The sequence below is a fragment of the Aeromonas sp. MdU4 genome, assembly GCF_041929505.1.
In the GTDB taxonomy this organism is placed as follows: domain Bacteria; phylum Pseudomonadota; class Gammaproteobacteria; order Enterobacterales; family Aeromonadaceae; genus Aeromonas.
On record NZ_JBHFMW010000001.1, the window covers coordinates 114,138 to 171,808 of the forward strand.

50 protein-coding genes and 1 pseudogene (2 of these 51 cut by a window edge) are annotated in these 57,671 nt (G+C 58.4%); 25 read left to right on the forward strand and 26 right to left on the reverse strand.

Features of this window, described 5'->3' with window-relative positions; genetic code table 11:
• Positions 1 to 1,237, forward strand: the 3' portion of a protein-coding gene (locus ACE1BR_RS00525; RefSeq protein WP_374866625.1) for a cyanate transporter. The gene continues 38 nt to the left of window position 1, outside the view; only the last 1,237 of its 1,275 coding nucleotides appear in the window; its start codon lies beyond the left edge, outside the window; its stop codon occupies positions 1,235 to 1,237.
• A 68-nt stretch (positions 1,238 to 1,305) separates the two neighbouring features.
• On the opposite strand, the gene rluF is transcribed toward ACE1BR_RS00525, so the two are convergent.
• The 4 genes from rluF to ACE1BR_RS00545 form a co-directional block, all read right to left on the reverse strand.
• The gene (gene rluF / locus ACE1BR_RS00530) at positions 1,306 to 2,337 is read right to left on the reverse strand and encodes a 23S rRNA pseudouridine(2604) synthase RluF (protein ID WP_374866627.1); all 1,032 of its coding nucleotides are present in this window, start codon (positions 2,335 to 2,337) and stop codon (positions 1,306 to 1,308) included.
• Positions 2,327 to 2,449, reverse strand: coding sequence for a hypothetical protein (locus tag ACE1BR_RS00535; protein ID WP_005350832.1), 123 nt, complete (start codon positions 2,447 to 2,449; stop codon positions 2,327 to 2,329). The genes rluF and ACE1BR_RS00535 overlap by 11 nt, the downstream gene beginning before the upstream one ends.
• A 246-nt stretch (positions 2,450 to 2,695) precedes the next feature.
• Positions 2,696 to 3,064 carry a VOC family protein gene (locus tag ACE1BR_RS00540; protein WP_127005825.1) on the reverse strand — a complete coding sequence of 123 codons (369 nt, stop codon included), beginning with the start codon at positions 3,062 to 3,064 and terminating at the stop codon, positions 2,696 to 2,698.
• Between the two features lie 153 nt (positions 3,065 to 3,217).
• Positions 3,218 to 3,685 carry a hypothetical protein gene (locus tag ACE1BR_RS00545; RefSeq protein ID WP_374866630.1) on the reverse strand — a complete coding sequence of 156 codons (468 nt, stop codon included), beginning with the start codon at positions 3,683 to 3,685 and terminating at the stop codon, positions 3,218 to 3,220.
• A gap of 154 nt (positions 3,686 to 3,839) precedes the next feature.
• Between ACE1BR_RS00545 and ACE1BR_RS00550 the strand changes: the two are divergent.
• The 9 genes and pseudogenes from ACE1BR_RS00550 to gloA all read left to right on the forward strand — a co-directional run bounded on the left by ACE1BR_RS00550 (position 3,840) and on the right by gloA (position 14,738).
• Positions 3,840 to 6,983 (forward strand): annotated as a pseudogene (locus tag ACE1BR_RS00550) (DUF3427 domain-containing protein).
• A 168-nt stretch (positions 6,984 to 7,151) separates the two neighbouring features.
• Positions 7,152 to 7,733: an electron transport complex subunit RsxA gene (rsxA, locus tag ACE1BR_RS00555; RefSeq protein ID WP_005337600.1), complete on the forward strand. Its 582-nt coding sequence runs from the start codon at positions 7,152 to 7,154 to the stop codon at positions 7,731 to 7,733.
• A gap of 4 nt (positions 7,734 to 7,737) precedes the next feature.
• The gene (gene rsxB, locus ACE1BR_RS00560; protein WP_374866632.1) at positions 7,738 to 8,316 is read left to right on the forward strand and encodes an electron transport complex subunit RsxB; all 579 of its coding nucleotides are present in this window, start codon (positions 7,738 to 7,740) and stop codon (positions 8,314 to 8,316) included.
• Between the two features lie 2 nt (positions 8,317 to 8,318).
• Positions 8,319 to 10,865, forward strand: coding sequence for an electron transport complex subunit RsxC (gene rsxC, locus ACE1BR_RS00565; protein WP_374866634.1), 2,547 nt, complete (start codon positions 8,319 to 8,321; stop codon positions 10,863 to 10,865).
• 11 nt (positions 10,866 to 10,876) lie between these two features.
• Positions 10,877 to 11,929, forward strand: coding sequence for an electron transport complex subunit RsxD (gene rsxD / locus ACE1BR_RS00570; RefSeq protein WP_374866636.1), 1,053 nt, complete (start codon positions 10,877 to 10,879; stop codon positions 11,927 to 11,929).
• A 153-nt stretch (positions 11,930 to 12,082) separates the two neighbouring features.
• On the forward strand, positions 12,083 to 12,715 hold the full coding sequence (gene rsxG, locus ACE1BR_RS00575; protein WP_374866638.1) for an electron transport complex subunit RsxG: 633 nt from the start codon (positions 12,083 to 12,085) through the stop codon (positions 12,713 to 12,715).
• An 18-nt stretch (positions 12,716 to 12,733) separates the two neighbouring features.
• Positions 12,734 to 13,495 carry an electron transport complex subunit E gene (locus ACE1BR_RS00580; RefSeq protein WP_374866640.1) on the forward strand — a complete coding sequence of 254 codons (762 nt, stop codon included), beginning with the start codon at positions 12,734 to 12,736 and terminating at the stop codon, positions 13,493 to 13,495.
• 16 nt (positions 13,496 to 13,511) lie between these two features.
• Positions 13,512 to 14,153, forward strand: coding sequence for an endonuclease III (gene nth, locus ACE1BR_RS00585; RefSeq protein WP_374866642.1), 642 nt, complete (start codon positions 13,512 to 13,514; stop codon positions 14,151 to 14,153).
• A gap of 171 nt (positions 14,154 to 14,324) precedes the next feature.
• Positions 14,325 to 14,738, forward strand: coding sequence for a lactoylglutathione lyase (gloA, locus tag ACE1BR_RS00590; protein WP_033137974.1), 414 nt, complete (start codon positions 14,325 to 14,327; stop codon positions 14,736 to 14,738).
• Positions 14,739 to 14,824: 86 nt separating this feature from the next.
• On the opposite strand, the gene ACE1BR_RS00595 is transcribed toward gloA, so the two are convergent.
• The gene (locus ACE1BR_RS00595) at positions 14,825 to 15,700 is read right to left on the reverse strand and encodes an OmpA family protein (protein ID WP_374866645.1); all 876 of its coding nucleotides are present in this window, start codon (positions 15,698 to 15,700) and stop codon (positions 14,825 to 14,827) included.
• Positions 15,701 to 15,997: 297 nt separating this feature from the next.
• Between ACE1BR_RS00595 and ACE1BR_RS00600 the strand changes: the two genes are divergently transcribed.
• Entirely contained in the window at positions 15,998 to 16,915 is a 918-nt protein-coding gene (locus ACE1BR_RS00600; protein ID WP_374866941.1) for a hypothetical protein, read from the forward strand.
• Between the two features lie 347 nt (positions 16,916 to 17,262).
• Here ACE1BR_RS00600 and katG read toward each other — a convergent pair whose 3' ends face one another.
• Entirely contained in the window at positions 17,263 to 19,449 is a 2,187-nt protein-coding gene (gene katG, locus ACE1BR_RS00605; protein WP_374866647.1) for a catalase/peroxidase HPI, read from the reverse strand.
• 414 nt (positions 19,450 to 19,863) lie between these two features.
• Entirely contained in the window at positions 19,864 to 21,045 is a 1,182-nt protein-coding gene (locus ACE1BR_RS00610) for a DUF1615 domain-containing protein (protein WP_374866649.1), read from the reverse strand.
• 238 nt (positions 21,046 to 21,283) lie between these two features.
• On the opposite strand from ACE1BR_RS00610, the gene ACE1BR_RS00615 reads away from it, so the two are divergent.
• Complete coding sequence (locus ACE1BR_RS00615; RefSeq protein ID WP_374866943.1) at positions 21,284 to 22,318, forward strand: sterol desaturase family protein; 1,035 nt, start codon at positions 21,284 to 21,286, stop codon at positions 22,316 to 22,318.
• A gap of 125 nt (positions 22,319 to 22,443) precedes the next feature.
• Here the strand turns inward: ACE1BR_RS00615 and carB are convergent, their stop codons facing one another.
• Both carB and carA read right to left on the reverse strand, forming a co-directional pair.
• On the reverse strand, positions 22,444 to 25,668 hold the full coding sequence (gene carB, locus ACE1BR_RS00620) for a carbamoyl-phosphate synthase large subunit (protein ID WP_374866651.1): 3,225 nt from the start codon (positions 25,666 to 25,668) through the stop codon (positions 22,444 to 22,446).
• 16 nt (positions 25,669 to 25,684) lie between these two features.
• Positions 25,685 to 26,821, reverse strand: a complete 1,137-nt coding sequence (carA, locus tag ACE1BR_RS00625) for a glutamine-hydrolyzing carbamoyl-phosphate synthase small subunit (RefSeq protein WP_374866653.1) — start codon at positions 26,819 to 26,821, stop codon at positions 25,685 to 25,687.
• Between the two features lie 67 nt (positions 26,822 to 26,888).
• On the opposite strand from carA, the gene ACE1BR_RS00630 reads away from it, so the two are divergent.
• Entirely contained in the window at positions 26,889 to 27,278 is a 390-nt protein-coding gene (locus ACE1BR_RS00630; protein ID WP_374866655.1) for a hypothetical protein, read from the forward strand.
• Positions 27,279 to 27,484: 206 nt separating this feature from the next.
• Here the strand turns inward: ACE1BR_RS00630 and dapB are convergent, their stop codons facing one another.
• Positions 27,485 to 28,297 (reverse strand): 4-hydroxy-tetrahydrodipicolinate reductase, encoded by an 813-nt coding sequence (gene dapB / locus ACE1BR_RS00635; protein WP_374866657.1) that lies wholly within the window; start codon positions 28,295 to 28,297, stop codon positions 27,485 to 27,487.
• A gap of 67 nt (positions 28,298 to 28,364) precedes the next feature.
• Here dapB and ACE1BR_RS00640 point away from each other — a divergent pair, with 67 nt between their 5' ends.
• From ACE1BR_RS00640 to serA, 6 genes are all read left to right on the forward strand, one after another.
• Positions 28,365 to 28,490 carry a hypothetical protein gene (locus ACE1BR_RS00640; RefSeq protein WP_374866659.1) on the forward strand — a complete coding sequence of 42 codons (126 nt, stop codon included), beginning with the start codon at positions 28,365 to 28,367 and terminating at the stop codon, positions 28,488 to 28,490.
• A gap of 77 nt (positions 28,491 to 28,567) precedes the next feature.
• Complete coding sequence (locus tag ACE1BR_RS00645) at positions 28,568 to 29,548, forward strand: alpha/beta hydrolase (protein WP_374866661.1); 981 nt, start codon at positions 28,568 to 28,570, stop codon at positions 29,546 to 29,548.
• A gap of 430 nt (positions 29,549 to 29,978) precedes the next feature.
• Positions 29,979 to 31,304, forward strand: a complete 1,326-nt coding sequence (locus ACE1BR_RS00650; protein WP_374866663.1) for a Na+/H+ antiporter NhaC family protein — start codon at positions 29,979 to 29,981, stop codon at positions 31,302 to 31,304.
• A 118-nt stretch (positions 31,305 to 31,422) separates the two neighbouring features.
• On the forward strand, positions 31,423 to 32,019 hold the full coding sequence (locus tag ACE1BR_RS00655; RefSeq protein WP_374866665.1) for a 5-formyltetrahydrofolate cyclo-ligase: 597 nt from the start codon (positions 31,423 to 31,425) through the stop codon (positions 32,017 to 32,019).
• Positions 32,020 to 32,194: 175 nt separating this feature from the next.
• A complete protein-coding gene (gene rpiA, locus ACE1BR_RS00660; protein WP_374866667.1) occupies positions 32,195 to 32,848 on the forward strand; it encodes a ribose-5-phosphate isomerase RpiA in 654 nt (217 codons plus the stop codon).
• Positions 32,849 to 33,172: 324 nt separating this feature from the next.
• Entirely contained in the window at positions 33,173 to 34,405 is a 1,233-nt protein-coding gene (gene serA, locus ACE1BR_RS00665; protein WP_374866669.1) for a phosphoglycerate dehydrogenase, read from the forward strand.
• A 207-nt stretch (positions 34,406 to 34,612) separates the two neighbouring features.
• Here the strand turns inward: serA and ACE1BR_RS00670 are convergent, their stop codons facing one another.
• Complete coding sequence (locus ACE1BR_RS00670; protein WP_374866671.1) at positions 34,613 to 34,993, reverse strand: diacylglycerol kinase; 381 nt, start codon at positions 34,991 to 34,993, stop codon at positions 34,613 to 34,615.
• A 144-nt stretch (positions 34,994 to 35,137) separates the two neighbouring features.
• On the opposite strand from ACE1BR_RS00670, the gene ACE1BR_RS00675 reads away from it, so the two are divergent.
• Positions 35,138 to 36,202 (forward strand): 3-deoxy-7-phosphoheptulonate synthase, encoded by a 1,065-nt coding sequence (locus ACE1BR_RS00675; protein ID WP_374866673.1) that lies wholly within the window; start codon positions 35,138 to 35,140, stop codon positions 36,200 to 36,202.
• A 7-nt stretch (positions 36,203 to 36,209) separates the two neighbouring features.
• On the forward strand, positions 36,210 to 36,668 hold the full coding sequence (gene aac(6'), locus ACE1BR_RS00680; protein ID WP_374866675.1) for an aminoglycoside 6'-N-acetyltransferase: 459 nt from the start codon (positions 36,210 to 36,212) through the stop codon (positions 36,666 to 36,668).
• Positions 36,669 to 36,689: 21 nt separating this feature from the next.
• Here the strand turns inward: aac(6') and ACE1BR_RS00685 are convergent, their stop codons facing one another.
• The 3 genes from ACE1BR_RS00685 to ACE1BR_RS00695 all read right to left on the reverse strand — a co-directional run bounded on the left by ACE1BR_RS00685 (position 36,690) and on the right by ACE1BR_RS00695 (position 39,305).
• Entirely contained in the window at positions 36,690 to 37,478 is a 789-nt protein-coding gene (locus ACE1BR_RS00685; protein ID WP_374866945.1) for an ATP-binding cassette domain-containing protein, read from the reverse strand.
• Positions 37,465 to 38,472 carry a vitamin B12 ABC transporter permease BtuC gene (gene btuC, locus ACE1BR_RS00690; RefSeq protein ID WP_374866678.1) on the reverse strand — a complete coding sequence of 336 codons (1,008 nt, stop codon included), beginning with the start codon at positions 38,470 to 38,472 and terminating at the stop codon, positions 37,465 to 37,467. Before btuC ends, ACE1BR_RS00685 begins: the two co-directional genes overlap by 14 nt.
• Before the next feature lie 101 nt (positions 38,473 to 38,573).
• Complete coding sequence (locus tag ACE1BR_RS00695) at positions 38,574 to 39,305, reverse strand: substrate-binding periplasmic protein (protein ID WP_374866947.1); 732 nt, start codon at positions 39,303 to 39,305, stop codon at positions 38,574 to 38,576.
• A 112-nt stretch (positions 39,306 to 39,417) separates the two neighbouring features.
• Here ACE1BR_RS00695 and ACE1BR_RS00700 point away from each other — a divergent pair, with 112 nt between their 5' ends.
• Both ACE1BR_RS00700 and tapW read left to right on the forward strand, forming a co-directional pair.
• Positions 39,418 to 39,774 (forward strand): DMT family protein, encoded by a 357-nt coding sequence (locus ACE1BR_RS00700; RefSeq protein WP_005353120.1) that lies wholly within the window; start codon positions 39,418 to 39,420, stop codon positions 39,772 to 39,774.
• 58 nt (positions 39,775 to 39,832) lie between these two features.
• A complete protein-coding gene (tapW, locus tag ACE1BR_RS00705) occupies positions 39,833 to 40,972 on the forward strand; it encodes a type IVa pilus ATPase TapW (RefSeq protein ID WP_374866680.1) in 1,140 nt (379 codons plus the stop codon).
• A 96-nt stretch (positions 40,973 to 41,068) separates the two neighbouring features.
• On the opposite strand, the gene ACE1BR_RS00710 is transcribed toward tapW, so the two are convergent.
• Positions 41,069 to 41,518 (reverse strand): methyltransferase family protein, encoded by a 450-nt coding sequence (locus ACE1BR_RS00710; protein WP_374866682.1) that lies wholly within the window; start codon positions 41,516 to 41,518, stop codon positions 41,069 to 41,071.
• 174 nt (positions 41,519 to 41,692) lie between these two features.
• On the opposite strand from ACE1BR_RS00710, the gene alr reads away from it, so the two are divergent.
• On the forward strand, positions 41,693 to 42,919 hold the full coding sequence (alr, locus tag ACE1BR_RS00715; protein WP_181221761.1) for an alanine racemase: 1,227 nt from the start codon (positions 41,693 to 41,695) through the stop codon (positions 42,917 to 42,919).
• Positions 42,920 to 42,976: 57 nt separating this feature from the next.
• Here alr and ACE1BR_RS00720 read toward each other — a convergent pair whose 3' ends face one another.
• The 7 genes from ACE1BR_RS00720 to ACE1BR_RS00750 all read right to left on the reverse strand — a co-directional run bounded on the left by ACE1BR_RS00720 (position 42,977) and on the right by ACE1BR_RS00750 (position 50,735).
• On the reverse strand, positions 42,977 to 43,921 hold the full coding sequence (locus ACE1BR_RS00720) for a TerC family protein (RefSeq protein WP_374866685.1): 945 nt from the start codon (positions 43,919 to 43,921) through the stop codon (positions 42,977 to 42,979).
• Between the two features lie 304 nt (positions 43,922 to 44,225).
• Positions 44,226 to 45,221: a murein tripeptide/oligopeptide ABC transporter ATP binding protein OppF gene (oppF, locus tag ACE1BR_RS00725; RefSeq protein WP_374866687.1), complete on the reverse strand. Its 996-nt coding sequence runs from the start codon at positions 45,219 to 45,221 to the stop codon at positions 44,226 to 44,228.
• A complete protein-coding gene (locus ACE1BR_RS00730; RefSeq protein WP_374866689.1) occupies positions 45,222 to 46,202 on the reverse strand; it encodes an ABC transporter ATP-binding protein in 981 nt (326 codons plus the stop codon).
• A gap of 54 nt (positions 46,203 to 46,256) precedes the next feature.
• Positions 46,257 to 47,168: an oligopeptide ABC transporter permease OppC gene (oppC, locus tag ACE1BR_RS00735; protein WP_374866691.1), complete on the reverse strand. Its 912-nt coding sequence runs from the start codon at positions 47,166 to 47,168 to the stop codon at positions 46,257 to 46,259.
• A 14-nt stretch (positions 47,169 to 47,182) separates the two neighbouring features.
• A complete protein-coding gene (gene oppB, locus ACE1BR_RS00740) occupies positions 47,183 to 48,103 on the reverse strand; it encodes an oligopeptide ABC transporter permease OppB (RefSeq protein WP_374866693.1) in 921 nt (306 codons plus the stop codon).
• A gap of 98 nt (positions 48,104 to 48,201) precedes the next feature.
• A complete protein-coding gene (locus ACE1BR_RS00745; RefSeq protein ID WP_374866696.1) occupies positions 48,202 to 49,821 on the reverse strand; it encodes an ABC transporter substrate-binding protein in 1,620 nt (539 codons plus the stop codon).
• Positions 49,822 to 50,099: 278 nt separating this feature from the next.
• Positions 50,100 to 50,735, reverse strand: a complete 636-nt coding sequence (locus tag ACE1BR_RS00750) for a YchE family NAAT transporter (RefSeq protein WP_374866698.1) — start codon at positions 50,733 to 50,735, stop codon at positions 50,100 to 50,102.
• An 837-nt stretch (positions 50,736 to 51,572) separates the two neighbouring features.
• Between ACE1BR_RS00750 and adhE the strand changes: the two genes are divergently transcribed.
• A complete protein-coding gene (gene adhE, locus ACE1BR_RS00755; protein ID WP_374866700.1) occupies positions 51,573 to 54,239 on the forward strand; it encodes a bifunctional acetaldehyde-CoA/alcohol dehydrogenase in 2,667 nt (888 codons plus the stop codon).
• A 181-nt stretch (positions 54,240 to 54,420) separates the two neighbouring features.
• Here adhE and ACE1BR_RS00760 read toward each other — a convergent pair whose 3' ends face one another.
• The 4 genes from ACE1BR_RS00760 to ACE1BR_RS00775 all read right to left on the reverse strand — a co-directional run.
• On the reverse strand, positions 54,421 to 54,783 hold the full coding sequence (locus ACE1BR_RS00760; protein ID WP_374866702.1) for an NIPSNAP family protein: 363 nt from the start codon (positions 54,781 to 54,783) through the stop codon (positions 54,421 to 54,423).
• A 163-nt stretch (positions 54,784 to 54,946) separates the two neighbouring features.
• On the reverse strand, positions 54,947 to 55,687 hold the full coding sequence (locus ACE1BR_RS00765) for a YebC/PmpR family DNA-binding transcriptional regulator (protein WP_033137210.1): 741 nt from the start codon (positions 55,685 to 55,687) through the stop codon (positions 54,947 to 54,949).
• Between the two features lie 102 nt (positions 55,688 to 55,789).
• Complete coding sequence (gene aspS / locus ACE1BR_RS00770) at positions 55,790 to 57,556, reverse strand: aspartate--tRNA ligase (protein ID WP_374866704.1); 1,767 nt, start codon at positions 57,554 to 57,556, stop codon at positions 55,790 to 55,792.
• A gap of 32 nt (positions 57,557 to 57,588) precedes the next feature.
• A protein-coding gene (locus ACE1BR_RS00775) for an FmdB family zinc ribbon protein (RefSeq protein WP_005337686.1) crosses the window boundary here: on the reverse strand, positions 57,589 to 57,671 show its final stretch. Its footprint extends 169 nt past the window's final position; the window shows 83 of its 252 coding nt (coding positions 170-252); its start codon lies off the right edge, out of view; it ends in the stop codon at positions 57,589 to 57,591.

Below are 57,671 nucleotides of genomic sequence, written 5' to 3' on the forward strand. Positions count from 1 at the left end.
CCGCCAGCAGTTTGCCCTGCTGGTGCTGGTGATCCTGATTGGCCTTAACCTGCGCCCCTTTCTCACCGCCATCGGCCCGCTGACGCAGGAGATGGGCCGCGCCCTGTCGCTCGGGATGGATACCCTGGCCTGGCTCACCCTGCTGCCGCTGTGGCTGATCGGATTCGGCGTGCTGCTCACCCCGCGCCTGCGTAGCCTTGCCAGTGCCACCACCCTGCTGGGGCTGGCCCTGCTGCTGCTCACGGCGGGCAGTGCCCTGCGTTTTGATGCCCAGAGCGGCGCCCTGCTGATCACCACCGCCGCGCTGTGCGGCCTGGGTTCGGCGCTGGTGCAAGGGGTGCTGCCTGCTCTTATCAAGCAGCACTTTGCCCGCAAGGTGCCGCAAGTGATGGGGATCTTTTCTGCCTGCATGATGGGGGGCGGCGCGCTCGGCGCCAGCCTGACGCCACGGCTGGCAGCGAGCCTCGACTGGTCGCAGGCACTGGCGCTCTGGAGCCTGCCGCTGCTGCTGGCCCTCGGCTGGCTAGGGTGGAAAGTGCGTCTGCCAAGCACCGCGGCGGTCGCTATTCCTCATGGCGAGCAGCGGCTGATCACCCTGCCCCGCAGCTGGTTGCTGATCGTCTGCTTTGGCATCATCAACAGCGGTTACGGCATCGTCATCGCCTGGCTGGCCCCCGCCTATATGGCGCACGGCTGGAGCGCCCAACAGGGTGGCGAGCTGGTCGCCTGGCTGGCACTGGCACAGACCGCCAGCGGCCTCGGCCTGCCGCTGTTGGCGGCGCGCAGTCTGGATCGGCGGCCGTGGATGGGGCTTGCCATTGCCATGCAGCTGGCGGGATTTGGCGGCCTCTGGCTGGCGCCCGCCAGTGCCCCCATTCTCTGGTGCATGCTGTGCGGCGCCGGTCTGGGCGGCAGCTTTTCCCTCATCATGGTGATTGCGCTCGATCACCTGCCCGACCCGCGCCGCGCTGGCACCCTGAGCGCCCTGATGCAGGGCTTCGGCTTTATGCTGGCCGCCACCGGCCCCTGGGTCGCGGCCCACCTCTATCACCTGTTCGGCGACTTCGCCGCCGCCTGGCAGTGGCAGCTGGGAGGCTTGCTGCTGATGAGCCTGCTGGTGCTGCGCCTCGATCCGTGCCACTACCCCCGCGTAATGCGGTTACCGACTGCCAGCGAGCCAACCCTTTCCACGCCCCTCCCGGCCAGCTCTGTGGCCCAAAGCAACACACCGGCCTGAGGCCGGTGTGTTGGAGATAATAGTGTTGGGGATGACAATGCAAGGCTGACGCCGCGCAGAGGGGCAACTCAGCGCCCCTTCTTCTGCCGTCCGGTGTTAGCGGTACGCGGCTTGCCTGCGGCCGGTTTGCCACCCTTGGGAGCCCCTTTGCCTGCACTGCCCTTGCCAGCGCCGCCCTTGTTGGCCGCCCCTTTGCCCGCGCCCCCCTTGCCCACCGGCAGCTTCTTCTCGAAGGCTTCCGGGCCCGGCACATTGGGGCGACCGCCGATCTCGTGATCGTCATCGCGGCGCGGCTTCTTGCCCTGCCCCGGCTTGGCGCTTGGCGCCGCCGGGGCCTTGGCCGCCTTGGGTTTGTCGCCCTTCGCCGGTTTCACCTCGGAGGAGGAGTCCTCAATCAGCTTGAACAGCTCGATCAGCTCGTCGTCGGTCAGATCGCGCCACTCACCTACCGGCAGCCCCTTGAGGCTGACGTTCATAATGCGGATGCGCTCCAGCTTGGTCACTTCAAAACCGAAGTGCTCGCACATGCGGCGGATCTGGCGGTTCAGCCCCTGCACCAGGGTGATGCGAAAGACGAACGGCGCCTCTTTCTTCACCTTGCACTTCTTGGTGACGGCGCCGAGGATCGGCACCCCGGCCGCCATGCCGCGCACAAACTCGTCGGTCACCGGCTTGTCGACGGTCACCAGATACTCTTTCTCGTGATCGTTGCCCGCCCGCAGGATCTTGTTGACCAGATCGCCGTGGTTGGTGAGGAAGATCAGGCCCTGCGAATCCTTGTCCAGTCGCCCGATGGGGAAGACCCGGGTGCTGTGGTTGACGAAGTCGACGATGTTGTCTTTCTCGCCCGCCTCTGTGGTACTGACAATCCCCACCGGCTTGTTGAGGGCGATAAAGACCAGACTGTCCGCCTCGCGCGGCTCAATCACTTGCCCGTTCACCTTGACCAGATCGCCAACCTGCACCTGATCGCCGATCCCGGCCCGCTTGCCGTTGATAAAGACGTGGCCCTGCTCGATAAAGCGGTCGGCCTCGCGGCGCGAGCAGATACCGCTCTCGCTGATGTATTTGTTCAGGCGCATGGATTCGTTAGCCAGCATGAGTCACCTGCCACAGAGTCTGGGCCGCGCCCGGTTGTGCCATTGCCTGTTCCGGCTGCGCCGGGGAGGCTGTCTGCTGCATCAGCCAATTCACTACGTCAAAATTCTGCATACCATTCCATCTTCAAAAAAGGCCAATGCCAGCTTATCCATCAAAAAACGCCGCTACATTAGCATATTGCCCCGTCCAGCACGCCGGATAGTTCACAGATCGCCGCAGCCAAAGGCACAAATTGGGGCAATATCACGGTCACAAGGGGTTAAACAAGGATACCGCCAAGGAGGAACAGAGAGGATATAACCGGCAACGCGGCAAGGAAAATCAGGGGCTCATAAGGCATCGGGCGTATCAGCGCGGTCAGGGGTAACGGCTGACCTCAATGAGGTTTTGATCCGGATCGAGGAAATAGACCGACTCTATCGGCCCACAGGCACCGCTTTTGGTCACCGGCCCCTCGACAATCTCCACCCCGTGGCAGGCGAGCTGGGCCATCACCTGTTCCAGTGGCCAACGGGTGATAAGGCAGACATCCCCCGATCCCACCTGCGCCCGGTTGCGCGGCTCTTGCCCCAGCAGTTGCAGATTGATCTTCTGGTTGCCAAACCCCACCGCCCGGCGCCCCGCACCGAAGGTAATGGCCTCCATATTGAGCACCGAACTGTAAAACGCCACGGCCCGTTCGATATCACTGACCGTCAATACCAGATGGTCGATATGGCTGATCATGGTTACCTCCTGGTGGTGATCTGGCTGATGTGGCCGGCATATGCCCGCAAGCAGCCGCCACGGCTGGCAACCCCATCTTACCCGGCAAGGGAAAGCCCATGTGTGCCGTGGCACGCAAAGCGAGCGCAAATGATCTGGTCAGATAAATCCGCTTCACTGCACCGCAGCACACGCTTTGTCCCGCTGGGCCAGCAGGGTCTCATCTTCGCTATCCATCGCCGCCAGAATCGCCTGATTGCAGGCCCGCTCTGCCAGCTTGGCCGGACTCTGTTTGGCATTCCCAATCTCGGCAATCATCGGCCTGTAGCTGACGGCGGCCGAACAATACATGGCGCGATATTTGGGTAGTTGCCAACTGCTGTCATCCTGCCGGGTCAGGTCATCGCACAGCTTGTGAAACAGAGCCGAAGCCTTGACCGTGCACTGGCTAAAGCGCCGCACATCCTGCTCGTAGGGACGACAAACGCTCGGCTGCTGGATCTGCCAGAGCTGAAACGAGAAGGGTACTGATTCCCCCTCATACTGCACCGCAACCGTTTTAAGCTCAGTGCCATAGATATCTGAAATCTGCTGCTGAACCAGATTGAGATAAGCCGAAAAAAGATAGGAAACCGGATCCATCACCACCTCCCTGTGGTTGTCACTGCCGGGCTTTATTACCAAAAACCGGGGCGATTTTCAAACGAGTAACAGGCGACAACAGCTTACTGATTTGGTTGGAAAAAATGATACTCTTCTCGCCACCCTCATGTACAACGTTCAAGGCTAAAGTGCGATGCAACAATGCGGTATTTATGAACAGCTAATTACTCAACTGCTGACATCTCGACTCGACCGCGAGCGCTTTTACGTAGGGGAACGCCAACTTGAGCCTGCCGAAGCGGCAGTTTGGTTATCCAGATTTCTGAGTCGGGTTTTGGAATATGCAGTGGGTTCGGTAACTGGTGAAGATCAGCTGCAACGGCAGATTGAGCTGGCTAACCAGTTATTGCTTTGGCTAAAGGATCGCACCCAAGACCCAGACTTTATTGGCGAGAACCTCATCGATAGTCAGGGAAAAATTCTGACCGCGCTCTATCAGTTAGATAACCCCATCTCAGCCAATTTAAAGCAATATGCCGAAGATATTTTCCCTCTGACAGGTCTGACACAAAGTGAGCTGTTCTGCGGCAGCAATGCGGGCTTGTCGATGGAGTCGGAGATTAAACGGGAGATATTATCGGCAGATAGCATCTGCTGGCTGGTCTCATTTATCAAATGGGCAGGTATCCGGATTTTCCGTCATGAGCTGGAAGAGTTCACTCGCAGCGGCCGCCAATTAAAAGTAATTACTACCTCGTATATGGGGGCAACCGACGCAACAGCGGTCTAATTTTTAGCCAGTCTACCCAACACCGAAGTCAAACTCAGCTATAACACCCAGCGCGAGCGGTTGCATGCCAAGAGTTATCTCTTTTGCCGAAATACCGGCTTTCATACCGGCTATATAGGTTCATCCAATCTCTCTCACTCTGCCCTCACCAGCGGTTTGGAGTGGAACCTAAAAATCACCTCGCAAGAGATCCCGCATATTATCGAGAAATCCCTGAGTACCTTTGAAACCTATTGGGAATCCGATGATTTTGAGCTGTTTGATGGCAAGCTGGAAAGCCGCACGAAATTAAAGCATGCGCTGCAAGAGGCCCGTGGGGATGGGGACAGAAATAGCCCTGCCTATTTCTTTGATATCACGCCGTTTCCCCATCAACTGGAGATCCTTGAACAATTGGCGATGGAGCGCGCTTTACACCTGCGCTTTCGTAACTTGGTGGTAGCGGCTACCGGTACAGGGAAAACCCTGATCTCCGCCTTTGATTTTGCGCGTTTTCTGAAAACCAAACCCGATGCCAAGTTTCTATTTGTCGCCCACAAAGAGGAGATCTTGCGCCAAGCATTAGCCTCGTACCGCGGCGTGCTCAAGCAATCCAATTTTGGCGAACTCTTGGTCGGCGGCGCCGTGCCAACCCACTACCGTCAACTATTTGCCTCGGTGCAATCCTTGAATAACCAGCTGGCTAATTTACGTCTTAGCCCAGACTATTTCGATTACATCGTCATTGATGAGGTTCACCATATTGCGGCGACCAGTTATCGCGGTCTGCTCGCCGCCTTTGAACCTCACATTCTGTTGGGATTAACCGCAACGCCAGAGCGCCATGATGGCGGTGATATTCTTGCCGACTTTTGTGGTGTCATCGCAGCAGAGATCCGCTTGCCCGAGGCCATCAATCGTCGCCATCTCTGTCCGTTCCAATATTTTGGTATCGATGATGATACTGACTTGCGCCAAGTGACTTGGAAAAATGGCCGTTATGACATCACTGAGCTCACCAATATCTATACCCACAATCAGCAACGGGTACAGAAGATAGTCCAGAGCCTCAATGAGATCGTCACCGATATTACCAAGATCAAAGCGCTGGCATTTTGTGTGAGCCGTGAACATGCCGACTTTATGTGCAAGGCATTTTTATTGAAGGGCATCAAGGCTGACATCCTCACCAGCGATAATCGAGACGAGCGGCATAGTAAACAACAAGATTTGCGCACTGGGGTTATCAATATTCTCTGCGTGGTGGACATCTTCAACGAAGGGGTTGATATCCCGGAAGTCGATACCTTGCTGTTTTTACGACCAACGGAAAGTCTCACCATCTTCTTACAGCAATTAGGGCGCGGCCTGCGGCTGGCGAGCGATAAAGAGTGCTGCACCGTGTTGGACTTTGTTGGCAATGCCCGTGCGGAGTATGACTTTGCCCAGAAATTCCGGGCACTGGTGGGTAAAACCAATAAGGCGATCAGCCACGAGATCAAACAAGGTTTTCCCCATGCCCCATTGGGTTGCCGCATCGAGCTCTCAAAACAGACCCAAGAGTTAATTCTGAGCAATATCAAGAAGGCGACTCTCAATACCTCGCGCCTCATGGGCCTGATCCGCCGTTTCTCACAGGATTGCGATTTACCGCTGACGCTGGCGAATTTTTCGAAGTTTTACCCTCACATCAGCCTTGAAGAGATCTACAAGCGCGGCAATTGGAGCGCCTTGGTCAAACAGGCCCGCAACCACACCGTTTCTGAAATGAGCGATGAGAAGCTGTCGACCCTCTACACCCGGGCCATCAGAACCCGGCTATTGAGCTGCGATGCGCTCCATTACTTGAACTTCCTACAAACCTTGGTGGCTGACGCATTTACCTTAACGGCTAAGCACGATGAACGAATGGCCTTGATGTGCCATTACGACTTCTGGCAACAGAGTGGCCCCACTGCAGGCTTTAGCTCCTTGGCGCACAGCCTGAAACAACTCAATCAACCTGAATTAAGGGCCGAGCTGGCAGATCTGTTGCCCATGCTGATCAACCGGGTGCAACACGAACAAAGCGCCATACCCGACCTTCCCGGTAATCCGCTGCAACTGCATGCTCGCTATGCCAGAGAGCAGGTGCTGGTTGGCTTTGGCGCGACCACCTTCGCGCAGCAACCCACGGCTCGCGAAGGGGTCTATGTCATCGCAGAGCAAAATATCGAGTTGCTGTTCGTGACTCTGAACAAAACGGAACAGCACTTCTCCCCCACCACCCGTTATCACGACTACGCCATCAACGAGTCGCTGTTTCATTGGCAGAGCCAAAACAGCGCTCGCCCCGAGCGGGGTAAGGGTCTGAGTTACATAAACCACAGAGCAGAAGGTAAGCGTTTGTTTTTGTTCGTCCGTGAACAGAGCAAAGATGAATTTGGCCGCACCCTTGGCTTTGTGAACTTTGGTGAGGTGGAGTACGTATCCCACAGCGGTAGCCAACCGATGAACATTAAATGGCGTCTCACTACCCCGATGCCGCCATTTATGTGGAAAGAGGCCGCCAAACTGGCTGTTGGTTAGTGGGGATAGTCACCCGGTGGTGATATGACGAAACACCCACCGGATTCTGCCCCAAAACCCCGGCTAAATTATCCAGTTGCATAATAACCATGCGGCCTTGCGGTTGTTTAACGTGTCCTAAAATCAGATAATACCGCCCGCCTTCAAACCCGGATAACCCGACATTCGATGACTGAGTACCTGCTTTTATTGATCGGCACCGTGCTGGTTAACAACTTCGTGCTGGTGAAATTCCTCGGCCTCTGCCCCTTTATGGGGGTCTCCGGCAAGCTGGAAACCGCCATCGGCATGGGGCTGGCGACCACCTTCGTGATGACCCTCGCCAGTGCCAGCTCCTATCTGGTGGAGCACTATATCCTGCTGCCGCTGGATATCGCCTATCTGCGCACCCTCGCCTTTATTCTGGTGATCGCCGTGGTGGTGCAGTTTACCGAGATGGTGGTGCGCAAGAGCAGCCCGACCCTCTATCGCCTGCTGGGGATCTTCCTGCCGCTCATCACCACCAACTGCGCGGTGCTCGGGGTGGCGCTGCTGAGCATCAATGAGCGACACGACTTTATCCAGAGCGTGATCTACGGCTTTGGCGCCGCCACCGGCTTCTCGCTGGTGCTGATCCTGTTTGCCGCCATGCGCGAGCGACTGGTTGCCGCCGATGTGCCCGCCCCGTTTCGCGGGGTCTCCATTGCCATGATCACCGCCGGTCTGATGTCTCTGGCCTTTATGGGCTTTACCGGCCTCATCAAGATATAGCGCTATGACTCACATACTTTTTGCCATTCTGGTGCTGACCCTGCTGGCGCTGGCGTTCGGGATTATCCTGGGCTTTGCCGCCGTCAAGTTTCATGTGGAAGCAGACCCCATCGCCTCACAGCTCGATGCCCTGCTGCCCCAGACCCAGTGTGGCCAGTGCGGCTATCCCGGCTGCAAACCCTACGCCGAGGCAGTTGCCAACGGCGATAAGATCAACAAGTGCGTACCCGGTGGCGAGGCCACCATGCGCAAGATTGCCGACCTGATGGGGGTCGAACCCCAGCCGCTGGGCGGCAGTGACGAGGCCGCAGTGCCGGTCAAGAAGGTCGCCTTTATCCACGAAGATCAGTGCATCGGCTGCACCAAGTGTATTCAGGCCTGCCCGGTGGACGCCATCGTCGGCGCCACCAAGGCGATGCATACCGTGATTGCCAACGAGTGCACCGGTTGCGATCTCTGTGTCGATCCCTGCCCGACCGACTGCATCGAGATGATCCCGGTGCCTACCACGGTCGATAACTGGAAGTGGGATCTCAATAACGTGCAGGTTCCGGGCAAGATTCCGGTCAAGTTGGTGGAGTAACCATGCAGTCTTTACTTGAACGCATCAAAGCCGGGAATATCTGGGACTTTCACGGTGGTATTCACCCCGCCGACAACAAGCTGCAGTCGAGCCAGAGTCCGGTCGAGCAGGCCGGTCTGCCGCCGCGCCTCATCATTCCGCTGCGCCAGCACGCAGGCCCCGCCGGCGATCTGCTGGTGCAGGTGGGCGACAAGGTCAAGAAGGGCCAGCCGCTGACCCGTTACGCCCGCGGGCGGACAGTGCCGGTGCATGCCTCCACCTCGGGCACCATCACCGAGATTGGCAACCACACGGTCGCTCACCCTTCGGGGCTTGACGATCTCTGCGTCATCCTCACCCCTGATGGCGAGGATGAGTGGGGCGAGCGCAATGGCAAACCCGATTACTGGAATCTGGAGCGGGGCGAACTGCTCGAACGCATTCAGCAGGCAGGGGTCGCGGGCCTTGGCGGCGCAGTGTTCCCCACCCACAGCAAGCTCGACGGCCGCGGCCAGCTCACCGAGATCCTGATCGTCAACGGGCTGGAGTGCGAACCCTACATCACCACCGACGATCGGCTGATGCAGCAGTACGCCGACGAGATCATGGATGGCATCCGGGTGCTCAAGCACCTGCTCAAACCGAAACTCACCCTGATCGGGGTGGAAGACAACAAGCCCGAGGCGATCGCCGAGCTGACCCGCCACGCTACCGACGAAGATGTTCTGGTCAAGACGGTGCCGACCAAGTACCCCTCGGGCGGTGCCAAGCAGACCATCGAGCTGCTGACCGGCCGTCAGGTGCCCAAAGGCGGCCGCGCGGTCGATATCGGCATCATGGTGCTCAACGTCGCCACCGTGTTTGCCATCAAGCGCGCCATTATCGACGGCGAGCCGCTGATCGAGCGGATCGTCACCCTCACCGGCGACAGCTTCAAGAAGCCCGGCAACGCCTGGGTGCGACTCGGTACACCGGTGCGCTGGCTGCTGCAGCGCTTCGAGCTGCAACCGGAGGCGGATCAGCGGGTGATCATGGGGGGCCCCATGATGGGCTTTACCCTGCCCCATGCCATGGTGCCGGTGGTCAAGGCGACCAACTGCCTGCTGGCGCCGACCCAGGCCGAGCTGCCCGCCCCAGGCCCGGAGCAAGCCTGCATCCGCTGCAGCGCCTGTGCCGATGCCTGCCCGGCCAGCCTGCTGCCGCAAGAGCTCTACTGGTACAGCAAGGCGAAAGAGTACGACAAGGCCGAGAAGCTCAACCTGATGGACTGCATCGAGTGCGGTGCCTGCGCCTGGGTCTGCCCGAGCGAGATCCCGCTGGTGCAGTACTACAAGATCGCCAAGGATGATATTCGCGAAGCCCGTGCCGAGGCCGAGAAAGCCGAGCGCGCCAAACAGCGTTTCGAAGCCAAGCAGGCCCGTTTCGAGCGGGAGAAAGCAGCCCGCGAAGCACGCCACGCCGAAGCCGCCGCCCAGCGCCGTCAGGCGATGACTGCCGCAGGCGGAGAAGATCCGGTTGCCGCCGCCCTCGCCCGCATCAAGGCCAAGCAGGATGCGCCAATCACCGCCATTGCGGGCACTGCCAAAGGCGTGCCCGACAACAGCGCGGTGATCGCCGCCCGCGAAGCACGCAAACGGGAAGCAGAAGCGCGCCGCGCAGCCAAACTGGCGGAGAGCGCAAACAGCGAAACTGCCGCCGCAGCGCCGCAATCCGCCGAGTCGGTTGACCCCGCCAGCGATCCCAAGAAAGCAGCCATAGCCGCAGCTCTGGCGCGCGCCAAGGCCAAGAAGGCCGCCCAGGCGGGCGATGCTCCTGCTGCAGATCGCGTGGCCGAGAGCCAGCCTGCTGCAGAAGTCGATCCCAAGAAAGCCGCAATTGCCGCCGCTATCGCCCGTGCCAAGGCCAAAAAGGCTGAAGTGAGTGGTGAGCCGGTAAGCGCAGATCACAGCGCGGCAGCCTACGCAGGCACGCAAGGCGATACGCCATCTGCTGCCAGCGAAGCGGTCGATCCCAAGAAGGCCGCGATCGCCGCGGCCATTGCCCGGGCCAAGGCCAAAAAGCTGGCCCAGCAGGGCGAGAGTGTCGGTGCTGAGGGTACGAAGAGTGAACCACCTGCAAGCGCAGAGAACCACGACGAAACGGTAGCCAAGAGCGAAGTAACCACCAGCCAAAGCGATACGGCTGCAAGCGAAGCGGTTGATCCCAAGAAAGCCGCTATCGCCGCTGCCATCGCCCGAGCCAAGGCCAAAAAGCTGGCCCAGCAGAGCGCAAGTACCAGTGCTGAGGTAGAGAGCGCCGGCACTCAGGTAGATAGGGCCGGAGCTGAGGGTGAGCGCGCACCGGCTGAGCCAATGCAAAGCGATGCTGCTAGCAGTGAGCAACCACTTGCCGTTACTGCCACGCCTGAAGCGAGCGCCCCTGCGTCTGATGCCTCGGTTGATCCGAAAAAAGCGGCCATTGCGGCTGCCGTGGCCCGCGCCAAGGCGAAGAAGCTAGCGGCCGAGGCAGCCAGAGCCGCAGAGACCGCCGCTGAAGATGCACCGTCAGCCGACCGAACAACCACAAGGTAATCGACAGACTCATGTTCAATATCGCGACTGCGCCGTTTGCCCATAACCGCAAACAGACCCGAACCCTGATGCTGCTGGTGATCCTGGCCTGCGTGCCGGGCTTGCTGGCCCAGACCTGGTTCTTCGGCTGGGGCTCCTTTATCCAGATCCTGCTGGCGCTAGTGACCGCGCTGCTGTGCGAAGCGCTGGTGCTCAAGCTCCGTGGCCGCGCCATCAAACCGGCCCTGATGGATGGCAGCGCGGCGCTCACCGCCGTGCTGATCGGCCTCTCCCTGCCGCCGCTGCTGCCGTGGTGGATGCTGGTGGTGGGCACTGCCTTCGCCATCATCGTCGCCAAGCACCTTTACGGCGGGCTGGGCCAGAACCTGTTCAACCCGGCCATGGTCGCCTACGTGCTGCTGCTGGTCTCCTTCCCGGTGCAGATGACCAGCTGGCTGCCGCCGGAGAGCGTGCGCGCCTACAGCCTCGGCTTTGGCGATGCGGCGTCGGTCATCTTCACCGGCTTTAGCCTCGACGGCTACAGCATGGCCCAGCTCAAGCAGGGGGTGGATGGCCTCACCATGGCGACTCCGCTCGATACCCTGAAAACCGGCCTGACTCAGGGGCTCACCACCAGCGAGATCCTGAGTGGCCCGCTGTTTGAGGGTTGGGGCAGCATCGGCTGGAGCTGGGTCAACCTCGGCTATCTGCTGGGCGGCCTGTTCCTGCTGCAGCAGAAGGTGATCAACTGGCGCATTCCGACCGCCATTCTGGGCTCCCTGCTGGCAGCGGCGACCCTCGGTTATCTGCTGAGCCCGGATGCCACCGCCACGCCGATGTTCCATCTCTTTAGCGGCGCTACCATGCTGGGGGCCTTCTTTATCGCTACCGACCCGGTCAGTGCCTGCACCACCCCACGCGGCCGACTGGTCTATGGCGTGCTGATCGGGGTACTGGTCTATATCATTCGTCGCTTTGGCGGCTATCCGGATGCCTTTGCCTTCGCCGTGCTGCTGGCCAACCTTTGTGTGCCCTTTATCGACAGCCTGACTCGCCCGAAGGTATACGGAGCTCGTCGCCAATGACCAAGTCGATAACGCCGAAATGTGTCGAGAGCGGCTGGCCAATCTCTGCGTGGCCCATTTTTATCGACACGCTGACTCGCCCGAAGGTATATGGAGCCCGTCGCCAATGATGTTTCTGCCCTCTTTCCCCATCACAGCTGACGGAGCCCGGACATGTTAAAGAGCATGCGCAAGAACGGCCTTATTCTGGCCATGTTCGCGTTGGGCTGTACCGCACTGGTGGTGCTGACCAACGAGCTGACCAACGATAAAATCGCCCACCAGCAGCAACTGGAAAAGTTGCAGACGCTGGAGGCCCTGCTGCCTGCTGGCAGCTATGACAACGATCTGGTGGCGAGCTGCAAGCTGGTGACCAGCAGGAAGTATCTGGGCAGCGATCAGCCACAAGCCCTCTACACCGCCAGCAAAAATGGCGAGGTAACCGGCTATGCGCTGGAGGCGATCGCACCGGATGGCTATAGCGGCGCCATCCGCATCGTGGCGGGCTTTGATACCAAGGGCACCGTCAGCGCAGTGCGAGTGCTCGCTCACAACGAGACCCCCGGCCTCGGTGACAAGATCGAGCTGAAAAAATCTAACTGGATCAACAGCTTTACCGGAAAGTCTCTGACCGCCGACAATGAATCGGAGTGGGCAGTGAAAAAGGATGGCGGCGAGTTCGATGCCTTTACCGGCGCCACCATCACCCCCCGTGCCGTGGTCAAGGCGGTGAAAAACCTGCTGAAACTGCAGCACGAGCACCCGGAACTGCTCAGCAACGCCCCGGCTTGTCCGGCCGCACAATAAACCGGAGTCGACCCCGTCATGACACAGATGGAACAGATTGAAACGGGCACCGCCCCGATCGCCGAGCTGGAAAGCCGCAAGGGCGAGCTCAAGGAGCTGATGGTACAGGGGCTGTGGAAGAACAACCCCTCGCTGGTGCAGGTGCTGGGTCTGTGCCCGACCCTCGCCGTCTCCTCCACCTTTACCAATGCGCTGGGGCTGGGCCTTGCCACCATGGCGGTGCTGGTCAGCTCCAACCTCGCCATCTCGCTGGTGCGCAACTGGGTGCCGAAGGATATCCGCATCCCGGTCTACGTGATGATCATCGCCTCGCTGGTGACCAGCGTGCAGCTGCTGATGAACGCCTACACCTATGGCCTCTATCAGGCGCTCGGCATCTTTATTGCCCTCATCGTCACCAACTGCATCATCATCGGCCGTGCCGAGGCGTATGCCTCCAAGAACCCGCCGCTGCTGGCGGCCCTCGACGGTCTGATGATGGGGCTGGGCTTTACTCTGGTGCTGCTGGTGCTTGGCACCATGCGCGAAATCATCGGCATGGGCACCCTGTTTGATGGCGCCGATCTGCTGCTGGGCGAGTGGGCAAAATCCCTGCGCATCGAGCTGTTCCACGCTGATGCCAGCCTGCTGCTGGCCATTCTGCCGCCAGGCGGCTTTATCGGGCTGGGGCTGCTGATCGCCGCCAAGAACGCCATCAACGACTGGCGTGACCGCACGCAGGCGACCACCGTGGCTCACTGCAATGTGCCCCCCGTCCGTGCCCGGGCGACCCAGCTATGACACCACGGAAGGCTGCATGAACAACCAGAAACGCAGAGAGATCCTGGAGCGGTTGCGGGAAAACAATCCCCACCCCACCACCGAGCTCAACTTCAACTCGCCGTTTGAGCTACTGATCGCCGTGCTGCTCTCGGCGCAGGCAACCGATGTCAGCGTCAACAAGGCGACCGACAAGCTCTATCCGGTGGCCAACACCCCGCAAGGGATGCTGGATCTCGGGGTCGAGGGGCTCAAGAGCTACATCAAGACCATTGGCCTGTTCAACACCAAGGCCGAGAATGTCATCAAGACCTGCGCCATTCTGCTGGAGCGCCATGGCGGCGAGGTGCCGGAGAACCGCGAAGCGCTGGAAGCCCTGCCGGGCGTCGGCCGCAAGACCGCCAACGTGGTGCTCAACACTGCCTTTGGCTGGCCCACCATCGCCGTCGATACCCATATCTTCCGGGTATCGAATCGCACCGGCTTTGCGGTAGGCAAGAATGTGGATCAGGTCGAGGAGAAGCTGCTCAAAGTGGTGCCCGCCGAGTTCAAGCTGGATGCCCACCACTGGCTCATTCTGCACGGGCGTTACACTTGTCTCGCTCGCAAGCCGCGCTGTGGTTCCTGTATCATCGAAGACTTGTGCGAATACAAAGAGAAGGTCTATCCAGAGAGCTGAATGACTGGGCGCCACAACCGTCATACCTGTCTCGCTCGTAAACATCTGCGGCTGCGGTTCCTGTATCATCGAGGATCTGTGCGAATACAAAGAGAAGGTCTATCCAGAGAGCTGATAGCCTCGCAACCGAGATTGAAAGCAGTACACATCACCAACCCGGAGAACTGAGCAATGAGAATTCTGCATACCATGCTGCGTGTCGGCGATCTGCAACGCTCCATCGACTTCTACACCCGCGTCCTTGGCATGAAGCTGCTGCGCAAGAGCGAGAACAGCGAGTACAAATACACTCTGGCCTTCGTCGGCTACGGTGACGAGAAAGATGATGCGGTGATCGAGCTGACCTACAACTGGGGGGTGAGCGAGTACGAGCTGGGCTCTGCCTACGGCCATATCGCGCTGGAAGCGGACGACATCTACGCCACCTGCGACGCCCTGCGTGCAGCCGGTGCCAAGATCACCCGCGAGCCGGGCCCGGTCAAGGGTGGCACCACCGTCATCGCCTTCGTCGAAGATCCGGACGGTTACAAGATTGAGCTGATCGCCAAGAAAGATGCCGGTACTGGCCTTGGCGACAGCGTCTAAGCTGCCCTAATCCCGCTGCCGAATGGCAGGATCAAAAAAGAGCGCCCATGCGCTCTTTTTTATGCTTGTCTGCTTGGGTTGCCGGGCTAGATCTCGCCGTTACGCCCCATGCTGATGACCACCCGCCGGTTCTTGGCCCGCCCCTGTTCGGTTTCGTTGGAGGCGACGTGCTGCTTCTCGCCATGCCCCTCTACCGAGATCTTGCCGGGATCGAGCCCCAGATCGACAAACACCTTCTTGATGGCATCGGCCCGCTTCTCGGAGAGTTTCTGGTTCGGCCAGCGGCCGCCGTAGCTGTCGCTGTAGGCATCGATCACCACCACATCGATGCTCTTGTCCGCCTTGATAAATTCGCTGATCATCGCCAACCGCCGCTTGGAGGAGATGGAGAGCTGATCGCTGTTCTTGTCGTAGGTGAGCACGCTAAAGGCGATATCGTTGAAGCTGTAGGGCAGCAGCCCGCTCTGACAGTCGATAAAGGCCTGATATTTCACCCGAAAGTTAACCGACGAGAGCGACACCCGCACCGGACGGTTCTGGCGATACCAGTCGCGATACTGGAAGGTGGGCATGTTCCCTCCCTCCAGCTCGTCGAGCATGGTCCAGGCGGTCTGCCCCTCCACCAGGCCATCAAACTGCTGATAGAAGTGGATCTGGCTCACTTCCCGCCCGGCGATCCCGGGGCGCCAGACTGGCGGCATGATGCCAAGGCTCACCGTCTCGGTGCGCGCCTGTGGCCGTTTGCCCTTGAGCTCGAAATCGAGATTGATCTTGCGCCCGGCGCGACTGACAAAGGCCCCCGTACCCCAGTTGGGGATCGGGTGTTCGAGGCGGCACTCGATCTGGGTATCGGAGGTCAGACGCCAGACGGATTGATCCAGACCGGCACCGAATTCGGTCACCCCAGCCTGCACTTGCATACTCACCGATATGCTGATCAACCCCAACTTCCAAGCGTTCAACGGCCTGCCCTCCACACGATCTCATATGGAGTATCGGCAGGGGCAGGCCAAGCTTTAGGGGTAATGACTCAGTGGGACGAGGGGGGCTCCATCAACTTGAAACTGGCGATCCGGCCAGTCAGCGCTGTTGCAGCCATCCCCATGTGCCCCGGACCCCATCGTTCACTCACTTCGCGACAGCCATCCGGAAAATCGTTACAGTAAATCAGGACAATAAAGGTCGCTTGTGTGGGGAAACCGGCCATGAACCATCCGTACCGCGCCCTGTTTGGGGCACTTCTGTCAGTCTGGTGGCCGATGCACGCCCATGCGGCAAGCACCGTCATTGGCCAGCCCGATAGCGACTGGGCCCAGCAAAGAGCCAATGCGGTCCTCGCCCTGATGAGCTTTACTGTGGTCCCCGACATCACAGCCAGCGATCTCAGTCTTGGCAGTGGCAGCGACCAATCAGCCGCCCTCAGCATGGCCCAACTTGGTGGCGGCGCCACCCTGAGCGAATCATTTCCCATTTATCTGGAAGGGGCGCTCGGTTTTAGCCGCTACGATCCCCAGTTCGTGATGAGCAACGGCAGCGAGAGCCGCACCATTCCCACCCGCTGGAACAGCGTCACGGCCTCCGGTGGCGTCGGCTGGGATATCTCCCTGCACAAGGACAAGCTGGGCGGCCACTGGATACTGCGCCCCATCGCCAACATCTCGCTGGGCACCATGGCCAGCGATATTCGCATCGGCAACTGGCTGCTCGATCGCACCAAGGGCTACTCCCTCGATTTTCTCGAGAATGGCCAGCTCAACATGTACGGGCTGGGTGGCTCGATGATGGTCGACTACGAGCTCTTTTCCAAAACCCAGGATATCGATGCCGAGCTGCGCTACTCCTATCAGCACCTGCAGAGTTTTGGCAATACCTCACAGAGTGTGCGTGGCAGCGCCGAGGCGGAGAACCTCGGCCTCTATCTGCGCCGCCGGGCACCGGTGTTTGACTGGACCCTGCTTGATCGCCCGCTGCGCTATGTGATGGAGGGCGCCCGCACCGAATACCTCGGCGAGCAGCGCGGCCTGCTCGGCTTCAATGCCCTCAACTCGCTGGGGCTCGGCCTTGAGATAGACAGCAGCAAGTACGACATTATCGTCAGCCGCACCCGGCTGGTCGGCCGCTATATGTTCAGCAACAATACCCGCGGGTATTCGGTCGGCTTGGCCATGAGTTTCTGAATCCCCCCAGATCAAGGGGCTCGGAGGGTTGATCGGCGGTGGCGGTCCCCCTGCCTTGCGGGCCCTTTTTCCTCTCTTTTGTTCGCTATGATGGCCCGCCAGGTTGCGCGACGAGGCAAATAAATAAAGCAATTGATTTATAAAATAACCCACCCCAGCCAGCTGATTAGGGTTCATGGGCACTATTTGCATCGCAGCAGGGGTAAATGCAGCAAAACAGCTCCCCCCGATTTGCTGACAACGGGTGATCGGGTAGCAAAACGGCATGTAGCCATCCCCTCACTCGCTGCGGGCGCCAACAAAAACGCCAGCCTTGCGGCTGGCGTTCTCATTGGGGTTGAAGCGACTTATTTCAGATCGAAACGGTCGTTGTTCATCACCTTGACCCAGGCCTTGACGAAGTCACGGACGAACTTCTCCTTGCCATCTTGCTGGGCATAGACCTCGGCGTAGGCGCGCAGCACCGAGTTGGAGCCAAACACCAGATCAACCCGGGTGGCAGTCCACTTCACCGCGCCGCTCTGGCGATCCACGATCTGGTAGCTGTTGCGGCCAGTCGGCTGCCAGCTATAGGCCATGTCGGTCAGGTTGACGAAGAAGTCGTTGCTGAGCACCCCGACCCGGTCGGTAAAGACGCCGTGAGCGGAGCCACCGTGGTTGGTGCCAAGCACCCGCAACCCGCCGACCAGTACCGTCATCTCGCGGGCGGTGAGCCCCAGCAGTTGGGCACGGTCGAGCAACATCTCCTCCGGCTGCACCTTGTAGTGCCCCTTCTGCCAGTTGCGAAAACCATCGTGCACCGGCTCGAGGAAGGCGAACGACTCGGTATCGGTCTGCTCGGCGCTGGCATCGCCGCGGCCCGGCGCAAAGGGGACGACAATATCAACGCCGGCCAGCTTGGCCGCCTGCTCTACCGCTGCGCTGCCGCCCAGCACAATCAGGTCGGCGATGCTGACCGGCTTGCTCAGGGTGGCCTGCAGTGCGATCAGAGCGTTGAGCACCTGCTCGAGGCGAGCAGGCTCGTTGCCTTCCCACGCTTTCATCGGCGCGAGGCGGATGCGGGCACCGTTGGCCCCGCCGCGATAATCGGAGCCGCGGAAAGTGCGAGCACTGTCCCACGCGGTAGCGATCAAATCGGCTGGCGCCACGCCGCAGGCCAGCAGCTTGGCCTTGAGCTCGCTCACCTCTGTATCAGAGAGCTGGTAATTCACCGCCGGTACCGGATCCTGCCACACCATGACTTCGCCCGGCACTTCCGGCCCCAGATAGCGGCTGCTCGGCCCCATATCGCGGTGGGTCAGCTTGAACCAGGCGCGGGCAAAGGCGTCGGAGAAGAGCGCTTGATCCGCGGCGAAGCGCTCGGAGATCTCCCGGTATACCGGGTCAAAACGCAGCGCCATGTCCGCATCGGTCATGATGGGGTTGCAGCGGATGGAGGGGTCTTCCACGTCCACCGGGCGATCTTCCTCCTTGATGGCGACAGGCTCCCACTGCCAGGCACCGGCCGGGCTCTTCTTGAGCCACCAGTCGTGGCCCAGCAGCATCTTGAAGTAGCCGTTGTCCCAGCGGGTCGGGTTGCTGGTCCAGGCCCCTTCAAGGCCGCTGGTCACCGTGTCACGGCCGATACCGCGGCTCTCGTGGTTGATCCAGCCCAGTCCCTGCTCGTGCACATCGGCCCCTTCGGGAGCAGGCCCCAGTTTGGCTGCGCTGCCGTTGCCGTGGGCCTTGCCGACGGTGTGACCACCGGCGGTCAGGGCGACGGTCTCTTCGTCATTCATCCCCATGCGGGCGAAGGTGACGCGCATGTCGTGGGCGGTTTTCAAGGGATCGGGATTGCCATCCACCCCTTCCGGGTTGACGTAAATCAGCCCCATCATCACCGCCGCCAGCGGGTTCTCCAGATCCCGTTCACCGCTGTAACGGCTCCCTTCGCTGCCGCTCGGCGCCAGCCACTCCTTCTCGGAGCCCCAGTAGACATCTTTTTCCGGATGCCAGATGTCCTCGCGGCCACCGGCAAAGCCGAAGGTCTTGAGCCCCATGGATTCATAGGCGACGTTGCCCGCCAGGATCATCAGGTCAGCCCAGGAGATCTTGTTGCCGTACTTCTGTTTGATCGGCCACAGCAGACGGCGCGCCTTGTCGAGGTTGCCGTTGTCTGGCCAGCTGTTGAGGGGGGCGAAGCGCTGGTTGCCGGTGTTGGCACCGCCGCGGCCGTCGGTGGCGCGATAACTGCCGGCGGAGTGCCAGGCCATGCGGATCATCAAACCGCCGTAGTGGCCCCAGTCGGCCGGCCACCAGGGCTGGCTGTCGGTCATCAGAGCATTCAGATCTGCCTTGAGGGCATCGTAATCGAGGCTGTTGAAGGCGTCGGCATAATCGAAAGTCTCATCCATCGGATTGGTCTTGCGGTCATGCTGATGCAGGATGTCGAGGTTGAGGGCATTGGGCCACCAGACTTGATGCTCCTGGCTGGCAGAGGTATTGGCACCGTGGGCAAAGGGGCACTGACCGGCCCCGCTAGCGTGTTTGTCCATCTTCAGATCCTCATTGTGGTCATAATGACGGCGAAACCCTTCGCTTCGCAGTTGCAACTAACCTACACCCGCCTTGATGCTTAAAAAACCGAATAAAAAAGTTCAATTCAATCTGGTTTTGCGATTGAACTATCTCGTCACCGGGTAACAAACAGAACAATCCAGGCGCAGGCAGAGTAGTCATGGCATAGATCACACAAGCTTGTTGAACACACTGTTAACATGTGGCCATTGCACACCAGCCGACAACGCTGAAATGGACTTCACACCTGTTAGGCGCTCCCCGTACCTCATTAGGTAAACCATGCTCAGCTGAGTGGCCCGAAATGCCGGTAGATCATCACGCGACAAGCTGAAGAGCGGTAAACAGCGGAAAAAACAAGGGCGACCAATTGGCCGCCCTTGTTGTGTTTCTTAGCGAATAGTCGCCATCTGCCGCACGCAGCGCTGCTCCCTGTCATCCACCCGCTTGGCAAACCAGGCGGTGGTGAGGTTGCGGGTGATCTTGGGGCTTTTCAGCGCAATGCCCGGCAGGATGGCGCGGGGTAACCGCTTGCCCGCTTTCTGATCAGCCAGGGTAAAGACGCGATGATAGAGGTCGCTCTGGCCAAACTCGGCGCTATTGCCAAGTTTCAGGCTCTGGTGGATCGCCTGCTGGCTCATATTGATCCGGCTGGCGATGGTATAAACCGCCAGTTCGGTGTTACCCGGCAGTTCGGAATCGTAGCGGATCAGATCGCCATCCAGAGCCAGCGTGGTACCGCTCAGGCGGCTGACAGCGGCTTGAAAGGCGGCGTTGCGGCTGGCATACCAGCCCGCGTTGAAGTCGGCGAAGCGGTAGAGGGTATCGGGGTACTCCGCCTCATAGCCGAAGATATGTTTGGTACCAAACCAGATACCGCCGCGGCGGGTAAAGACCTCGTGGCGAATGGACTCCTTGACCGGATAGGGGTAACCGCTGGTATTGGCCTCGGCAAAGGCGATGCTCACCTGCATCGGGCCACCGGTATGCACCGGGTTCATGTTGCCAAACAGGGTCTTGCCCATCGGCAGCATGCTGATCATGTCCTCGAAGATCTCGCTCATCTCCCGCTCAGTGCGAAGAGCATCGATGCGCTCGGCATAGCTCTTGCCGGTCGGCGAGTTGATGGAGAGCGCGGCCCGTACCATAAATTCGGGGATCAGCAATTTGGCCGCCCGCGAGTTGATCTCCTTCCAGGCGATCTTGCCAAGGCCCGGCACCACGGGGTCGGCCTGATAGGTCGCCTCCTGCTCCGCCACCGCCAGCACGGTGCAGACGTTGTGATCGTTGACTGTCACCCCCTGAGTAGTGAGCGCCGTCACCACATCGTTGGCCCACCCCTGCTTGTCGACCACCTGACGGGGCAGAAACCTCACAATGCGGCTCTTCATGTCCGATGGTTTGCGCGGCTGCATGGCTGGCGGGGTCGCTTTGGGGACTGGCGTGGCAGCATCCGTTACGTCGCTCGACACAGGAGCAGAAACCGGATCGCTGGCACAACCGACCAGCAGTAAAGGGATCAGCAGCGCCAGCGTGCGCACGGCTGGGGAAGTAGAAAAGAGAGAGAGCGTCATCGGATATCCGGTACTGAGGCTGGAGGCAAACCCGCACGGCGGCGGGCGCACACATGATGGCTCATTGTAGAGAATTGATCCACAAGGCTAAAGTCCCACAGTGCAGCCCTTCTGCCAAGCCAGACAGGGGTTGCTACCACAGGCTCTCCCCAGATATGGCCTGACAACAGTATGGGCTTTTATCGATAGTTGTTTACATTTAGAATGCCGCCGCCAGGATGCTCACGGTATGGACCCTATGGATACGCTCGCCCTTCTTTTTGCTTACGTGCAGCTGTGGCTGCTCACTCCGATCTGGCACTGCCTGACCGGACTGTTTGATTTCAACGGGCGGCTTGGGCTCCCCTTTCTGCTGATATCCGGCCTCATTGCCTACCTCCTCTACCGTGTGCGTCGGCGCCAGCAAGGCGCCGCAGCGGGCAGTTTCGCCCGGTTTCTCGGCGGCCGGGCCATCTGGCTGCATCCCTCCGCCCTGCTCGATTATCAGTATTATCTGGTGCGCGCCCTGCTCCATGTGGCCCTGATCGTGCCGATCCTGACTCTGCTCAACCCCTGGCTTTTGCAGGCAACGGATATTACCTCCGCGCTCACCCGTCTGTGGGGGGAGCGTCCCCGTCTGGCCGAGGCGAGCTGGCTGATGATGCTTTATGGTCTCGGGGTATTTCTGGTCAGCGATTTCGTCCACTACTGGCTGCACCGTGTATTTCACAGCCGGTGGCTGTGGGAGTTTCACAAGGTGCACCATAGCGCCACCGTGCTGGTGCCGCCGACCGCCAGCCGTATTCATCTGGTGGAGAAGCTCTCTGAAATCCTGCTAAAGGGGAGCGCGCTCGCCCTCTACTCCGGCGCTTTCTACTGGCTGTGCGGCGGCTCCGTGCGCCCCTACACCCTGTTTGGGGTGGGTTATCTGGTGCTGATCTTCAACGCGCTGGCAGCCAATTTGCGCCACAGCCATATCTGGCTGTCGTTTGGCCCGCGGCTGGAGCATATCTTCAACAGCCCGGCCCAACACCAGATCCATCACAGCCGGGATCCCCGCCACTTCAACCACAACTTCGGTATCAATCTGTCGCTGTGGGACTGGTGGTTCGGCACTCTTTACGTCACCAACCACCAGCCAGAGCCCCTCACCTTCGGGGTCGGCCCGAAAGACAATGTGCGCTACAGCCGCCTTAGCGCGCTGATCCTGCGCCCCTTTCTGGTCACGACCCGCAAGCTGTGGCATGCCCTGCCCCGTCCTCGCAGCCGCAAGCCGCAGCCTGATTTACGGTAGTTACGCTCTGCGCCCCATAAATCCGCTCCTCGCAGCACCCAGCCCGTCGTCATAAAAAAAGCCCCCGCCATTGCTGGCAGGGGCTTGTTATCTATGCGGAGCGAGTCTGGCTCGCTCGCAGAGTGTTAGCGGTTGTTCACCCGCTCGTGCAGCTCCTGCACCGAGTTGACGTTGGCGGTGGCATCCACGCTGATGGCCATGCAGGTGGCAAATGCCTCGTTCATGGTGGTGGTATAGGCCACCTTGTGCTGCAGGGCGGCGCGGCGCAGCTGCTTGGAGTCCTCGATGGCCACCCGCCCTTCGGCGGTGTTGACGATGTAGGTGTACTCGCCATTCTTGATGCGGTCGAGAATGTGCGGACGCCCCTCGTGCACCTTGTTGACCAGACGCGGGTTGATGCTCGCCTCGCCCAGTGCGACGGCGGTGCCGTGAGTGGCATCCAGCTCGTAGCCCAGCTCCAGCAGCTTGGCGGCCAAGTCGACCACCTGCGCCTTGTCGCTGTGACGTACCGACAGCAGGGCACGCCCCTCTTTCGGTACGGCGTGGTTGGCTCCCAGCTGCGCCTTGGCATAGGCCTCGGCAAAGCTGCTGCCCACCCCCATCACCTCACCGGTAGAGCGCATCTCCGGCCCCAGCAGCGGGTCAACCCCCGGGAACTTGGCGAACGGCAGCACCACCTCTTTCACCGAGTAGTAGGGCGGGATGATCTCTTTGGTAAAGCCCTGCTCTTTCAGGCTCTGACCGGCCATCACGCGGGCGGCAATCTTGGCCAGCGGCGCACCGGTCGCCTTGGAGACGAACGGCACGGTACGGGCGGCACGCGGGTTCACCTCGATGAGGTAGATGTCGTTGCCCTTGACCGCAAACTGCACGTTCATCAGGCCGACCACACCGAGCTCCAGCGCCAGCTTGCGCACCTGCTCGCGGATCTCGTCCTGAATCTTCTTGGACAAGGTGTACGGCGGCAGGGAGCAGCCGGAGTCACCGGAGTGGATACCGGCCTGCTCGATGTGCTCCATAATGCCACCGATGACCACATCGGTGCCGTCGCAGATGGCATCCACATCCAGCTCGGTGGCATCGTCCAGGAAGCGATCCAGCAGCACCGGCGATTCGTTGGAGACGCTCACCGCCTCGGCGAAGTAGCGACGCAGGTCGGTCTCGTCGTAGACGATCTCCATGGCACGGCCACCCAGAACGTAAGAGGGGCGAACCACCAGCGGGTAGGTGATGCGCTCGGCTACCACAACCGCCTGCTCCAGCGCGGTGACGGTGCCGTTTTCCGGCTGCTTGAGGCCAAGGCGCTCGACGGCAGACTGGAAGCGCTCGCGGTCTTCGGCGCGGTCGATGGCATCCGGGCTGGTACCGATAATCGGCACGCCGTTGGCTTCCAGGGCGCGGGCCAGTTTCAGCGGGGTCTGGCCGCCGTACTGGACGATGACGCCCTTGGGTTTTTCGATGCGCACGATTTCCAGCACATCCTCCAGGGTCACCGGCTCGAAGTAGAGACGATCCGAGGTGTCGTAATCGGTGGAGACGGTCTCCGGGTTGCAGTTGACCATGATGGTCTCGTAACCGTCTTCGCGCAGGGCCAGCGCCGCGTGCACGCAGCAGTAGTCGAACTCGATACCCTGACCGATACGGTTCGGACCGCCGCCGATGATCATGATCTTGTCGCGGGTGCTCGGGTTCGCTTCGCACTCCTCGTCATAGCTGGAGTACATGTAGGCGGTGTTGGTGGCGAACTCGGCGGCGCAGGTATCGACCCGCTTGTAGACCGGGAAGATGTTGTGGCGGGCACGCAGTTTGCGCACTTCCCCTTCGGCCACGCCGAGGATCTTGGCCAGACGGGCATCGGCAAAGCCTTTGCGCTTGAGGGCGCGCAGAAAGTCGGCATCGAGACCGGCCATGCCGCGCTCTTTCACCTCTTCTTCCAGCTTCACCAGATCTTCAATTTGCACCAGGAACCAGGGGTCAATCTTGGTCAGCTTGAAGATGCCATCCATGGAGAGACCGGCGCGGAACGCATCGGCGATGTACCAGATACGGTCGCAGCCAGCATCCTGCAGCTCGTGGCGAATGCGGGTCAGGGAGTCCGGGGCATTGAGGTCAACCATGGGGTCGAAGCCGGTTTTGCCGGTCTCGAGGCTGCGCAGCGCCTTGTGCAGGGACTCCTGGAAGTTACGGCCGATGGCCATCACTTCACCAACCGATTTCATCTGGGTAGTCAGACGGTCGTTGGCACCGGCGAACTTCTCGAAGTTGAAGCGCGGCACCTTGGTGACCACATAGTCGATGGCTGGTTCGAAGGAGGCCGGAGTGCGGCCGCCGGTGATGTCGTTCATCAGCTCGTCGAGGGTGTAACCGATGGCGAGCTTGGCCGCAATCTTGGCGATGGGGAAGCCGGTCGCCTTGGAGGCCAGCGCGGAGGAGCGCGACACCCGCGGGTTCATCTCGATGATGACCATCCGGCCATCTTTCGGGTTGATACCGAACTGGACGTTGGAGCCGCCGGTCTCGACGCCGATCTCGCGCAGCACCGCCATGGAGGCGTTGCGCATCAGCTGGTACTCCTTGTCGGTCAGCGTCTGGGCTGGCGCGACCGTGATGGAGTCACCGGTGTGGATACCCATGGGGTCGAAGTTTTCGATGGCGCAGACGATGATGCAGTTGTCGTTGCGATCCCGTACCACTTCCATCTCGTACTCTTTCCAGCCGATCAGCGACTCGTCGATGAGCAGCTCTTTGGTCGGGGAGAGATCCAGACCGCGCTCGCAGATCTCGACGAACTCCTCGGTGTTGTAGGCGATACCGCCGCCGGAGCCGCCCATGGTAAAGGAGGGACGGATGATGCAGGGGAAGCCGACCATCTGCTGCACGCCCCACGCCTCTTCCATGTTGTGGGCGATACCGGCGCGCGGGCACTCGAGACCAATGCTCTTCATGGCGATGTCAAAGCGACGGCGATCTTCGGCCTTGTCGATGGCATCAGCAGTGGCGCCGATCATCTCGACACCGAACTCGGCCAGCACGCCGTGCTTCTCCAGCGCCAGTGCGCAGTTGAGCGCAGTCTGGCCACCCATGGTGGGCAGGATGGCATCCGGGCGCTCTTTCTTGATGATTTCGCGCACCACTTCCCAAGTGATGGGTTCGATGTAGGTGGCGTCCGCCATCTCCGGGTCGGTCATGATGGTGGCCGGGTTGGAGTTGACCAGAATGACGCGGTAGCCCTCCTCGCGCAGGGCTTTGCACGCCTGGGCGCCGGAGTAGTCAAATTCGCAGGCCTGGCCGATGACGATGGGGCCCGCGCCGAGGATCAGGATGCTCTGAAGGTCGTTACGTTTTGGCATGGCTTCTCTTTTCCTCTTAAGCGCGATACTGCTTGATCAATTCAATAAAGTGGTCAAAGAGACCGGCACAGTCGTGCGGGCCCGGGCTCGCTTCGGGGTGCCCCTGGAAGCTGAAGGCCGGACGGTCGGTGCGATGGATGCCCTGCAGGGAGCCATCGAACAGGGAGACGTGGGTGGCACGCAGGCAATCCGGCAAGGTGTTCTCATCTACCGCAAAACCGTGGTTCTGGGCGGTGATCATCACTGTGTTGTCATCGAGACTCTTCACCGGATGGTTGGCACCGTGGTGGCCAAACTTCATCTTGACGGTCTTGGCGCCGGAGGCCAGACCCAGCAGCTGGTGGCCCAGACAGATGCCAAACACCGGCGTGTTGGTATTAAGGAAAGCCTTGATGGCTTCGATGGCGTAGTCGCACGGCTCGGGATCGCCGGGGCCGTTGGAGAGGAAGATGCCATCCGGGTTCATCGCCAGTACTTCGGCGGCCGGAGTCTTGGCCGGAACCACGGTCAGGCGGCAGCCACGGTCAACCAGCATCCGCAGGATGTTGCGCTTGACGCCAAAGTCATAGGCCACCACGTGGTATTTGAGCTGGTCGGCATCCGGGGTGACGTGCCCCTTGCCAAGCTGCCAGCTCCCTTCGGTCCAGTTGTAGGCCTCACCAACCGTGACCTCTTTGGCCAGATCCATTCCCTTCAGACCGGGGAAGGCGCGGGCCTGTTCGAGGGCATAGGCCTCATCAACCTGTTTCCCAGCCAGAATGCAGCCAGCCTGGGCGCCTTTCTCGCGCAGGATGCGGGTCAGTTTGCGGGTGTCGATGTCGGCGATGCCAACGATATGGTGAGACTTGAGGTATTCGGAGAGGGATTGCTGATTGCGGAAATTGGAGGCAAGTATCGGAAGGTCCCGGATGATCAATCCCTGAGCATGGATTTGACTGGACTCTTCATCTTCGCTGTTGGTGCCGGTGTTGCCTATATGGGGGTAAGTGAGGGTGACTATCTGACGGGAATAAGAGGGATCGGTGAGGATTTCCTGATAGCCCGTCATCGACGTATTGAAAACCACTTCACCAACGGAACATCCCTCGGCGCCTATCGACACGCCTTTGAATACAGTTCCATCTTCCAGCACTAGCAATGCAGTGTGATTCAAGACAACCTCCAGTTATTTAGCTTTAAATTCAGCAATTTACCTGGGTGTTGCGGGCTCGGTTCCGGTCTTGGACAGGACTCGAACCCGGCAGATTTCTGGCAAATTGGGCGCATTCTACTTAAAAAAAGTGGCATTTCAACGTCTTTTCTCAGATGAAATGCATCTAAATTCAATAAAAAAGCAATATTACCCATTATCTATGCACTCAATAGCTTTGCAACCCCCTCTTGCGAAAGAAAACAAAAAACCACCACAAAAAGACATGACAAAGCCAGCAATAACCACAACAAACAACAAAAAACCAAATAAAAACAATACAATAAATTCAATAAAAAAAATCTTAAATGACAAATTTAACGACTTTTTGGCGACAAGAGTATGCACAGAAAATAGAAAACGTTTTTCAGTGTTTGAATTTTTAGTCCTTTCCTTGTCTTGTAAAAAAATGGCTGCATGAGCCATAAACACGCCAAAGGTTGTTACCTGATGATGACATTTAGAAAGAGAAAATCTGGGTGGCAAAGCAATAGTGTGATTTATAAGGAGTTAGAACAAAAATCAGCAGCAAAGCTTGTTTTTACACAAAAACAAAACACCAAACAGCAAAAACCCCGGCAAGCCGGGGTTTTTGCTGGATACAAGTCGCACAACAGTGCAGAAACATCACTTCAGATTGAGCACATCCTGCATGTCATAAAAACCGGCGCCCTGCTGGCGCAGCCACTTGCCGGCGCGCACGGCACCGTTGGCAAAGGTCAGACGGCTTGAGGCCTTGTGGCTGATCTCCACCCGCTCGCCGATATCGGCAAACATGACGGTGTGCTCCCCCACCAGATCGCCAGCGCGGATGGTGGCAAAGCCGATAGTATTTCGATCCCGCTCGCCGGTGATCCCCTCGCGGCCATAGACGGCGCACTCTTTCAAGTCACGTCCAAGCGTCTTGGCCACCACCTCGCCCATGGAGAGGGCGGTGCCGGACGGCGCATCCACCTTGTGTCTGTGGTGCCCTTCAATGATCTCGATGTCGGTATAGTCACCCATCACCTTGGCGGCCTGCTCCAGCAGTTTGAACACCAGGTTGACCCCGACCGAGTAGTTGGAGGCGAACACGATGCCAATCAGCTTGCCCGCCTCTTTAAGGGCGGCCTTACCTGCTTCATCAAAGCCGGTGGTGCCGATCACCATCTGCTTGTTGTGGGCCAGCGCAAAGGCCAGATTGGCCAGGGTCACCTCGGGACGGGTGAAGTCGATGATTAGGTCGAACTGGTCGCGCACCTTGTCGAGGCTGTCACTGATAGCCACCCCCAGATGGCCCAGCCCGTTGAGATCGCCAGCATCCAGACCGATCACCGCCGACCCCGGCCGCTCCAGCGCCGCACCGACCACCACCCCTTCGGTATTGGTGACGGCCTCCAGCAGCACCTTGCCCATACGACCATTACAGCCCATCACGGCCACACGGATCGGATTGTCCATCTCCACCCTCTCATCTCTTTATAAGGAAAGAGACCGTTTTACCAGCCTGCGTCTGCTTTGAAAAGCCATGATGCAACCACGCCTTACTGCGCTCGCCAACGGAGCCGCCAACTGGCTGGTCGAAGACGCCTTGTTGGTCGCTGGCAGCTTTCGTCGTCTCACTCCACCATTTGGCAGACCGGATACCATCTGATAGCTTCGCATGAGTAGGACTCCAGAAATAAGTAGAATCAGGGCAACGCCCATATCGATATCACGGGAGGTGCAAGGATGAGTGCAGGATTGCTGTTTGTAGTGGGTCTGGTGTCACTGACGCTGATCATGCTAGCCGCTGCACTGCTGTTTGGCGGGCCGAGCCCGGCACCGGCAATGGCCAGCATCAACGATCCATTCAAGGGAATTGACTGGAGCAGCATGCCACCCCTCTCTAGATACCCGGCACGTGACGGCGCACAGCTGGCCTATCGATACTATGGCGCAGAGGAGAACGTAAACGACAACAAGGTCAGAGGCAGCGTGGTACTGGTTCACGGCTCTTCGGCCAGCAGCCAGAGCATGCACAGGATGGCAAATGCCTTCTCGCAAGCGGGATACGACGCTTACGCCCTCGATATTCGCGGTCATGGCGCATCTGGCCGCAAAGGCACCATTGCCTACATCGGTCAGCTCGAAGACGATATGGAAGATTTCATCAAGGCGGTCGCCCCCGGCAAACCCGCCACTTGCATCGGTTTCTCGTCAGGGGGTGGCTTTGTGCTGCGTGTTGCTGGCAGCTCACGACAAACCCTGTTCGATAACTATCTGCTCCTCTCCCCCTATCTCGGCCCCACGGCCGCCAATTACCGACCCAACAGCGGTGGCTGGGTGAGAGCCGGCATTCCCCGCCTCATTGCCCTGAGCATCCTCAACGGTTGCCATATTTCCGCACTCAACCATCTCACCGTACTGAACTTTGCCCTCAATGAAGAGGCAAAATCCCTGCTGACCCCATCCTACTCATTCAACCTGGCCTCCAACTTTCAGCCAGAACGCGACTTCCAGCAAAACATGCGCAATGTGCAACGCCCTTGCGCCGTGATCGCGGGCGCAGATGACGAAGCCTTTCAAACAGACCAACTTGAGCCTGAATTAAGGCGCCTTGGCATCCCGTGGCCAGTCACCATACTGCCCGGGATCGGGCACATTCCGCTGACGCTGGAACAGGACGCCATCGCGGCAGCCGTTCAGGCGGTAGATAAACTGGCGCAGTGACAGCCCCCCCCGACCCTTTATCCACGCGCTCAGGAAACCTCCTCACCATGCTCCGTATTGCAAGAGGGGCTGCTGACGTTCGGCCACAAGATAGCCAGCACCACGCTTGTTCTTTACCGCCTGCACCTTATTAACGGCAATTAACGGCACGCGATACCGCTAGAGACTCACTGACTGCTCCAAACAACACTGAACAATAAACAATTAAGATTAATTTTCCCGAACATTCTTTGGATATTTCAACAACACCAGAATTGACAGAGAAAAACACCTATCCGTCTGGACGTCTATCTTGACCTGACGGGGTTGACTCACTAATGTGGGCACCCCAATGCGGCAGGATGCCCGCTCTGTTTTCCCCCTATCTCTATTCGATAAAGGCACAAAGCAGTTCCTGACAGGAGGTCATTGTTCAATTTCAGAGGAACACATGATCCAGACTCAACCCAGTGCCAGGGCCTTGCTGCCACTTCTGGTTTTTCTCGCACTCTTTATCGGTACCGGCACCTGGCTGACCCTGCAAGGGGTCGAGTTCGCCTTCTATCAACTGCCCGCCCCCGTGGCTGCCCTGCCCGCCGTGATGCTGGCCTTGCTGCTTGGCAAGGAGAGCTTCAACAGCAATCTGGAGACCTTCTTCAAGGGCGCTGGCCACAGCAATATCATGGCGATGTGCCTCATCTATCTGCTGGCAGGCGCTTTTGCCAGCGTCGCCAAAGCCACTGGCGGCGTGGACGCCACCGTGGCACTCGGTCTTGCCCTTATTCCCAGCTGGGCACTGCTGCCCGGGCTGTTCCTGATCTCTGCCTTTATTGCCACCGCGATGGGCTCCGCGATGGGTACTATCGGTGCAATAGCACCGGTCGCCCTCGCCGTGGCACAAGCAGTCGGTATCGATCCGGTACTGATGGCAGGCACCATTCTCTCTGGCGCCATGTTTGGCGATAACCTCTCCATCATCTCGGACACCACGATTGCGGCAACCCGCAGCCAGGGATGCGAGATGAAGGACAAGTTTCGCGAGAACGTCAAAATCGCCGCCCCGGCCGCCCTCGCGGTTATTTTGCTCTATCTGATGTTGGGCTCAGTGGGTGAAGCCCCGGCCAGTAACACCCCCATCGAACTGTTCAAGGTAATGCCCTATCTGCTTATCCTTGGGCTGGCGCTCGCCGGGTTAAATGTATTTATCGTGCTGGGGCTGGGCATTCTGACCGCCGGTGCGGTGGGCATGGTCAACGGCTACGCCATCGGCCAGTTCAGCAAGGATATCTATCAGGGCTTTACCGGCATGCAGGAGATCTTCCTGCTCTCCATGCTCATCGGCGGTCTCGGCGCCCTGATGGAGCGTCAGGGAGGGCTGGCCTGGATCAGCGACCGCATCAGCGCCCTGATTGCCCGCTTCACTCGCGAGCACAACGGTGAACAGAACGAGAAAGCGGCCGAACTTGGCATCGCCGGGGTGGTAAGTCTCACCAACCTCTGCACCGCCAACAACACGGTGGCTATTATCGTCGCCAGCAAGGTAGCCCGCGATCTGGCCGAGCATCACGGGGTCACCCCGCGCCGCGCCGCCTCCATGCTCGATATCTTCTCCTGCGTGATCCAGGGTCTCATCCCCTGGGGGGCACAAGCTCTGCTGCTGGGCTCCATCTTCGCCCTCTCGCCACTGTCTGTGGTGAGCATGAGCTTCTACCCGATGGCGCTGGCACTGGCTGCACTGGTCGCTATCTTTGTAAAACATCAGATGCGCCAGCGCTGATCCTGCGGGTACCGGCGAGCGCCGGTACCCGCTTTTCACCCCGCACCCACGAGGGAATATGTTAAGGTAAGGGGTTCGCACGTCCAGTCGTCGATTGCAGCCAGCCCGGAGGTTCCCCATGCAAGAGTCCCAGCCCGAACGTCAATCCCTTCGCCAACTGGTACGTCAACGCAGAAAGAGCCTGAGCCCGCTCGAACAGCAACAGGCCGCCCAGCAGTTGCTGGTCCAGTTCAAACAGCACCCCGAGATCCTCGCCGCCAAGCGCATCGCCCTCTATCTGGCCAATGACGGGGAGATCAACCCCCTGCCCGCCATCCACTGGCTTTGGGCCCAGCAGAAAGAGGTCTATCTGCCGGTGCTTCACCCCTTTACGCCCGGTCACCTGCTCTTTTTGCGCTACACCGCCACCAGCCCCATGGTGCGCAATCGCTACGGCATCGAAGAGCCCGAGCTGGATATGCAACAGGTGGTGCCCCACAGCACGCTGGATCTTATCTGCACCCCGCTGGTCGCCTTCGATGGCGATGGCAATCGCCTCGGCATGGGGGGCGGCTACTACGATCGTACCCTCGCCATCTGGCATGAGCACAAAATGGGCCCCAAGCCGCTGGGGATCGCCCACGACTGCCAACAGGTGGATGCAGTGCCGCAGGAGGAGTGGGATGTACCGCTACCGCAGATCATCACCCCGAGCCGCTGCTGGCGCTTCGAATAGCTCCCCCCGGTATGCCTCCCACGCGACGTCAGCCCCCCTTCTGTGCGCGCAAACGCAGAATAAACAGGCAAACGATTTACTTCATGCCCCTTTTTGCCCCGGATCGTGAGCAACATGGTCGCGACGGGATACAGGGTTGGATATAATGCGCCCGCTTTTTTCTTAAGGAACGATCATGACTCAAGATGAAATGAAGAAGGCGGCCGGTTGGGCTGCGCTCAAGTATGTGGTTCCCGGCACCATCGTCGGGGTGGGCACCGGCTCTACCGTCAACCACTTTATCGACGCGCTGGCGACCATGAAGGATGAGATCAAGGGGGCGGTATCCAGCTCCGTGGCCTCCACCGAACGCCTCAAGGGCTTCGGCATCACTGTGTATGATCTCAACGAGATCGACGCCCTCTCCGTCTACGTGGATGGCGCCGACGAGATCAACGAGACTCGCGACATGATCAAAGGCGGTGGCGCTGCCCTGACCCGCGAAAAGATTGTCGCCGCCGTGGCTGACAAGTTCATCTGCATCATCGACAACACCAAAACCGTCGACGTGCTGGGCCAGTTCCCGCTGCCAGTCGAAGTGATCCCCATGGCCCGCGAATACGTGGCCCGTGAAATCCGCAAACTGGGTGGCAACCCGGTCTGGCGGGAAGGTGTGGTCACCGACAACGGCAACCACATTCTGGATGTGAAAGGCATGGCCATTACCGATGCCAAGGCGCTGGAAGTGCAGCTCAACGCCATCGTCGGCACCGTCACCAACGGCCTGTTCGCTGCTCGTGGTGCTGACGTTGTGCTGATCGGTACTCCGGACGGCGTGATTACCCGGTAATCCCAACGCGAGCAACACGGTGCAATGGCATATCCCCTCACCCACCATCGCCATTCTGTCGGCTCTGGCGCAGAAGCAGCGTTGATTGACCCCGGGATGAGATGCGAACCCGAGAATTGCACTGTGAATAGATGACGGCGCCTGATGGCGCCGTTTTTATTTATCCCTCAACAAGTTGTTGACGGATGTTTACAACAATCGTTGATAACTTCAAAGAATTTGACTTTCGTCACAAATATTCCCTCTCCCAAACGTTTTTGCTACTTTACGGTTTTCTTCGCACACCAAATCTGCACTTACGTTTGCACATACAGAGGGATCGTCATGACTGCCAAGTTTTCGCTGGACAAGGATAAAATCAAGGTGCTGCTGCTGGAGGGAGTCCATCCCAACACCGTAGAGACCTTTCGTGCCGCAGGTTACACCAGTGTGGAGTATCTCAAGACCTCGCTCTCTGAAGAGGAGCTGATCGAGCAGATCCGCGACGTACACTTTATCGGGCTACGCTCACGCACCCAGATCACCGAGAAGGTGCTCGATGCCGCCAACAAGCTGGTCGCCATCGGCTGCTTCTGCATCGGTACCAACCAGGTCGAGCTGGAAGCGGCCCAGATCCGCGGCATTCCGGTCTTCAACGCACCCTTCTCCAACACCCGTTCGGTCGCTGAACTGGTACTGGGGGAGATCCTGCTGCTGCTGCGCGGCATCCCCGAGAAAAACGCCAAGTGCCATCGCGGTGTGTGGGAGAAACTGGCCAACCGTTCGGTGGAAGCCCGTGGCAAGAAGCTCGGCATCATCGGCTACGGCCACATCGGTACCCAGCTTGGTATCATCGCCGAGAGCATCGGCATGAAAGTTTATTACTACGATATCGAGAACAAACTCTCGCTGGGTAACGCCATTCAGGTGCCGAGCATGGTCGAGTTGCTCAATATGTCCGATGTCATCAGCCTCCATGTGCCTGAGACTGCCTCTACCAAGAACATGATCGGTGCCGAGCAACTGCGGATGATGAAGCCGGGGGCGGTCTTTATCAACGCTGCCCGCGGCACCGTGGTGGATATCGAGGCCCTGGCCGATGTGATCAAGAGCGGCCACATCTCCGGCGCCGCCATCGACGTCTTCCCGGTCGAGCCCAAATCCAATGACGAGGAGTTCCTAAGCCCGCTGCGTGGCCTAGAGAACGTCATCCTGACCCCCCACATCGGTGGCACCACCCATGAAGCGCAGGAGAACATCGGGCTGGAGGTGGCCAACAAGCTGGTCAAATACTCCGACAACGGCTCAACCCTCTCCGCCGTCAACTTCCCGGAGGTATCGCTGCCGGGCCACAAAGGCTCCAGCCGCCTGCTGCACATTCACCGCAACCAGCCTGGCGTGATGAACCAGATCAACCAGATCTTTGCCGAAGAGGGGATCAACATCGCCGGTCAATACCTGCAGACCAGCAGCCACATCGGCTACGTGGTGATCGACGTGGAGACCGAGCACAGCGAGAAGGCGCTCAGCAAACTCAAAGAGATCAACGGCACTATCCGTGCCCGGATCCTGCACTGATTAACCTGCAGAGCCACCCAGCCAAAAGCCCGTCGTAATGACGGGCTTTTTTATGATGCGATGCTCAACGCCCATCCGCGTCTTTGCTCCTTTGCACCCTTCTGCCCTCGCGGGAGAAGGGTTGGGGATGAAGGGCGAAAAGATACAACCCTCACCCTGCCCTCTCCCACAGGGAGAGGGTGCAAACTCACCCGCAAGATATGTGATCTACCACCATCCCAGCAGATTGCGCCCCACCAGTGCGCCCCATACCAGGGCATTGAGGGCCAGCGCGATAAAGACGGCGGCAGAGCCCAAATCCTTGGCGCGGCCCGAGAGCTCGTGATGCTCGGGACCGATACGATCAACGACTGCCTCGACGGCGGAATTGAGCACTTCGACGATCACCACCAGCCAGCTGATGACGATAAGCAGCAGGATTTGGTTGAGGGAATCACCCAACCAGAAGGCCAGCGGCATCAACAGCAGGATCAGCATCAGCTCCTGCCGAAACGCCGCTTCGTTGATCCAGGCTGACTTGAGCCCCTTCATGCTGTAACCGGTTGCATTGATGATGCGGGTGACCCCGGTTGCCCCTGGCTTTGCCACGCTATCTACCTCATTTGGAATCAATTTTGGCTTCACATCCTATCAGAGCCCCTTGAGGTTTCAATCGGTGGACTTTTGCTTTATTTTATTCCTTTGCATTTTCGCCCCCTGCGGCTGACACCACCCACTCGAGACTTGAGTTGTATGTCCATTCACACCGATGAATTGCGCACCCGTCGCCTGGAGTCACTGATCACTCCGAGCGAGCTCGCACACGCGTTTCCGATCACCGATACCATTGCCCAGAATCTGCTGGATGCCCGTCGCGAAGTGGAGGCCATTCTGGCCGGAGAAGATCAGCGCCTGCTGGTCATTGTCGGCCCCTGCTCCATCCATGATCCCGCTGCCGCCCGCGAATATGCCCTGCGTCTCAATGCCCTGCGCGAGCAGTATAAAGAGAGCCTGTGCGTCGTGATGCGCACCTATTTCGAGAAGCCACGCACCATCGTCGGCTGGAAAGGGCTCATCAATGATCCGCGCCTCGATGGCAGCTTCGATGTCAACGAAGGGCTCAAGCTGGCGCGCAAGCTGCTGGTCGATATCAATGAGCTCGGCATGCCTACCGCCACCGAATTCCTCGATATGGTGACCGGCCAGTATATTGCCGACCTCATCACCTGGGGCGCCATCGGCGCGCGTACCACCGAATCCCAGGTACACCGCGAGATGGCCTCCGCCCTCTCCTGCCCGGTCGGCTTCAAGAACGGCACCGACGGCAATACCCGCATCGCCATCGATGCAGTGCGCGCCGCCCGTCACAGCCACATCTTCTATTCACCGGACAAAGACGGCAAGATGACCATCTACCGCACCGCCGGTAACCCCTTTGGTCATGTGATCCTGCGTGGTGGCCACCGCCCCAACTACGACACCGCCAGTGTCGATGAAGCGTGCGAAGCGCTGGCTGATGTGGGCATGCCGGAGCGGCTGGTGGTCGATTTCAGCCACGGCAACAGCATGAAGGATCACCGCCGTCAGCTGCTGGTGGCACAAGATATCTGCGATCAGCTGCGCCGCGGCCGCACCGGCATCGCCGGCATCATGGCCGAGAGCTTCCTGGTGGAAGGGCGGCAGGATGTGGAGAACGGCTGCGCCGCCACCTTCGGCCAGAGCATCACCGATGCCTGCCTGTCGTGGAGCGATACCGAAACCCTGCTGACCATGCTGGCCGAAGCCGCGCAGGTGCGTCTTGCCAAGCAGCAACGCTGAACCCGGCATGACAGAGCCAGTCTGGCGGATCGTGTCTCTCGACGAAGCACGACTGGCGCAGTGGGCAACCCTGCGCCAGCAATTGTGGCCACACCACGGGGTCGCCGCCCATCTGCAGGAAGGGATTGAACAGCTGGCCAACGTCCGCCTGAGCGCCTTTCTGGTGCTGGATGAGCAGAACCAAGCGGTGGGCTTTGCCGACGCAGCCCTGCGCCACGATTACGTGAACGGCTGCGAGAGCAGCCCGGTGGTCTATCTGGAAGGAATTTATGTGCAACCGGCATCGCGCCAGCGCGGGATGGCCCGCGCCTTGATTGCCCGGGTAGCACAGTGGGGTCGTGAGCAGGGTTGCCGCGAAATGGCCTCCGATACAGCTATCGACAATCAGCCCTCGCAGAACATGCACGAACGGCTCGGCTTCCGCGAAACAGAGCGGGTGGTCTTCTTCAAAAAGGCCCTCGGCTGACGCCAGGGCCTTGCTTGTTTCTCACAGGCTCGGCATAAACCAGACTCGGCCGCCCGCCTCGATGCGATCGGTCTTTATCTGAAACACCTGCGCCAGCAGAGCCTCATCCACCAACTCGACGCCCCCCTCGCGCACCACGGTGCCCTGTTGCAGGCAGAGAATGCGGTCGGCCCAGTCGATGGCCAGATTGATATCGTGGATGGCGAGCACCACCAGCAAGCCCTGACGGGCCAGTTTCTTCAACAAGCGCAATAGGGCCAGCTGATGATGGAGATCGAGCCCGGCCAGCGGCTCGTCCAGCAGCAGCACCTTGCCTGCCGGATTGAGACTCGGCCACACCTGCAGCAAGGTGCGGGCGATCAGCACCCGCTGCTGCTCCCCCCCCGACAATCGGCTGAAATCACGCGCAAGCAGGGCTTCCAGCTCCAGCGCCTGACACAAGGCCGCGATCACCTCACTCTGTTTGGCAGGCGCAACATCCTGGTCCAACCCAAGGCTCAACACCTGAAACACCGGAATATGAAACAGCTGGGGCTGACGCTGCGGCAACATGGCACGCCGTCTGGCCAATTCCGGCCAGCTCAAGTCAGTGAGTACTTCCACCCCCAACACGACAGTTCCGCCAGCAGGCAAAATCCCCGCCAAGGCGCCAAGCAGGGTCGACTTGCCGCTGCCATTGGGGCCAAGCAATGCCACCAGCTGGCCGCCATGCCAGCAAATATCGAGGGGAGAAAGCCGCCCGGCAATGGAGAGACCATGAGCCTCCAGTCGTGCAACGGAAACAACGGGTTCGGGATCAGCGAGCAACATCGGCATCTTGTCTCAATAACAGGTAAATAAAGAGCGGAGCCCCCACCGATGCGGTGATGACACCGATGGGTAGCTCTCCGCCACTTAACGCCGAACGGGCCAGCAGATCGGCCGCCAAGAGCAGAGCCCCGCCCCCCAGCGCCGAGGCTGGCAGCAAAAAGCGCTGATCGCTGCCGCCACATAGTCGCAGCAGATGGGGCACCACCAGCCCGACAAAACCTATTACACCACACAGGGACACCGCCACACCGGTCAGCAGACAGACCGCCAGCACCAGCCGCACCCGCATCTTGTCCACATCCATCCCCATCAGGCGGGCCTGGGTCTCCCCCAGCAGCAACTGTTGCAGCGCCTTGCCCTGCCAGCAGAGCCAGCCCAGGGTCAGCGGCAGCACCAGCCACCACCAGCTAAACTGCTGACTGCCATAAGAGAGGCTGCCCATCATCCAGAACATGAATTCACGCAGCGAGCCATCATCAGCGAAGTACATCAACCAGGTCATGGCGGCATTGGTGAGAATACCGATGGCCACGCCAAACAGCAGCAGCCGGGCATGGCCGAGCCGGGCGCGGCGCGCCAGCCGAATGAGCAGCATAGTCACCAGTAGCGCACCACCAAAAGCGGCCAGCGACAATCCCCAGCCGGGCAGATAGAGGTCGAGAGATTTGGTCACCGCCATCGCCACCATGGCAGCCAATCCAGCCCCGCTCGACACACCGAGCAGGCCGGGTTCCGCCACCGGGTTGTGCAGCATCACCTGCAGCACGGCGCCGCCACAAGCCAGCGCCGCTCCGGCCAGCAAGGCCAGCAGCGCGCGGGGCAACCGCAGCTCCAGCAGGATGCGCTGTTCGAGATCGCCAAGAGGTTGCCAGGGCAACAGCACAAACTCGCCCCAGATGAGAGAGAAGAGAAACAGCAACACGGTCAGCAACATCAGGCCAAACAGCCAGCGCCGCTGCCAGTGCCGCTGACGAGCGATAAGGGAGAGGTACAAGGATAATCCCCGAAGATAACAAGGCCTCATCGCCAGCCCAATCGCACGGGCCGGGATGAAAGCAGGAAACGGGCATGATAACAGCGGCTTGCCACCCGAGGTCAAGGCTGGTAACGCTTGGCCATCACGGTTATCTCGCCACTGGCCACCAGATTTTGCAGCGCGACCAGCAAGGGCTGACGCAATGCCTGGTGAGGTGAGTGCTTGCTCATCCCCAGATAGAGGGTCACCGGACTGGCAGGACGATAGTCCGCCTTGCTCACCCGGTCCGCATTTCCCTGGCTCAGGGCATAGTCCACCTGACAGTCGGTGCCAATCATCAACGGCAGGTGACCGCGCTGCACCATGCGCAGCAGCTGATCCTCGGTGGGAACGCCATGCTTGTCGAGGCGATGGTCAGAGTTGAACGGCTCAAAATAGACGGAGTTGAGTACGTACCCCACCTGCACACCTTGCAGATCGCGGTATTGGTGGATCCCCGCCACCACGACAGACTGCCCATAAAATGCGGGCCAACAGCGGTAGTAAGCCGGCTGCAGATAGTCGATGAACTGCGCCCGCTCGGCGGTATAGGCGAGCCCAATCATCAGGTCGACCTGACCGGTCTGCATCTGCTTGAGCGCCCGCCCCCACGGCATGCGCCGTACCTGCAACTCAATGCCGCTCGCTTGTTGCAACCGGCGCAAAATGTCCATATCGAGCCCCTGCAACTGGCCATCCGGCTGCATGATACGAAAAGGGGGCCAGATATCGGTCGCCACCGTCAGCGTCGGAGTCGCACGCACCGGTATGGCAAACAACAGTAACAACAACATCCCGCTTAACTTGCCCATCCGTCGCATACCTCGCACGGCCTGATCCTGTTGCTTAAAAATACCCTCCCGTACCACTTATGAAAACCCGCAGTTCGGGGATAAAATGCGCCGGATTTGCAAGGAGAATCCAATGAACCCGATTTTCGCCAGTATCGGCCTGCTGCTATGCAGCAACGTCTTCATGACCTTCGCCTGGTACGCCCACCTCAAGAGCATGAACCATAAACCCTGGATTATCGCCGCGCTGGTGAGCTGGGGCATTGCTCTGTTCGAATACCTGCTGCAGGTGCCCGCCAACCGTATCGGCCACACGGTGATGAGCGTGGGACAACTCAAGATCCTGCAGGAGGTGATCACCCTCACCGTGTTCGTCCCCTTCTCTATCTTCTATCTGAAAGAAGATCTGAAATGGGACTACCTGTGGGCCGGCCTTTGCATTCTCGGCGCCGTCTTTTTTGTCTTTCGCGAGAAACTGACCGGCGCCTGACGCTGTACACTCAATATCATCCCGCTCATGGCATCTCATTGATCGACGAGGCAAATAAATGGAATTGCGAGACATGTTACAGATCCTGGCCAAGCAGGATGGCTCAGACCTCTATCTGTCGACCGGCGCCCCTCCCTGCGCCAAGTTCAACGGCGGCCTGCGCCCCCTGAATGATACGCCGCTGGAGCCGGGGGAAGTGGCGCGGATCGCCGCCGAGATCATGGATGGCGAACAGAAACAGCAGTTCGATAAGGATCTGGAGATGAACCTCGCCATCTCCCTGCCGCAGGTCGGCCGTTTTCGGATCAACATCTTCAAGCAGCGCAATGAAGTGTCGCTGGTGGCGCGCAACATCAAGACCGAAATCCCCCGCTTCGAAGATCTGAAACTGCCCCCCGTGCTGCTCGATACCATCATGGAAAAACGCGGGCTGGTGCTGTTTGTCGGCGGCACCGGCTCGGGGAAATCGACCTCCCTTGCGGCGCTTATCGACCATCGCAACCGCAACAGCGGCGGCCACATCATCACCATCGAGGATCCGGTGGAGTTCGTCCATCGTCACCGCAAGAGCATCATCAATCAGCGGGAGGTTGGCGTGGATACCCGCAGCTTCCATGCCGCCTTGAAGAACACCCTGCGTCAGGCACCAGATGTCATCCTCATCGGGGAAATTCGCGACCGCGAAACCATGGAGCATGCACTGGCCTTCTCCGAAACCGGCCACCTTGCCATCTCCACCCTGCACGCCAACAACGCCAACCAGGCGCTGGATCGCATCATCAACTTCTTCCCGGAGGAGCGCCGCCCGCAGCTGCTCAACGATCTTGGCAACAACCTCAAGGCATTTGTCTCCCAGCGGCTGGTGAAAACCTCCGATGGCGGCCGCCGGGCGGCGGTGGAGATCATGCTGGGCACCCACACCATCCGCGATATGATCAAGCGCGGCGAATTTGGTGGCCTGAAAGAGGTAATGGAAAAATCCAAGGCCCTCGGCATGGTTACCTTCGACAGCGCCCTGTTCGATCTGGTGGTAGAAGGGGTGATAGAAGAAGAAGAGGCGGTGAAAAATGCCGACTCAGCCAACAACCTGCGCCTCAAGATCAAGCTATGGAAGGAGAAGGGGCAAATTGCCAGCAGCAGCGATGCCACCGGCTGGAGTCTCGAACCCACCAAGGACGAGAAGGGCGATCTTTTCTAACCGGTTACTGTCTGGTCCCGAGCCTGCACCGGCTCGGGGCTTGGCTCTCCCTTGACAACCTTCCGCCTTATCCCCGCCCGCACCCATCCCGATACTTCAGCACCAGCGGCGAACCCGCTGGCAATAGTGGGCATACTCCTCGCCAAAACGGGCTTGCAACAATCGCTCCTCCGGCATGATCTGAAAGCGGGTCAGCCAACCCAGCAGCAATGCCGGGCCACACCAGACCCAGAGACCGCCAAGATAACAGGCCCAGGCAGCAAGCCAGCAGAATAGTCCGAAATACATCGGATTGCGGCTGATGCGATAGACGCCGTCGGTCACCAGATAGCGGGTATGGTGCGGGCGGGTGGGACTGACGGTAGTCTGGTGGCGGCGAAAACGCAGCAAGGCGCCAAACCCCATGATGGCCCCAACCATGATCAACAGCGCCAGCAACACGATTGCGGCACGACCGCCTTGGGTCTCCCCCTTCAGCCACCACATGCTTGCGGCACACAACATAAAGATCAGTGGTGGTGGTACACGCAGCTCCAGATTCGCCATTTTCTTCCCCCAGCAAGTGTCGGCCGACGCCCTGTTGCGGTAGACTCGCATTAGGTCAGCAACGCTTAAAAGTGACAAAGATCATAATAATAACAATAAGTTGTCGTTCAATCACCGCGAATGCGCCTAATACAATCCAAACTATCAAACGCGAACAACAAAAAAGGAATCACCATGCACAAGAAAACTCTGCTGGCTACCCTGATCTTCGGCCTGCTTGCAGGCCAAGCCGTTGCCGCGCCCTATCTGCCTCTTGCGACAGATCATCGCAACGGCCAGGAACAGACTGCCAGCAATGCCTGGCTGGAAGTGGATCTGGGCGCGTTTGAACACAATATCCAGACCCTCAAGGATCGCCTCGGCGACAAGGGGCCGAAGATCTGCGCCATCATGAAGGCCGACGCCTATGGTCATGGCATCGACCTGCTGGTCCCCTCCGTGGTCAAAGCGGACATCCCCTGCATCGGCATCGCTAGCAATGAAGAAGCTCGTGTCGCCCGCGAGAAGGGCTTTACCGGTCGTCTGATGCGAGTACGTGCTGCGACACCGGATGAGGTCGAGCAGGCCCTGCCCTACAAGATGGAAGAGCTGATCGGCAGTCTGGTGAGTGCCCAGGGCATTGCCGATATCGCCCAGCGCCACCATACCAACATCCCGGTGCATATCGCGCTCAACTCCGCCGGCATGAGCCGCAACGGCATCGATCTGCGTCTGGCCGACTCCAAACAGGATGCGCTGGCCATGCTCAAGCTCAAGGGGATCACCCCGGTCGGCATCATGACCCACTTCCCGGTCGAGGAGAAAGAGGACGTCAAGATGGGTCTGGCCCAGTTCAAACTGGACTCCCAGTGGCTGCTGGAAGCGGGCAAGCTGGATCGCAGCAAGATCACCATCCATGCCGCCAACTCCTTCGCCACGCTGGAAGTGCCGGACGCCTACTTCGACATGGTGCGCCCGGGCGGCCTGCTCTATGGCGACTCCATCCCCTCCTACACCGAGTACAAGCGGGTAATGGCGTTCAAAACCCAGGTGGCTTCAGTTAACCATTATGCAGCAGGCAACACCGTCGGCTACGACCGCACCTTTACCCTCAAACGCGACTCCTGGCTGGCCAACCTGCCGCTGGGTTACTCCGACGGCTATCGTCGCTCGCTGAGCAACAAGGCCTATGTGCTGATCCAGGGTCAGAAGGTGCCGGTGGTGGGCAAGACATCCATGAACACCATCATGGTGGATGTCACTGATCTCAAAGGGGTAAAACCCGGCGACGAAGTAGTCCTGTTTGGCCGTCAGGGCAATGCCGAAGTGAAGCAGGCAGATCTGGAGGAGTACAACGGCGCCCTGCTGGCGGACATGTACACCATCTGGGGCTACACCAACCCGAAAAAACTCAAGCACTGATCGCCAACTGGCAATAGAAAAGGGCTCTCTCTGGAGCCCTTTTTCTTGTTTTGCCAATTATGCCGTTTTCTTGCGGGTCACCCAGAGGCTCAGCCCCATGGAGGCCAGCAGGATCAAGGCCACCACCCCAAGCGCAATGCCGGTCGGGATCTTGAAGATATCCAGCAGCAGCATCTTGACCCCGATAAACATCAGGATCAGCGCCAGACCGTACTTCAGCAGGGCGAAGCGGTCAGCCACACCCGCCAGCAGGAAGTACATGGCGCGCAGCCCCATGATGGCGAAGATGTTGGAGGTCAGCACGATGAAGGGATCCGTGGTCACCGCGAAGATGGCCGGGATACTGTCCACCGCGAAGATAAGATCGCTCACCTCAACCAACACCAGAATGAGCAGCAGCGGGGTGGCATAGCGCACACCGTCGCGCCAGACGAAGAAGTTCTCCCCTTCCAGGGTCTCGGTCACCTTGAAGCGACGGCGCATCCAGCCCAGCAGCGGGTTGTTGGCCAGATCCGGCTCCTTGTCGGCCGCCCACAGCATCTTGGCACCGGTCAGCAGCAAGAAGGCGCCGAACAGATAGAGGATCCAGTGGAACTGCTCGATGAGCCAGCTACCGGCAAACACCATACCTGCCCGCATCACGATGGCACCCAGCACCCCGTAGAGCAGCACCCGACGCTGCAGCTCGGCCGGAATGGCAAAGTAACCGAACAGCATCAGCCAGACAAAGACGTTGTCCACCGCCAGTGCTTTCTCGATGAGATAGCCGGTGAGGAACTCCAACCCCTTCTGATTGGCAATTTCACGGCCCGCGCTGTGATCGAGCCAAAGCCAGATCGCCAGATTGAACAGCAGCGCCACACTGATCCAGATGAGGGACCAGACGCCCGCCTCTTTCAGCGACACCTTGTGTGACTTGCCGCCACCGACAAAGCGTATATCTATCCATAACAGGACCAGCACTATGCTGAAGAAACCGGTCCACATCCACCATTCACCCATTTTCACTTCTCCCAAAAACGACAAAACCCACGACCGAGAGGCGTGGGTTTGCGTTTGGAGCAGATACACCTTGCCTCTCGGCAAGGTCTCACTTACAGCCAATTTTCATCGACTGCCCGGCTGCCGGGTGCACTGCAGGAAATGGGTGCACCGTAATGACGACAAACCAGCGAGAAGTTACTCCCCTTGTTGCGCGGATAGTAACAGCGACAAAAGATAACGCCAAGAGGCATCTTCACGGCAAATCAAAAATAAATCGGGGCACCACCCGGGTGCCCCGTCATCTTCGTTTCAGCTTGCCCAATCAGAGCGGATCGACCTTGAGGCAGGAGACCGCGTGATCGAAGTTCCCCTCCAGCTGGGGTCGGGTCTTGGCACACTCGGGACCGGCCACCGGGCAGCGGGTACGGAACACGCAGCCGGAGGGCGGATTCATTGGCGAGGGCAAATCCCCTTCCAGGATCTGGATCACCTTGGTGCGCTCCAGTTCCGGATCCGGGATCGGCACCGCCGACATCAGCGCTTTGGTGTAAGGGTGCAGGGGGTTGGCGAAGATCTCCTTGCGAGTCCCCAGCTCAACGGCATTGCCCAGATACATCACCAACACCCGATCAGAGATGTGTTTGACCACCGACAAATCGTGCGCGATGAAGATAAGCGACAGCCCCATCTCCTTTTGCAGGGATTTGAGCAGGTTGACCACCTGCGCCTGAATAGAGACGTCGAGTGCCGAGACCGGCTCGTCACAGATGATCATCTTGGGTTCGAGGATCAGCGCCCGGGCAATCCCGATCCGCTGACACTGGCCGCCGGAAAACTCATGGGGATAGCGGTTGACCAGATTGGGCAAGAGCCCGACCTTGCTCATCATGGCCCGTACCTTCTCCTTCACCTCTTCCCGTGGCAAGTTGGGATAGAAGGTGATGAGCGGTTCAGCGATGATGTCACCGATGGTCATTCGCGGGTTGAGGGAAGCCAGCGGGTCTTGGAAGATCATCTGGATCTCTTTGCGCTTTTCGCGCAGGGCATTTTGGTCAAGCTTGGTGAGGTCGTCGCCAAGCCACACCACCTTGCCATCGGTAGCAGGCACCAGACCGATGATGGCACGGGCAAAGGTGGACTTGCCACAACCGGACTCCCCCACCACGCCGAGGGTTTCCCCTTCATACAGGCGCATGGTCACCCCATCGACCGCTTTGAGGTCGGACGGCTTGGCCCACGGCCACGCCTTGCCACTCTTGATACTGAAGTGAACCTTGAGGTCCGACACTTCCAACAGCAATTTCTTCTCGGCACCCATTTAGTTGGCCCCCTTGTTGATGGCATCCGACACCCAGTGACAAGCACGTTCCCGGCCGTCGTTGAACGGCATGAGGATCGGCGACTGCTGGCCACAAATCTCGCTGACCCGGTGGCAACGCTCCTGGAAGGGGCAGCCAGTGGGCAGACGCAGCAGGTTGGGCGGATTGCCAGGAATGGTGGGCAGCTCTTCCCCTTCGGTATCGAGACGGGGAATGGCGCGCAGCAAACCTTCGGTGTAGGGATGGCTCGGGCGATAGAAGATATCATCTACCTTGCCGTACTCCATGGTACGACCGGCATACATCACCAGCACCTTGTCACAGATACCGGCCACCACGCCAAGGTCGTGGGTGATCATGATGATGGCAGTGTTGAACTCGCGCTTGAGCTCGTTCATCAGGGTCATGATCTGGGCCTGCACGGTCACATCCAGCGCAGTAGTCGGCTCATCGGCAATCAGCAGCTGCGGCCGGCAGAGCAGTGCCATGGCGATCATCACCCGCTGACGCATGCCACCAGAGAACTCGTGGGGATACATCCCCATCCGCTTGCGCGCCTCGGGAATTTTCACCGCATCGAGCATCCGCACCGACTCTTCGAATGCTTCCGCCTTGCTCACCCCTTTGTGCAGCATCAGCACTTCCATCAGCTGATCCTTCACCTTCATATAGGGGTTCAGCGAGGTCATGGGGTCCTGGAAGATCATGGCGATCTTCTCGGAGCGGATCTTGTTGAGCTTGGACTCCGGCAGGTTGAGGATCTCGTCGCCCTGAAATTTGGCCGAGCCGGTAATAATGCCGTTTTTGGCCAGCAGGCCCATGATGGCAAAGGCTGTCTGGGACTTGCCAGAGCCGGACTCACCGACGATCCCCAGGGTCTCGCCCGCGGCGAGGGAGAAGTTGAGGTCGTTGACCGCCACCACATTGCCATCCGGGGTCTTGAACTCGACCCGCAGATCTTTCACATCCAGTAACTTCATATAAAAACTCCTTATCGATCTTGTGTGATGCTTTCCTGTCGATCCGATGCTCGATTAACGATCTTTCGGATCGAGGGCGTCACGCAGACCATCCCCGAGGAAGTTGAAGCAAAACAGGGTCACCACCATAAAGCAGGCGGGGAACAGCAGTTGCCAGATGGCCACTTCCATCGACTTGGAGCCTTCATCCAGCAGGGCACCCCAGCTGGTCATCGGTTCCTGAACGCCAAGGCCCAGGAAACTCAGGAAGGATTCAAACATGATCATGCCCGGCACCAGCAAGGTGGCATAAACAGCCACAATACCGAGTACGTTCGGTACGATATGACGGGTGATGATCTTCCACTTGGAGACGCCACAGACGTGGGCCGCCTCGATAAACTCCTTGCTCTTGAGGCTCAAAGTCTGGCCACGGACAATCCGCGCCATATCGAGCCAGCTCACCGCGCCGATGGCGATAAAGATGAGCGCCAGGTTACGGCCAAAGAAGGTCACCAGCATGATGACGAAGAACATAAAGGGGAACGCGTTGAGGATCTCCAGAATGCGCATCATCAGGCTGTCGACCCGTCCACCGATAAAGCCGGAAGCTGCGCCATAGAGAGTACCGATAATAACGGCCACCATGGCACCCATGATACCGACCATCAGCGAGATACGGCCGCCCAGCAGGGTGCGCACAAACAGATCGCGGCCCAAGCTGTCTGTGCCAAAATAGTGGCCCGCTTCCATATCTGGCGGCGACTGCATAGCGCCCCAGTCCGGATCGTCAAAGGTGTACTGAGAGAGATGGGGGCCGACGATGACCGCCAGACCAATGATGGTCAGGATAATCAGGCTGGTCAGGGCAGCCTTGTTACGCAGGAAACGGCGACGGGCATCCTTCCACAGGGAGCGACCCTCCACCACTTCCACTTGTTGCGCGAACGCCTCGACGGCTTCGCGTTTTTCAGTTGAAACAACCATGATGCACTCCCGAATTAGTAACGGATCTTGGGATCGATAAAGGCATAGAGAATATCGACCACAGCGTTAAAGGTGATGGTCAGGGCACCGACCAGAATGGTCAGACCGAGCACCATGGAGTAATCACGGTTAAGGGCACCGTTAACGAACAGCTGACCGATCCCCGGCAGGCCAAAGATGGTCTCGATCACCACAGAACCAGTGATGATGCCGACAAAGGCCGGGCCCAGATAGGAGACCACCGGCAGCATGGCCGGACGCAGCGCATGTCTCAGAATGATGTGGCGCAGCGGCAGACCCTTGGCACGGGCGGTACGGATGAAGTTGGAGTTCATGGTCTCGATCATGCTGCCACGCATGATCCGCGAGATGGCGGAGATGTAGTACATCATCATGCCAAACACCGGCAACACCATAAACTGGATGCCACCACCCTGCCAGCCACCGGCCGGGAACCAGCCAAGATGGATACTGAAGAACAGCACCAGCAGCGGTGCCAGCACAAAGCCCGGGATCACCACCCCGGCCATCGCCGACGACATCAACAGATAGTCGATAATGGTGTTCTGTTTCAACGCCGCTATGGTGCCGAAGGTCACCCCCAATAGCACGGCGAAGAAGAAGGCTGTGGTCCCGATCTTGGCGGATACCGGCAGGGCCTGACTCACCAGATCATTGACGGTGAAATCCTTGTATTTGAAAGAGGGACCCAAATCACCCTGCACCAGGTTGCCAAGATAATTGAGGTACTGCATCCCGATCGGCTTGTCGAAACCATATTTGGCTTCGATGTTGGCCATCACTTCGGGGGGGAGCGAGCGCTCGCTGGTAAAGGGGTTACCCGGGGCGAAACGCATCATGAAGAAGGAGACGGTGATCAAGACCAGCAGAGTCGGGATCGCTTCCAGTAGACGTTTAAAAATGAATTTCAACATAGACATTACCTGTCCTGAACTGCTTCCAAAGGGTCGCGGTTGTAATAAAGGCCCGCCGTCTGGCGGGCCCTGCTTGTTATGCGACGTGTAGCGTTAAATCAGTGAGCAATGATGTACATATCTTTGCTGTAGAGGTTATCCAGCGGGTTGCTCGGATACCCACCTACGTATGATTTGACCATTCGGGGTTGTACATACTGGTAAATGGGGATAATGGGCATGTCTTTGGCCAGAATTGCTTCAGCCTGGACATAGAGCTTGTTACGCGCATCCGCATCGACCTGATCACGAGAATCGGTCATCAGCTTGTCAAACGCCGGATTGGAATATTTGCCGTCGTTGTTGCCATGGGTGGTCTGCATCAGATCCAGCATGGAGGATGCTTCGTTATAGTCGGCACTCCAGCCGGCACGGCCCACATCAAATTGCCCCTGCTTCTTGGTCTCCAGATAGGTTTTCCACTCTTGGTTAACCAAACTCACTTCAGCGCCAAGTTTCTTCCACATGGAGGCCACCGCAACCGCCACTTTCTTGTGGTTGTCGTCGGTGTTGTAGAGCAGTTCGAATTTGAGCGGCTTGCTGGCGTCGAAACCGGCCTCTTGCAGCAGCGCCTTGGCCTTGGCATCACGCTCGGCCTGGGTCATCTTCGACCACTCGGGGGCAACAGGCTTGAAGCCATCGACATAGTCAGGGGTCAAGCCATAGGCTGGAGTTTGCCCTTGCCCCATCACCTTGTCGGCAATCACATCACGATTAACCGCATACGAAAGTGCGGTACGTACACGCACATCATCAAAGGGCTTCTTCTTGATGTTAAATTGGTAGTAGTAAGTAGAGACCAAACCTTCAACTTTCAGGTCAGCCGGATAATCTTTTTTGAGTTGCTTGAAACGTTCGATAGGGACGTTCCAAGTCATGTCTATTTCACCAGCCAAGAAGCGATTAAGTTCTGCGTTGGTAGACTGGATTGGAAGATAGGTAACCTTGTCAATCACCGTTTTCGAATCATTCCAATAGTTCTTATTGCGCTCCAGCTCAATCCGCTCGTTGACCACCCATTTCTTCAATGCATAGGCACCGTTAGAAATCATGTGCTCAGGTTGAGTCCATTTTTCGCCAAACTGCTCGATTACCTTCTTCGGTACCGGATAGGTAGTGGTATGAGAGAGCATGGTTACGAAATAGGGGATCGCCTTCTCCAGTTGCACTTCGAAGGTGTAATCATCAGCTGCTTTCACGCCAAGGGTATCTGCCGGTTTCTTGCCTGCGATGATCTCGGTCGCGTTGGCGATAGTCGGCATCTCCAGATACCAGGAGTAAGGAGAGGCAGTTTTGGGATCTACTGCGCGCTGGAAGGCATAAACAAAGTCGTGAGCGGTAACCGGATCCCCGTTGGACCACTTGGCATCTTTGCGCAGATGGAAGATGTAGTGTTTGTTGTCCTTGGTTTCCCAAGACTCTGCGACACCCGGTTTAACTTCTCCTTTGGGACCGGAAGAAACGAGCCCCTCAAACAGGTCCCGTAAAATAGCAGACTCAGGTGTTCCCTCAACTTTTTGCGGATCAAGGGTCGCAGGCTCCGAGCCATTCCCCTTTACCAGTTGCTGGACATCCGCCAGCTTGGTTCCCGCCGGGACATCGGCAGCTTGCGCTACGTTAATGCCACCAAACAGTGCAGCCATCAGTAATGTGTTAATAATTGTTTTTTTATGAGTCATTTCCATACTCCAACAAGAACATTCCATGCGTTCATTAAGTGACGGGGTTGAAACCCGCTCCCAGCATAATTCCCTGCCAATTGCGATAATGCAACATATATTGTTAGGGTAATCGGCCTTTCTTGGTCAAAAAGTAAGCTTTGGCGCTATTTTTTAATATTAAAACACCACCAGCATGCTCGCTTTTTATACAAACAGCCGATTCTAGAAAAGACAGGCTAAAAAGCAACCAATAAAAAGCCGGTCACGAGGACCGGCTTTCATAAAACAGACCTGGCTCACATCAGGCTGGGAAAAACCCCCTTGATCCCTGCCACCACAATCTCGATACCGAGTGACATCATGATAAGGCCCATGATCCGGGTAACTACGTTGATCCCGGTATTACCCATGATCTTGAACAGCAGCGGCGCGGCGCGAAAGATTAGCCAGGAGCAGAAAGAGAACGCGACGACAACGAGCGACATGCCGATCAGCTGCTGCCAGTGGCTCTGGCTGGCATAGACAATGACCGACGAAATGGCTCCCGGGCCCGCCATCAGCGGCAATGCCAGCGGCACCACGGCGATCGATTCCCGTACTGCCAGCTCACCCTTCTCCTGTTTGTTGTGCTTTACCTCGCCCAGCTTGCCCTGCAACATCGACCAGGCGATCAGGGTGATAAGGGAACCACCGGCGATACGAAACGACGCCAGCGAGATACCAAAACCATCGAGGATCAACTGCCCCACATACATGGAGACCAACAGGATCACCATCACCGCGATATTGGCGGTGGTGTTGGTCTTCATCCGTTCGGCCTGGGTGTGGTGGCTGGTCAGGCTGACAAAGACTGGCAGCAGACCGAGCGGGTTGATGATTGCAAACAAACCAACAAAAAACTTCAGATATAAAGAGACGTCAATTGCTGCCATAGGCGCCTTCCATAAGAGTGTCGAGCCCATCGGGCCGGTCCATTAATTTCGTGCGTAAATTTACATCATCGCCAAAGCAGGCACCAATCAAATAATCTCACCATTTTTAGGGGTTTTTAGTTAGTTCATCTAATGCATCGCCCCCGATTGACATAAACCTGTACCACAGCCAATTTCCCCGCTCATAGCCATCTGCTCATAAGACTATGACCCACCATCATGGTCATCTTGGCTGCTACCACTGACAAAGGACTCATCATTAGCCAGTGGGTGCGATATCGCAGGCAATCACTCTTTGTACAACGCCGCCCGGTATGAATTCCGCCAACCACCGGGAAAAGATGAAATTGGGGGAATATGGCAGAAACAACCCGCTTGGGACATAAAACGGGTTAGTCATGGATTAAAACAACAATCATTTTTGCAACAAATGCGGAAATAAAGTGCAGCTGTCGGTGATTCTGAAACCAATTCACTCATATTTGCTAACCATCGTGGTTCAAACAAGCCCGACAACAACCAGAAAACAGTAATTAACCATTTGATAAATGTGGTTTATTACCATCTTTTAACAAGCATCTTACCTTTCGCCGTGGCGCACATTCCGGTAACATTGGTCAAACAAGGATTGTGAAATAAAATTTCTTTTGTTCTTTTGTTACACATGATCCAGATCAAGTTTTTCTGAGTCACCCCCGCTCTATAATCGACTCAGAAAGCGATTTAGTAAGGCATGTGAAAAAGCTGTTGCAACGATACCGCCTTGACAGGGCGACTATAATTGCCGGGCATTGCCAACGTCTTACTAAACAGTTTTCAAATAATCAGGAGATAAACATGGCAGTAACCAATTTGGCTGAACTGGATGCACTGGTCGCCCGCGTTAAAGAAGCCCAGCGTGAATTCGCCAGCTTCTCACAAGAGCAGGTAGACAAGATCTTCCGTGCCGCCGCCCTGGCCGCCAACAACGCCCGTATCCCCCTGGCCCAGATGGCCGTGGAAGAATCCGGTATGGGTATCATCGAAGACAAGGTTATCAAGAACCACTTCGCCTCCGAATACATCTACAACAAGTACAAAGAAGAGAAGACCTGCGGCATTCTGAGCGAAGACTCTCAGATGGGCACCATCACCATCGCCGAACCGGTAGGTATCATCTGTGGTATCGTTCCGACCACCAACCCGACCTCTACTGCGATCTTCAAATCCATGATCGCGCTCAAGACCCGCAACGCCATCATCTTCTCCCCGCACCCCCGTGCCAAGAACTCCACCAATACCGCAGCCAAGCTGGTACTGGATGCAGCCATTGCCGCCGGTGCACCGAAAGACATCATCGGCTGGATCGACCAACCGTCCGTTGAGCTCTCCAACGCCCTGATGAAACACGAAGACATCAACCTGATCCTGGCCACCGGTGGCCCGGGCATGGTGAAAGCTGCTTACTCCTCTGGTAAGCCTGCTATCGGTGTGGGTGCCGGTAACGTGCCTATCGTTATCGACGAGACCGCCGACGTGAAACGTGCTGTTGCGTCCGTGCTGATGTCCAAGACTTTCGATAACGGCGTTGTCTGTGCTTCCGAGCAAGCTGTCATCGTGGTTGATGCCATTTACGACCAGGTTAAAGAGCGCTTTGCATCTCACAAGGGCCACGTGCTCTCCAAAGAAGATGCTGACAAGGTGCGTAAAGTCATCCTGATCAACGGTGCCCTGAACGCCAACATCGTTGGCCAACCGGCTACCAAGATTGCCGAGATGGCAGGCGTGACTGTACCGGCTGATACCAAGATCCTGATCGGTGAAGGCGCCAAGCTGTGTGCAGAAGATGAGTTTGCTCACGAGAAATTGTCCCCGCTGCTCGGTATGTTCCGTGCAAGCACCTTCGAAAACGCCGTTGATATGGCCTGTGACATGGTCAACATCGGTGGTATCGGCCACACCTCCGGTCTGTACACCGACCAGGACCGCAACGCTGACCGCATCAAGTACTTCGGCGACAAGATGAAGACTGCGCGGATCCTGATCAACACTCCGTCTACCCAAGGCGGTATCGGTGACCTGTACAACTTCGCCATGGCACCGTCCCTGACCCTGGGTTGCGGCTCCTGGAGCGGTAACTCCATCTCCGAAAACGTGGGTCCGAAGCACCTGATCAACAAGAAGACAGTCGCAAAACGGGCAGAAAACATGCTGTGGCACAAACTTCCGAAATCCATCTACTTCCGTCGTGGTTCCCTGCCGATCGCTCTGAGCGACCTGGAAGGTAAAAAGCGTGCCATGGTTGTGACCGACCGCTTCCTGTTCAACAACGGCTACGCCGATGAACTGGTCCGTCTGCTGAAAGCACAGAACATGGAAGTGGAAGTGTTCTACGAAGTAGAAGCCGACCCGACCCTGGCTGTGGTTCGCAAGGGTGCCGAGATGGCCAACTCCTTCAAACCGGACGTTATCCTGGCGCTGGGCGGTGGTTCACCGATGGATGCTGCCAAGATCATGTGGGTAATGTACGAGCACCCGAACACTGCGTTCGAAGATCTGGCCATGCGCTTCATGGACATCCGCAAGCGTATCTACAAGTTCCCGAAAATGGGCGTGAAGGCCGAACTGGTCTGTATCACCACCACTTCCGGTACTGGCTCTGAAGTCACTCCGTTTGCAGTAGTAACCGATGAAGTGACTGGTCAGAAGTATCCGCTGGCTGACTACGAGCTGACCCCGAACATGGCCATCGTTGATGCCAACCTGGTCATGGGTATGCCGAAGTCCCTGTGTGCCTTCGGTGGTATCGATGCCGTGACTCACGCCATGGAAGCCTATGTTTCCGTACTGGCTAACGAGTACTCCGATGGCCAGGCGCTGCAAGCCCTGAAAATGCTGAAAGAGTACCTGCCGTCCAGCTACCAGAACGGTGCCAACGACCCGGTTGCTCGCGAGAAAGTACACAACGCTGCTACCATCGCCGGTATCGCATTCGCCAACGCCTTCCTGGGTGTGTGCCACTCCATGGCTCACAAGCTGGGTGCTGAATTCCACATTCCGCACGGTCTGGCCAACGCCCTGCTGATCAGCAACGTGATCCGCTACAACGCCAACGACAACCCGACCAAGCAGACTGCGTTCTCCCAGTACGACCGTCCGCAAGCTCGCCGTCGTTACGCTGAAGTCGCTGACCACCTGGGTCTGACTGCTGCCGGTGACCGCACCGCTGCCAAGATCGAGAAGCTGCTGGCATGGCTGGACGAACTGAAAGCCACTCTGGGCATCCCGGCCTCCATCCGCGAAGCTGGTGTAGCCGAGGCTGACTTCCTGGCCAAAGTTGACCAGCTGGCTATCGAAGCCTTCGATGACCAGTGCACCGGCGCCAACCCGCGCTACCCGCTGATCAGCGAGCTGAAAGCCATCCTGATGGACACCTACTACGGCCGTCCGTTCACCGAAGGCGCTGCCGCTCCGGCTGCTGCCCCGGTTGAAACCAAGGCTGAAGGCAAGAAGAAGTCCAAGTAATCTCGCCTGAGTAGAAATAGAAAGCCCGCGCACTGCGCGGGCTTTTTTTATGGCTTAACCAGCCACACTCTGTTGCCTCTTCTTCATCACCAGGGAGCACGCAAAGCGGGCCTGAACGCGATAGCAAGAGCTTTGGATGGGAAATCCCCCCTCCCCTACACCATTTCACTGATGAAACAGTTCAGCCTCGAGTCGCTTCCACTTTGCAACAATACAAGGTGTGAAGCAGAGCATCGATAGCGGCTGACTCCATCGACACAACCGACATCACATTCACCTCAATGCTGTTAATGATCTCCTCTCTTGGCCCCTTGCGCCATGCATCACTTTGGTAAAACGCATGCAAAGAGCGCTCTCGCTGCTCAGGGCTCTCAAACGCTCGCACCAACAGATAGCAATCCGGATCATGGTCAGACTGGCCGTGCGTGACCACATCAATACCCGCCGCCTGATGTAAAGGCACACTGATATTCAGCATGATCTGATAAAACCGATTACCGGTACCTGATCGCAGGGTGTATTGGAGAAACTCGACGGTTTTCATTGCAGTACTCGCTCATCATCCAGCTACAAGGACACGCGGAAAGCCTGTTCGAGCTTTATCGCAAGGGATTGGGATAGAGGCTATGACCATGATTGTTGCACTTTTGCGACAATAAAAAAAATGGCAGCCATCAGGCTGCCATTGCAAGGAGTGCGATGGGCGATTACAGGGTCGCCGCCACTTCGTCGGAGATGGAACCGTTGTGGTAAACCTCCTGCACGTCGTCCAGATCTTCCAGCATGTCGATGAGACGCATCAACTTGGGTGCAGTTTCTGCATCCAGCTCGGCTTCGGTGGAAGGGATCATGGTCACTTCAGCGCTCTCGGCCTTGAAGCCAGCAGCTTCCAGACCATCCAGCACGGTACCGAAGTCGTTCGGGGTGGTATACACCTCGATGGAGCCATCCTCTTCGGTGACCACGTCATCGGCACCTGCTTCCAACGCGGCATCCATCAGGGCATCTTCGTCCACGCCAACGAAGGTCAGCAGACCTTTCTTGCTGAACAGATAGGCGACGGAGCCGTCGGTACCCAGGTTGCCACCGCACTTGCTGAAGGCGTGACGCACTTCAGCAACGGTACGGTTACGGTTGTCGGTCAGGCACTCGACCATCACGGCAGAGCCAGCCGGGCCGTAACCTTCGTATACGATGGTCTCGAGCTGTTCACCATCGCCACCACCGGCGCCACGCTGGATGGCACGGTTGATGGTGTCGCGGGTCATGTTGTTGGTCAGGGCGGCAGTCACCGCAGCACGCAGACGCGGGTTGTTGGCCGGATCCGGGTCACCAAGACGCGCGGAAGTGGTGATTTCGCGGATCAGCTTGGTGAAGATCTTGCCACGCTTGGCATCCTGAGCGGCCTTGCGGTGTTTGATGTTGGCCCATTTACTGTGACCTGCCATAGAGACTCTCCGTTATTTTTTAAATGTCAGTAACACTGATCATGACTAACCCAAGGGAAACACAGAGGCCGCACGACGGCGGCCTCCGGTGCCGGTATCGGCTTACTCGTCACCCTTGACGGTGGTTGCAATCGCCAGCTCGCCCAGTTGGGCGGCGTTGGCAAGGCTGGGGGCGTCTGTCATCAGACAGGCGGCCGCGGTCGTTTTCGGGAAGGCGATGACGTCCCGAATGTTTTCGGTGCCGGTCAGCAGCATGCTGAGGCGGTCCAGACCGAAGGCCAGACCGGCGTGCGGCGGGGTACCGTACTTCAGGGCATCCAGCAGGAAGCCGAACTTCAGGCGCTGCTCGGCCGGGGTGATACCCAGGATATCGAACACGGTGGACTGCATTTCGCTGTTGTGGATACGGACAGAACCGCCACCCACTTCGTAACCGTTGATCACCATGTCGTAGGCGTTGGCGTAAGCCGCCACCGGGTTGGCTTTCAGATCGCTCGGGCCCATGTTGCTCGGTGCGGTGAACGGGTGGTGCATGGCAGCCAGACCGCCTTCGCCATCTTCCTCGAACATCGGGAAGTCGATGACCCACAGCGGCTTCCAGCTGTTCTCCAGCAGACCCAGATCGCGACCCACTTTCAGACGCAGGGCGCCCATGGCATCGCAGACCACTTTCTTGGAGTCAGCGCCGAAGAAGATGATGTCGCCGTCAGCTGCGCCGGTACGGGCCAGGATCTCGCGCACGATCTCGTCAGAGAGGAACTTGGCAACCGGAGACTGCACGCCTTCGAGGCCGTTGGCCGCTTGGTTGACCTTCATCCAGGCCAGGCCCTTGGCACCGTAGATGCCGACAAACTTGGTGTACTCGTCGATCTGTTTGCGAGAGAGCTCGGCGCCGCCCGGGACTTTCAGGGCTGCCACACGGCCTTTCGGATCGTTGGCAGGGCCGGCGAACACGGCGAACTCGACGGCGGTCAGCAGATCTGCCACATCGACCAGCTCCATCGGCAGACGCAGATCCGGCTTGTCGGAGCCGAAGCGACGCATGGCTTCGTCGAAGGTCATGATCGGGAAGTCGCCCAGATCCACGTTCAGGATGTGCAGCCACAGCTTGCGGATCATCTCTTCCATCACTTCACGCACTTGCGGTGCGGTCATGAAGGAGGTCTCCACGTCGATCTGGGTGAATTCCGGCTGGCGGTCGGCACGCAGGTCTTCGTCACGGAAGCACTTGACGATCTGGTAGTAACGGTCGAAGCCGGACATCATCAGCAGCTGCTTGAACAGTTGCGGAGATTGCGGCAGAGCGTAGAACTTGCCTTTGTGCACACGGCTCGGTACCAGATAGTCACGGGCACCTTCCGGGGTGGCCTTGGTCAGCATCGGGGTCTCGATATCGAGGAAGCCGTGCTCGTCCATGAAGCGGCGTACGAAGGCGCTGGCCTTGGCACGGGTCTTCAGGTACTTGGCCATCTCGGGGCGACGCAGATCCAGATAGCGATACTTGAGGCTGATCTCTTCGCTGTTGACCTGGTTGAAGTCAAGGGGCAGCGGCTCGGCACGGTTGATGATGTTGAGCTCGTGGGCGAACACTTCGATGGCACCGGTGGCCATATCGCTGTTGCGCTGGGAGTCCGGACGGGTGCGCACCATGCCGGTCACCTGGATGCAGAACTCGCCACGCAGCTCGGAGGCCAGGGCGAATGCTTCCGGCTTGTCCGGATCGAAGAATACCTGAACGATCCCTTCGCGATCGCGCATATCGATAAAGATCAGACCGCCGAGATCACGACGACGATGAACCCAACCGCACAATGTAATGGTCTGCCCTGCATGGGCCTCATTGACCTGTCCGCAATAGATAGAGCGCATGGACTTCTTCCTTCGAAATTGTAGAGAGACGGTTAACCTTGGGCCGCCGGGCACGACTGGCAAGCACCGTCTGTCTCACAGCTGGCCAGATTCTTTTTCTTACCCGGTTTGAAAT

Excerpts from the sequence above, each read along its gene's own strand:
- rluF (WP_374866627.1), bottom strand. The coding sequence starts at position 2,337 with ATGCTGGCTAACGAATCCATGCGCCTGAACAAATACATCAGCGAGAGC.
- ACE1BR_RS00535 (WP_005350832.1), bottom strand. The coding sequence starts at position 2,449 with ATGCAGAATTTTGACGTAGTGAATTGGCTGATGCAGCAGACAGCCTCC.
- ACE1BR_RS00540 (WP_127005825.1), bottom strand. The coding sequence starts at position 3,064 with ATGATCAGCCATATCGACCATCTGGTATTGACGGTCAGTGATATCGAA.
- ACE1BR_RS00545 (WP_374866630.1), bottom strand. The coding sequence starts at position 3,685 with ATGGATCCGGTTTCCTATCTTTTTTCGGCTTATCTCAATCTGGTTCAG.
- rsxA (WP_005337600.1), top strand. The coding sequence starts at position 7,152 with ATGACTGAGTACCTGCTTTTATTGATCGGCACCGTGCTGGTTAACAAC.
- rsxB (WP_374866632.1), top strand. The coding sequence starts at position 7,738 with ATGACTCACATACTTTTTGCCATTCTGGTGCTGACCCTGCTGGCGCTG.
- rsxC (WP_374866634.1), top strand. The coding sequence starts at position 8,319 with ATGCAGTCTTTACTTGAACGCATCAAAGCCGGGAATATCTGGGACTTT.
- rsxD (WP_374866636.1), top strand. The coding sequence starts at position 10,877 with ATGTTCAATATCGCGACTGCGCCGTTTGCCCATAACCGCAAACAGACC.
- rsxG (WP_374866638.1), top strand. The coding sequence starts at position 12,083 with ATGTTAAAGAGCATGCGCAAGAACGGCCTTATTCTGGCCATGTTCGCG.
- ACE1BR_RS00580 (WP_374866640.1), top strand. The coding sequence starts at position 12,734 with ATGACACAGATGGAACAGATTGAAACGGGCACCGCCCCGATCGCCGAG.
- nth (WP_374866642.1), top strand. The coding sequence starts at position 13,512 with ATGAACAACCAGAAACGCAGAGAGATCCTGGAGCGGTTGCGGGAAAAC.
- gloA (WP_033137974.1), top strand. The coding sequence starts at position 14,325 with ATGAGAATTCTGCATACCATGCTGCGTGTCGGCGATCTGCAACGCTCC.
- ACE1BR_RS00600 (WP_374866941.1), top strand. The coding sequence starts at position 15,998 with ATGCACGCCCATGCGGCAAGCACCGTCATTGGCCAGCCCGATAGCGAC.
- katG (WP_374866647.1), bottom strand. The coding sequence starts at position 19,449 with ATGGACAAACACGCTAGCGGGGCCGGTCAGTGCCCCTTTGCCCACGGT.
- ACE1BR_RS00610 (WP_374866649.1), bottom strand. The coding sequence starts at position 21,045 with ATGACGCTCTCTCTCTTTTCTACTTCCCCAGCCGTGCGCACGCTGGCG.
- ACE1BR_RS00615 (WP_374866943.1), top strand. The coding sequence starts at position 21,284 with ATGGATACGCTCGCCCTTCTTTTTGCTTACGTGCAGCTGTGGCTGCTC.
- carB (WP_374866651.1), bottom strand. The coding sequence starts at position 25,668 with ATGCCAAAACGTAACGACCTTCAGAGCATCCTGATCCTCGGCGCGGGC.
- dapB (WP_374866657.1), bottom strand. The coding sequence starts at position 28,297 with ATGGACAATCCGATCCGTGTGGCCGTGATGGGCTGTAATGGTCGTATG.
- ACE1BR_RS00640 (WP_374866659.1), top strand. The coding sequence starts at position 28,365 with ATGATGCAACCACGCCTTACTGCGCTCGCCAACGGAGCCGCCAACTGG.
- ACE1BR_RS00645 (WP_374866661.1), top strand. The coding sequence starts at position 28,568 with ATGAGTGCAGGATTGCTGTTTGTAGTGGGTCTGGTGTCACTGACGCTG.
- ACE1BR_RS00650 (WP_374866663.1), top strand. The coding sequence starts at position 29,979 with ATGATCCAGACTCAACCCAGTGCCAGGGCCTTGCTGCCACTTCTGGTT.
- ACE1BR_RS00655 (WP_374866665.1), top strand. The coding sequence starts at position 31,423 with ATGCAAGAGTCCCAGCCCGAACGTCAATCCCTTCGCCAACTGGTACGT.
- rpiA (WP_374866667.1), top strand. The coding sequence starts at position 32,195 with ATGACTCAAGATGAAATGAAGAAGGCGGCCGGTTGGGCTGCGCTCAAG.
- serA (WP_374866669.1), top strand. The coding sequence starts at position 33,173 with ATGACTGCCAAGTTTTCGCTGGACAAGGATAAAATCAAGGTGCTGCTG.
- ACE1BR_RS00675 (WP_374866673.1), top strand. The coding sequence starts at position 35,138 with ATGTCCATTCACACCGATGAATTGCGCACCCGTCGCCTGGAGTCACTG.
- ACE1BR_RS00685 (WP_374866945.1), bottom strand. The coding sequence starts at position 37,478 with ATGTTGCTCGCTGATCCCGAACCCGTTGTTTCCGTTGCACGACTGGAG.
- ACE1BR_RS00695 (WP_374866947.1), bottom strand. The coding sequence starts at position 39,305 with ATGGGCAAGTTAAGCGGGATGTTGTTGTTACTGTTGTTTGCCATACCG.
- ACE1BR_RS00700 (WP_005353120.1), top strand. The coding sequence starts at position 39,418 with ATGAACCCGATTTTCGCCAGTATCGGCCTGCTGCTATGCAGCAACGTC.
- tapW (WP_374866680.1), top strand. The coding sequence starts at position 39,833 with ATGGAATTGCGAGACATGTTACAGATCCTGGCCAAGCAGGATGGCTCA.
- ACE1BR_RS00710 (WP_374866682.1), bottom strand. The coding sequence starts at position 41,518 with ATGGCGAATCTGGAGCTGCGTGTACCACCACCACTGATCTTTATGTTG.
- alr (WP_181221761.1), top strand. The coding sequence starts at position 41,693 with ATGCACAAGAAAACTCTGCTGGCTACCCTGATCTTCGGCCTGCTTGCA.
- ACE1BR_RS00720 (WP_374866685.1), bottom strand. The coding sequence starts at position 43,921 with ATGGGTGAATGGTGGATGTGGACCGGTTTCTTCAGCATAGTGCTGGTC.
- oppF (WP_374866687.1), bottom strand. The coding sequence starts at position 45,221 with ATGGGTGCCGAGAAGAAATTGCTGTTGGAAGTGTCGGACCTCAAGGTT.
- ACE1BR_RS00730 (WP_374866689.1), bottom strand. The coding sequence starts at position 46,202 with ATGAAGTTACTGGATGTGAAAGATCTGCGGGTCGAGTTCAAGACCCCG.
- oppC (WP_374866691.1), bottom strand. The coding sequence starts at position 47,168 with ATGGTTGTTTCAACTGAAAAACGCGAAGCCGTCGAGGCGTTCGCGCAA.
- oppB (WP_374866693.1), bottom strand. The coding sequence starts at position 48,103 with ATGTTGAAATTCATTTTTAAACGTCTACTGGAAGCGATCCCGACTCTG.
- ACE1BR_RS00745 (WP_374866696.1), bottom strand. The coding sequence starts at position 49,821 with ATGACTCATAAAAAAACAATTATTAACACATTACTGATGGCTGCACTG.
- ACE1BR_RS00750 (WP_374866698.1), bottom strand. The coding sequence starts at position 50,735 with ATGGCAGCAATTGACGTCTCTTTATATCTGAAGTTTTTTGTTGGTTTG.
- adhE (WP_374866700.1), top strand. The coding sequence starts at position 51,573 with ATGGCAGTAACCAATTTGGCTGAACTGGATGCACTGGTCGCCCGCGTT.
- ACE1BR_RS00760 (WP_374866702.1), bottom strand. The coding sequence starts at position 54,783 with ATGAAAACCGTCGAGTTTCTCCAATACACCCTGCGATCAGGTACCGGT.
- ACE1BR_RS00765 (WP_033137210.1), bottom strand. The coding sequence starts at position 55,687 with ATGGCAGGTCACAGTAAATGGGCCAACATCAAACACCGCAAGGCCGCT.
- aspS (WP_374866704.1), bottom strand. The coding sequence starts at position 57,556 with ATGCGCTCTATCTATTGCGGACAGGTCAATGAGGCCCATGCAGGGCAG.